The organism is Micromonospora sp. NPDC050187 (genome assembly GCF_044459745.1).
Classification (GTDB): Bacteria; Actinomycetota; Actinomycetes; order Mycobacteriales; family Micromonosporaceae; genus Micromonospora.
This window is the reverse complement of the sequence record NZ_JBITJH010000017.1, coordinates 1-56,506: the sequence shown is the minus strand read 5'-3', so window position 1 is coordinate 56,506 and position 56,506 is coordinate 1. Positions and strand designations below refer to the sequence as shown.

General features: G+C 71.8%; 55 protein-coding genes (1 of these 55 cut by a window edge). 34 read left to right on the top strand and 21 right to left on the bottom strand.

Annotated elements, in window-relative coordinates; translation table 11 throughout:
* Window positions 1-260, bottom strand: partial view of a hypothetical protein gene (locus tag ACIBJE_RS23550; RefSeq protein ID WP_396751845.1) — the 5' end (the start) only. 589 nt of this gene lie to the left of the window's left edge; the window shows 260 of its 849 coding nt (coding positions 1-260); its start codon is at window positions 258-260; the stop codon falls past the left edge of the window.
* Window positions 261-443: 183 nt separating this feature from the next.
* On the opposite strand from ACIBJE_RS23550, the gene ACIBJE_RS23545 reads away from it, so the two are divergent.
* The 3 genes from ACIBJE_RS23545 to ACIBJE_RS23535 all read left to right on the top strand — a co-directional run bounded on the left by ACIBJE_RS23545 (window position 444) and on the right by ACIBJE_RS23535 (window position 4,660).
* On the top strand, window positions 444-2,567 hold the full coding sequence (locus ACIBJE_RS23545; RefSeq protein WP_396751677.1) for a SpoIIE family protein phosphatase: 2,124 nt from the start codon (window positions 444-446) through the stop codon (window positions 2,565-2,567).
* Between the two features lie 40 nt (window positions 2,568-2,607).
* Window positions 2,608-3,318: an HAD family hydrolase gene (locus tag ACIBJE_RS23540; RefSeq protein ID WP_396751675.1), complete on the top strand. Its 711-nt coding sequence runs from the start codon at window positions 2,608-2,610 to the stop codon at window positions 3,316-3,318.
* Window positions 3,319-3,388: 70 nt separating this feature from the next.
* Window positions 3,389-4,660, top strand: coding sequence for a cation:proton antiporter (locus tag ACIBJE_RS23535; RefSeq protein WP_396751673.1), 1,272 nt, complete (start codon window positions 3,389-3,391; stop codon window positions 4,658-4,660).
* 134 nt (window positions 4,661-4,794) lie between these two features.
* On the opposite strand, the gene ACIBJE_RS23530 is transcribed toward ACIBJE_RS23535, so the two are convergent.
* Window positions 4,795-5,754 (bottom strand): NAD(P)/FAD-dependent oxidoreductase, encoded by a 960-nt coding sequence (locus tag ACIBJE_RS23530; protein ID WP_396751671.1) that lies wholly within the window; start codon window positions 5,752-5,754, stop codon window positions 4,795-4,797.
* A 108-nt stretch (window positions 5,755-5,862) separates the two neighbouring features.
* Between ACIBJE_RS23530 and ACIBJE_RS23525 the strand changes: the two genes are divergently transcribed.
* Window positions 5,863-6,078: a DUF3072 domain-containing protein gene (locus ACIBJE_RS23525; protein WP_396751669.1), complete on the top strand. Its 216-nt coding sequence runs from the start codon at window positions 5,863-5,865 to the stop codon at window positions 6,076-6,078.
* Here the strand turns inward: ACIBJE_RS23525 and ACIBJE_RS23520 are convergent.
* On the bottom strand, window positions 6,072-6,581 hold the full coding sequence (locus ACIBJE_RS23520) for a metallophosphoesterase family protein (protein WP_396751843.1): 510 nt from the start codon (window positions 6,579-6,581) through the stop codon (window positions 6,072-6,074). The two genes, ACIBJE_RS23525 and ACIBJE_RS23520, sit on opposite strands and share 7 nt — an antisense overlap.
* Before the next feature lie 227 nt (window positions 6,582-6,808).
* Between ACIBJE_RS23520 and ACIBJE_RS23515 the strand changes: the two genes are divergently transcribed.
* Window positions 6,809-8,203: a glycoside hydrolase family 6 protein gene (locus tag ACIBJE_RS23515; RefSeq protein WP_396751667.1), complete on the top strand. Its 1,395-nt coding sequence runs from the start codon at window positions 6,809-6,811 to the stop codon at window positions 8,201-8,203.
* A gap of 54 nt (window positions 8,204-8,257) precedes the next feature.
* On the opposite strand, the gene ACIBJE_RS23510 is transcribed toward ACIBJE_RS23515, so the two are convergent.
* Window positions 8,258-9,037 carry a glucose 1-dehydrogenase gene (locus ACIBJE_RS23510; RefSeq protein ID WP_396751665.1) on the bottom strand — a complete coding sequence of 260 codons (780 nt, stop codon included), beginning with the start codon at window positions 9,035-9,037 and terminating at the stop codon, window positions 8,258-8,260.
* Window positions 9,034-10,872 carry a glycoside hydrolase family 15 protein gene (locus tag ACIBJE_RS23505; RefSeq protein WP_396751663.1) on the bottom strand — a complete coding sequence of 613 codons (1,839 nt, stop codon included), beginning with the start codon at window positions 10,870-10,872 and terminating at the stop codon, window positions 9,034-9,036. Before ACIBJE_RS23505 ends, ACIBJE_RS23510 begins: the two co-directional genes overlap by 4 nt.
* Window positions 10,873-11,120: 248 nt before the next feature.
* On the opposite strand from ACIBJE_RS23505, the gene ACIBJE_RS23500 reads away from it, so the two are divergent.
* Window positions 11,121-11,645, top strand: coding sequence for a general stress protein (locus ACIBJE_RS23500; RefSeq protein ID WP_396751841.1), 525 nt, complete (start codon window positions 11,121-11,123; stop codon window positions 11,643-11,645).
* Window positions 11,646-11,721: 76 nt separating this feature from the next.
* Here the strand turns inward: ACIBJE_RS23500 and ACIBJE_RS23495 are convergent, their stop codons facing one another.
* The gene (locus ACIBJE_RS23495; protein WP_396751661.1) at window positions 11,722-12,252 is read right to left on the bottom strand and encodes a GNAT family N-acetyltransferase; all 531 of its coding nucleotides are present in this window, start codon (window positions 12,250-12,252) and stop codon (window positions 11,722-11,724) included.
* Between the two features lie 209 nt (window positions 12,253-12,461).
* Between ACIBJE_RS23495 and ACIBJE_RS23490 the strand changes: the two genes are divergently transcribed.
* Window positions 12,462-13,124 carry a permease prefix domain 1-containing protein gene (locus ACIBJE_RS23490; RefSeq protein ID WP_396751660.1) on the top strand — a complete coding sequence of 221 codons (663 nt, stop codon included), beginning with the start codon at window positions 12,462-12,464 and terminating at the stop codon, window positions 13,122-13,124.
* 92 nt (window positions 13,125-13,216) lie between these two features.
* Here the strand turns inward: ACIBJE_RS23490 and ACIBJE_RS23485 are convergent, their stop codons facing one another.
* Window positions 13,217-13,555, bottom strand: a complete 339-nt coding sequence (locus ACIBJE_RS23485) for a PadR family transcriptional regulator (RefSeq protein WP_396751658.1) — start codon at window positions 13,553-13,555, stop codon at window positions 13,217-13,219.
* A gap of 238 nt (window positions 13,556-13,793) precedes the next feature.
* Here ACIBJE_RS23485 and ACIBJE_RS23480 point away from each other — a divergent pair, with 238 nt between their 5' ends.
* Window positions 13,794-14,180 (top strand): DUF6059 family protein, encoded by a 387-nt coding sequence (locus ACIBJE_RS23480; RefSeq protein ID WP_396751656.1) that lies wholly within the window; start codon window positions 13,794-13,796, stop codon window positions 14,178-14,180.
* Window positions 14,181-14,278: 98 nt separating this feature from the next.
* Here ACIBJE_RS23480 and ACIBJE_RS23475 read toward each other — a convergent pair whose 3' ends face one another.
* Together ACIBJE_RS23475 and ACIBJE_RS23470 are read right to left on the bottom strand one after the other, a co-directional pair.
* Window positions 14,279-15,379: a pyridoxal-phosphate dependent enzyme gene (locus ACIBJE_RS23475; protein ID WP_396751654.1), complete on the bottom strand. Its 1,101-nt coding sequence runs from the start codon at window positions 15,377-15,379 to the stop codon at window positions 14,279-14,281.
* A gap of 125 nt (window positions 15,380-15,504) precedes the next feature.
* Window positions 15,505-16,239, bottom strand: coding sequence for an aspartate/glutamate racemase family protein (locus tag ACIBJE_RS23470; protein ID WP_396751652.1), 735 nt, complete (start codon window positions 16,237-16,239; stop codon window positions 15,505-15,507).
* A gap of 160 nt (window positions 16,240-16,399) precedes the next feature.
* Here ACIBJE_RS23470 and ACIBJE_RS23465 point away from each other — a divergent pair, with 160 nt between their 5' ends.
* From ACIBJE_RS23465 to ACIBJE_RS23440, 6 genes are all read left to right on the top strand, one after another.
* Window positions 16,400-17,980: a multicopper oxidase family protein gene (locus ACIBJE_RS23465; protein WP_396751650.1), complete on the top strand. Its 1,581-nt coding sequence runs from the start codon at window positions 16,400-16,402 to the stop codon at window positions 17,978-17,980.
* A 231-nt stretch (window positions 17,981-18,211) separates the two neighbouring features.
* Complete coding sequence (locus tag ACIBJE_RS23460) at window positions 18,212-18,613, top strand: SchA/CurD-like domain-containing protein (RefSeq protein WP_396751648.1); 402 nt, start codon at window positions 18,212-18,214, stop codon at window positions 18,611-18,613.
* A gap of 84 nt (window positions 18,614-18,697) precedes the next feature.
* The gene (locus ACIBJE_RS23455; protein ID WP_396751646.1) at window positions 18,698-20,533 is read left to right on the top strand and encodes an asparagine synthetase B family protein; all 1,836 of its coding nucleotides are present in this window, start codon (window positions 18,698-18,700) and stop codon (window positions 20,531-20,533) included.
* 93 nt (window positions 20,534-20,626) lie between these two features.
* Window positions 20,627-21,676, top strand: coding sequence for a PLP-dependent cysteine synthase family protein (locus tag ACIBJE_RS23450; protein WP_396751644.1), 1,050 nt, complete (start codon window positions 20,627-20,629; stop codon window positions 21,674-21,676).
* A 10-nt stretch (window positions 21,677-21,686) separates the two neighbouring features.
* Complete coding sequence (locus ACIBJE_RS23445; protein WP_396751642.1) at window positions 21,687-22,883, top strand: M24 family metallopeptidase; 1,197 nt, start codon at window positions 21,687-21,689, stop codon at window positions 22,881-22,883.
* Window positions 22,884-22,956: 73 nt separating this feature from the next.
* Complete coding sequence (locus tag ACIBJE_RS23440; RefSeq protein WP_396751640.1) at window positions 22,957-23,385, top strand: hypothetical protein; 429 nt, start codon at window positions 22,957-22,959, stop codon at window positions 23,383-23,385.
* A gap of 25 nt (window positions 23,386-23,410) precedes the next feature.
* Here ACIBJE_RS23440 and ACIBJE_RS23435 read toward each other — a convergent pair whose 3' ends face one another.
* The 3 genes from ACIBJE_RS23435 to ACIBJE_RS23425 all read right to left on the bottom strand — a co-directional run bounded on the left by ACIBJE_RS23435 (window position 23,411) and on the right by ACIBJE_RS23425 (window position 24,361).
* Entirely contained in the window at window positions 23,411-23,575 is a 165-nt protein-coding gene (locus tag ACIBJE_RS23435; RefSeq protein WP_396751638.1) for a hypothetical protein, read from the bottom strand.
* Between the two features lie 100 nt (window positions 23,576-23,675).
* Window positions 23,676-23,882, bottom strand: a complete 207-nt coding sequence (locus ACIBJE_RS23430) for a helix-turn-helix transcriptional regulator (RefSeq protein WP_107256509.1) — start codon at window positions 23,880-23,882, stop codon at window positions 23,676-23,678.
* Complete coding sequence (locus ACIBJE_RS23425) at window positions 23,882-24,361, bottom strand: DUF2975 domain-containing protein (RefSeq protein WP_396751636.1); 480 nt, start codon at window positions 24,359-24,361, stop codon at window positions 23,882-23,884. The genes ACIBJE_RS23430 and ACIBJE_RS23425 overlap by 1 nt, the downstream gene beginning before the upstream one ends.
* A gap of 180 nt (window positions 24,362-24,541) precedes the next feature.
* On the opposite strand from ACIBJE_RS23425, the gene ACIBJE_RS23420 reads away from it, so the two are divergent.
* On the top strand, window positions 24,542-25,219 hold the full coding sequence (locus ACIBJE_RS23420; protein WP_396751634.1) for a hypothetical protein: 678 nt from the start codon (window positions 24,542-24,544) through the stop codon (window positions 25,217-25,219).
* Between the two features lie 43 nt (window positions 25,220-25,262).
* On the opposite strand, the gene ACIBJE_RS23415 is transcribed toward ACIBJE_RS23420, so the two are convergent.
* From ACIBJE_RS23415 to ACIBJE_RS23405, 3 genes are all read right to left on the bottom strand, one after another.
* Window positions 25,263-25,430: a hypothetical protein gene (locus ACIBJE_RS23415; RefSeq protein ID WP_396751632.1), complete on the bottom strand. Its 168-nt coding sequence runs from the start codon at window positions 25,428-25,430 to the stop codon at window positions 25,263-25,265.
* Window positions 25,431-25,650: 220 nt separating this feature from the next.
* Window positions 25,651-26,880 carry a helix-turn-helix domain-containing protein gene (locus ACIBJE_RS23410; protein ID WP_396751630.1) on the bottom strand — a complete coding sequence of 410 codons (1,230 nt, stop codon included), beginning with the start codon at window positions 26,878-26,880 and terminating at the stop codon, window positions 25,651-25,653.
* Between the two features lie 232 nt (window positions 26,881-27,112).
* Entirely contained in the window at window positions 27,113-29,617 is a 2,505-nt protein-coding gene (locus tag ACIBJE_RS23405) for a S8 family serine peptidase (RefSeq protein ID WP_396751628.1), read from the bottom strand.
* Between the two features lie 104 nt (window positions 29,618-29,721).
* Between ACIBJE_RS23405 and ACIBJE_RS23400 the strand changes: the two genes are divergently transcribed.
* Window positions 29,722-31,599, top strand: coding sequence for a sigma-70 family RNA polymerase sigma factor (locus tag ACIBJE_RS23400; protein ID WP_396751626.1), 1,878 nt, complete (start codon window positions 29,722-29,724; stop codon window positions 31,597-31,599).
* Between the two features lie 11 nt (window positions 31,600-31,610).
* Here the strand turns inward: ACIBJE_RS23400 and ACIBJE_RS23395 are convergent, their stop codons facing one another.
* From ACIBJE_RS23395 to ACIBJE_RS23380, 4 genes are all read right to left on the bottom strand, one after another.
* The gene (locus ACIBJE_RS23395) at window positions 31,611-32,414 is read right to left on the bottom strand and encodes a MerR family transcriptional regulator (protein ID WP_396751624.1); all 804 of its coding nucleotides are present in this window, start codon (window positions 32,412-32,414) and stop codon (window positions 31,611-31,613) included.
* Window positions 32,407-32,943: a hypothetical protein gene (locus ACIBJE_RS23390; RefSeq protein WP_396751622.1), complete on the bottom strand. Its 537-nt coding sequence runs from the start codon at window positions 32,941-32,943 to the stop codon at window positions 32,407-32,409. The genes ACIBJE_RS23395 and ACIBJE_RS23390 overlap by 8 nt, the downstream gene beginning before the upstream one ends.
* Before the next feature lie 132 nt (window positions 32,944-33,075).
* Window positions 33,076-35,151 (bottom strand): multicopper oxidase domain-containing protein, encoded by a 2,076-nt coding sequence (locus ACIBJE_RS23385; RefSeq protein ID WP_396751620.1) that lies wholly within the window; start codon window positions 35,149-35,151, stop codon window positions 33,076-33,078.
* Window positions 35,152-35,191: 40 nt separating this feature from the next.
* A complete protein-coding gene (locus ACIBJE_RS23380) occupies window positions 35,192-36,904 on the bottom strand; it encodes an acyltransferase domain-containing protein (RefSeq protein ID WP_396751618.1) in 1,713 nt (570 codons plus the stop codon).
* Window positions 36,905-37,170: 266 nt separating this feature from the next.
* Here ACIBJE_RS23380 and ACIBJE_RS23375 point away from each other — a divergent pair, with 266 nt between their 5' ends.
* Together ACIBJE_RS23375 and ACIBJE_RS23370 are read left to right on the top strand one after the other, a co-directional pair.
* Window positions 37,171-37,638, top strand: coding sequence for an anthrone oxygenase family protein (locus tag ACIBJE_RS23375; RefSeq protein ID WP_396751616.1), 468 nt, complete (start codon window positions 37,171-37,173; stop codon window positions 37,636-37,638).
* 73 nt (window positions 37,639-37,711) lie between these two features.
* On the top strand, window positions 37,712-38,647 hold the full coding sequence (locus ACIBJE_RS23370) for a DUF6410 domain-containing protein (RefSeq protein WP_396751614.1): 936 nt from the start codon (window positions 37,712-37,714) through the stop codon (window positions 38,645-38,647).
* A 672-nt stretch (window positions 38,648-39,319) separates the two neighbouring features.
* Here ACIBJE_RS23370 and ACIBJE_RS23365 read toward each other — a convergent pair.
* Complete coding sequence (locus ACIBJE_RS23365) at window positions 39,320-40,807, bottom strand: MFS transporter (RefSeq protein WP_396751612.1); 1,488 nt, start codon at window positions 40,805-40,807, stop codon at window positions 39,320-39,322.
* A complete protein-coding gene (locus ACIBJE_RS23360) occupies window positions 40,804-41,271 on the bottom strand; it encodes an anthrone oxygenase family protein (RefSeq protein ID WP_396751610.1) in 468 nt (155 codons plus the stop codon). Before ACIBJE_RS23360 ends, ACIBJE_RS23365 begins: the two co-directional genes overlap by 4 nt.
* A gap of 278 nt (window positions 41,272-41,549) precedes the next feature.
* Between ACIBJE_RS23360 and asnB the strand changes: the two genes are divergently transcribed.
* From asnB to ACIBJE_RS23280, 16 genes are all read left to right on the top strand, one after another.
* Window positions 41,550-43,412 (top strand): asparagine synthase (glutamine-hydrolyzing), encoded by a 1,863-nt coding sequence (gene asnB / locus ACIBJE_RS23355; protein ID WP_396751608.1) that lies wholly within the window; start codon window positions 41,550-41,552, stop codon window positions 43,410-43,412.
* 112 nt (window positions 43,413-43,524) lie between these two features.
* Complete coding sequence (locus ACIBJE_RS23350) at window positions 43,525-44,529, top strand: methyltransferase (protein ID WP_396751606.1); 1,005 nt, start codon at window positions 43,525-43,527, stop codon at window positions 44,527-44,529.
* A gap of 48 nt (window positions 44,530-44,577) precedes the next feature.
* Window positions 44,578-45,498 carry a hypothetical protein gene (locus ACIBJE_RS23345; RefSeq protein ID WP_396751604.1) on the top strand — a complete coding sequence of 307 codons (921 nt, stop codon included), beginning with the start codon at window positions 44,578-44,580 and terminating at the stop codon, window positions 45,496-45,498.
* 74 nt (window positions 45,499-45,572) lie between these two features.
* Entirely contained in the window at window positions 45,573-46,310 is a 738-nt protein-coding gene (locus ACIBJE_RS23340) for an SDR family NAD(P)-dependent oxidoreductase (protein ID WP_396751602.1), read from the top strand.
* Window positions 46,310-47,185: an NAD(P)-dependent oxidoreductase gene (locus tag ACIBJE_RS23335; protein ID WP_396751600.1), complete on the top strand. Its 876-nt coding sequence runs from the start codon at window positions 46,310-46,312 to the stop codon at window positions 47,183-47,185. Before ACIBJE_RS23340 ends, ACIBJE_RS23335 begins: the two co-directional genes overlap by 1 nt.
* 159 nt (window positions 47,186-47,344) lie before the next feature.
* Window positions 47,345-47,668 carry a TcmI family type II polyketide cyclase gene (locus ACIBJE_RS23330; RefSeq protein WP_396751598.1) on the top strand — a complete coding sequence of 108 codons (324 nt, stop codon included), beginning with the start codon at window positions 47,345-47,347 and terminating at the stop codon, window positions 47,666-47,668.
* A gap of 53 nt (window positions 47,669-47,721) precedes the next feature.
* A complete protein-coding gene (locus tag ACIBJE_RS23325) occupies window positions 47,722-48,135 on the top strand; it encodes a cupin domain-containing protein (RefSeq protein ID WP_396751838.1) in 414 nt (137 codons plus the stop codon).
* On the top strand, window positions 48,132-49,403 hold the full coding sequence (locus tag ACIBJE_RS23320) for a beta-ketoacyl-[acyl-carrier-protein] synthase family protein (RefSeq protein WP_396751596.1): 1,272 nt from the start codon (window positions 48,132-48,134) through the stop codon (window positions 49,401-49,403). Before ACIBJE_RS23325 ends, ACIBJE_RS23320 begins: the two co-directional genes overlap by 4 nt.
* Window positions 49,400-50,617, top strand: a complete 1,218-nt coding sequence (locus ACIBJE_RS23315) for a ketosynthase chain-length factor (protein ID WP_396751594.1) — start codon at window positions 49,400-49,402, stop codon at window positions 50,615-50,617. Before ACIBJE_RS23320 ends, ACIBJE_RS23315 begins: the two co-directional genes overlap by 4 nt.
* Window positions 50,618-50,649: 32 nt before the next feature.
* Entirely contained in the window at window positions 50,650-50,907 is a 258-nt protein-coding gene (locus ACIBJE_RS23310) for an acyl carrier protein (protein ID WP_396751592.1), read from the top strand.
* Between the two features lie 2 nt (window positions 50,908-50,909).
* Entirely contained in the window at window positions 50,910-51,371 is a 462-nt protein-coding gene (locus ACIBJE_RS23305) for an SRPBCC family protein (protein ID WP_396751590.1), read from the top strand.
* Between the two features lie 29 nt (window positions 51,372-51,400).
* Window positions 51,401-52,150, top strand: coding sequence for an SDR family NAD(P)-dependent oxidoreductase (locus tag ACIBJE_RS23300; protein WP_396751588.1), 750 nt, complete (start codon window positions 51,401-51,403; stop codon window positions 52,148-52,150).
* Window position 52,151: 1 nt separating this feature from the next.
* Complete coding sequence (locus ACIBJE_RS23295; RefSeq protein WP_396751586.1) at window positions 52,152-52,484, top strand: antibiotic biosynthesis monooxygenase family protein; 333 nt, start codon at window positions 52,152-52,154, stop codon at window positions 52,482-52,484.
* Window positions 52,481-52,795 (top strand): antibiotic biosynthesis monooxygenase family protein, encoded by a 315-nt coding sequence (locus ACIBJE_RS23290; protein ID WP_396751584.1) that lies wholly within the window; start codon window positions 52,481-52,483, stop codon window positions 52,793-52,795. Before ACIBJE_RS23295 ends, ACIBJE_RS23290 begins: the two co-directional genes overlap by 4 nt.
* Window positions 52,796-52,999: 204 nt before the next feature.
* On the top strand, window positions 53,000-54,523 hold the full coding sequence (locus ACIBJE_RS23285; protein ID WP_396751582.1) for a peptide MFS transporter: 1,524 nt from the start codon (window positions 53,000-53,002) through the stop codon (window positions 54,521-54,523).
* A gap of 158 nt (window positions 54,524-54,681) precedes the next feature.
* Entirely contained in the window at window positions 54,682-56,310 is a 1,629-nt protein-coding gene (locus ACIBJE_RS23280; protein WP_396751580.1) for an FAD-dependent monooxygenase, read from the top strand.
* Window positions 56,311-56,506: the final 196 nt, after the last annotated feature.

Here is a 56,506-nt window from a genome sequence, read left to right as displayed (position 1 = left end):
AGTCTGGCCAGGATGTCACTGGCGTCGTACCGGGTGCGTTCCAGCGCCCGTTTGATCCCGCCCCGCTCGACCGCCCGGTCGAACCCCACCCGTTCGAGCACCGTGTCCACGATCTTGAGCACCGCGCGGGCGATGATCCAGCCCACCACGAGGATCGCGATGAAGGCGATGGCCCTCGGTACGAAGAGCAGCACCGACCTCCACATGTCGGTCAGGGCGTCGCCGATGTCGACCTGCCTGACCGCGAGGGTTTTCCGCATCATGTCCCTCCTGTCGCCTGGTCTGCGCCGCCCGCATACCCGGCCGAAGAAGCACCAACCGGAGCGGCACCAGCCAGTTTTCGGACATGTCGCCCCGGTCGGGACGGCGGGTACGAACGCCCCGGGCCCCGGCCGGGGGCACGACCGGAACACCACGGGACCACGCCGGATAGGCTGCGTCACATGCCAGGCACGGTCGGGCACGTCCCCGCTTCACCCGCCCCGATCCCGCGGGCCGCCAGCGTCGGTACGGCGGCGCTCGTCCTCGGCCATCCGTGGTCCGGCACGCCACTCGGGCCGATCGAGGGGTGGGACCCGGCGGTCCGGGCCGTCGTCGACCTGGTCCTCGCCTCGCCGGTGCCGATGGCGCTGACCCTCGGCGCGGAGTTCCGGCTGCTCTACAACGACGGGTACGCCGAACTGGTCGGTCCTGCCCACCCGGCGGTCGGCCGTCCGGCGGCCGAGGTCTTCGCCGGGATCTGGTCCCTCGCCGGAATCGGCGACCTGATCGAACGCACCTTCCACGAGGGCACCCCCACCCTGGAGAAGGAGTCGATCCTGCCGATCGTGCGGCACGGCACCGGCCGGGTGGAGCAGGCCGTCTTCACCCGGGGCTGCTCCCCGGTACGGGACAGCGGCGGGCGGGTGGTCGGCGTGCTCACCGTGGCGGCCGAGACCACCCAGGTGACCGAGCAGTTGCAAAGCCTGAGCGAGCTGGCCGCCGCCCTCTCCGGCACGCTCACCCTGGACGACGTGGCCCGGGTCGCGCTGCGGTACGCACTCGACTCGTTCGACGCCGACTGGGTGGCCTTCGGGGTGGACGACGGCAGCGGCTGGCGCGTCGTCCGTCGGGTCCGGGGCGAACTGCTCGACGAGGCCGACGAGCGGTTGCCCCCGCTCTGGCGGCGCTACCCGGACGACTCGCCGCTGCCGCTGGTGGTGACCGCGCGCACCGGGATGCCGCTGTTCACCGCCGACGGTCAGCCGATCGCGGCGGCCGCGAGCGACCGGCACGACCAGAAGATCCGGGCCCTGGCCGCACTGCCGCTCCGGACGCCGGTGCTGCGCGGCGGGCTCAGCGTCGGGTATCAACGCGCGCACGCCTGGTCGGCCGCCGAACGGGCGTTGCTGGCGGCCTCGGCCGAGCTGATCGCGCAGGCCGGCGAGCGGGCCCGCCGCTTCGAGACCCAGCACGGCACCGCCCAGTTGCTGCAACGCAGCATGCTCCCGGAGCACCTGCCGGACCTGCCCCGGCTGCGCATCGCGGCCCGCTACGACCCGGGCGTGGACGGCAACGCGGCCGGGGGCGACTTCTACGACGCCTTCGTCCTGCCCGACGGCGGGCTGGGCGTCGTCCTCGGTGACGTCGCCGGCCACGACGTGCAGGCCGCGGCCCGGATGGGGCAGGTACGCGCGGCGCTGCGCGCCCTGGCGCTGACCGATCCGCGCCCGGACGCCGTCCTGGCCGGGCTGGACCGGCTGGTCGCCAGCCTGGGGGCCGAGGCCGGCACGCACGAACTCTTCGTGACCGTCGTCTTCGGGGTGATCGACGCCGGGCGGGAACGGCTCACCCTGGCCAGCGCTGGGCATCCCGCCCCGCTGCTGCGCCGGTGCCCCACCCCCGACGCCGAGCCCACCGCCGAGTACCTGGACGTGCCGACCGGCGCCCCACTGGGTCTGGGCTGCCGGCCCGGCACCACCACCGTCCAATTCACCCCCGGCGACACCCTGCTGCTGTTCAGCGACGGCGTGGTCGAGCGACGCCGGCAGAGCCTCTCGGTGGGCCTCACCGGGTTGGCCGAGGCGGTGGCCGGGGCGGCCAGCGGCGACCCCCGGGCGCTCTGCGCGGTGGCGACCGCGGCGGTGCCCGGCGCGACCGAGGACGACGTGGCGGTCCTCGCCGTGGAGCACGCGCTGATGCCGAGCCGGTCGGCCGGCATGGAGATGCCCGCCGAACCGACCGCGCCGAGCCGGGTGCGGCACTGGATGACCGCGCAGCTCTCCGAGTGGCGGGTGCCCGAGTCGATCATCGGGGCCGCCGTCCTGTGCACCAGCGAGTTGACCACCAACGCCCTGCTGCACGCCGGCACCGCCGCCCGGGTCGAGATCGACCTCAGCCCCGAGCGGCTGCTGGTGTCGGTCGCCGACTCCGGCACCCGGGGCACCGTGACGAAGGCGCAGACCGACACGTTGAGCAGCCGAGGCCGTGGACTGGGGCTCATCGAACAGCTCAGCGACGCGTGGGGGACGGATCCGACGGTGCGCGGCTCCACGGTCTGGTTCGAGATCCTCATTCCGTCGGATTGAGGTCGCCGGGCGGTGCGTCCGCCCGACAGGAGGGAAGACGATGGCCACGCGCTCCGACGGTGTCCTGTTCGACGTCGACGGCACCCTGGTCGACACCACATACCTGCACACGGTGGCGTGGTGGGAGGCGTTACGCCAGTTCGACCACGCGGTGCCGATGGCGCTGATCCACCGGTCCATCGGCATGGGATCGGACCGCCTCCTCGACCACCTGCTCGGGCCGGAACGCGACCGGGCCGAGGACGGCCGGCTCCGCGACGCCCACGACGGTCTCTTCCTCGAGTACGCGGAGCGGCTGACGCCGCTACCACACGCCGCCGACCTGCTGCGGGCCTGCGCCGAACGGGGGCTGCGGGTGGTGCTCGCGACCTCGGCGGCCGAGCACGAGGTACGCGCGTTGCGGGCCGCGCTCGACGCCGACGACGTCATCGACACCGTCACCTCGTCGGCGGACGCGCAACGGAGCAAACCCGCACCGGACATCCTGGTCGCCGCGCTGGAGCAGTCCGGCCTGGCCGCCGAACGGGTGGTCTTCGTCGGCGACTCGGTCTGGGACGTCGCCGCCGCCGGCCGCCTGGGCATCCCCTGCATCGGCCTGACCTGCGGCGGGACCGGTCGGGCCGAGTTGGCCGGGGCCGGGGCGGTCGAGGTCTACGACGACCCCGGTGCGCTCCTGGCCAACCTGGCGGAGTCCCCGGTCCTGAGTCGACGGCGCGACGTCGCTGCCATCAACATGAATGTGAAGGCATAGACGACCGTTCAACGGGGCACAGTTGGTCTCCACCTGCCCGGGTGCCACGGGCGAGGCGAGGGGTGGAGTCGTGGAGCCGGTGGACGTCGCTTTCGCAGTACTCGGGGTCGGCGCGTTGCTGGCCGGGATCCTGCCCCGGATGCTGGAGCGGCGGCCCCTCTCCATGCCGATCGCCTTCCTCGGCCTCGGCATGCTGATCTTCCTGCTGCCCACCGGGCTACCGGTCCCGGACCCGCTGGCCCACCCGGCCGTCGCCACGCACCTCACCGAGATCGGCGTGATCGTCGCCCTGATGGGCGCCGGTCTCAAGATCGACCGCCCGTTCAGCTGGCGACGCTGGTCGTCCACCTGGCGGCTACTCGCCATCGCGATGCCGCTGTGCATCGCGGCCGTGGCACTGCTCGGCTGGTGGTGGGCCGGGCTCGTGCCGGCGACCGCGCTGCTGCTCGGGGCGGCGCTCGCCCCGACCGACCCGGTCCTCGCTGCCGACGTGCAGGTGGGCGAGCCGACCGACGTGGAGGACTCCGAGGACGAGGTCCGCTTCGCTCTCACCTCCGAGGCGGGCCTGAACGACGGCCTGGCTTTCCCCTTCGTCTACGCGGCCATAGCCATCGCCTCGACCAGCCTCGCCCCGGCGGACTGGCTGGCCGGGTGGCTCACCGTCGACCTGCTCTGGAAGGTCACCGCCGGGGTGGCCGGCGGGCTGCTGGTCGGCTGGCTGCTCGGCAAGCTGTTCTTCCACGCGCCGAGCGAGCTGCGCCTGGCCCGGCACGCCGAGGGCTTCCTCGCGCTGGCCGCGACCTTCCTGGCGTACGGGCTGGTCGAGGTGATCGGCGGATACGGCTTCCTCGCCGTCTTCATGGCCGCGCGGGCGATCCGCTCGGCGGAACGGACCCACGAGTTCCACGCCGTCCTGCACGACTTCGCCGAACAGGTCGAGCGGCTGCTGACCGTCCTGCTGCTCCTGCTCTTCGGTGGCGCCGTGGTGGGCGGTCTGCTGGCCCCGCTGACCTGGCAGGCCGCCCTGGTCGGGCTGGCGCTGGTCTTCGTGGTCCGACCGCTCGCCGGCTGGCTGTCACTGCGCGGCGCGCCCGGCCGCCCCGCCGAGCACTGGGTGATCGCCTCCTTCGGCATCCGGGGCGTGGGCTCGTTCTACTACCTGGCGTACGTCAGCACGAAGGCGGACTTCCCGCAGGCCGACCTGGTCTGGGCCACCGCCGGTCTGGTGGTGATCGTCTCCGTGGTGGTGCACGGGGTGGCGGCCACCCCGGTCATGCAGGTGCTCGACCGGACCGGCGAACGCACCCCCACCCCGGTACGACCCGAGCCGGCCCTCCCCTGAGGTGGTGGGCTGGTACCAGGGGTCCCCTGTTACCGCTTCTTGATGAGGAAGGGCCCCCTGCAACCACTCAAGCCCGCCACCCAAACCACCAACCACCACCCCGCCGGCCAGCGGACCGAGCAGCGGTCCTCCGGTCAGGAGGTCAGCCTGTGGACCAGCGCGCGGCCCAGATTCCGTCCGGAGAGCCAGGCGGTCTGCACGCGGGGCTCGCCGAAGGCGTCCCCGGCCAGCCCCACGCCGTCGTCGTCCAGGTGGTACGTCCCGGGCAGCCCGGCCGCCGGCTTCGCGTACGTCCAGCGGTGCACGTGCACGTGGTCGGCCGGTTCGGGGAGGGCGAGCAGGTCCCGCACGGCCTCCTCGACGGCGGGGGCGGCGGCGGTCGGCTGGAGCAGGTGTCGCCCGGCGAACTCGGCGGTGGTGTGGGCGACCAGCACGGGTGCGTCGTCCCCGCGCCGGTCGCCGTCGTCGCAGAGCACCGTCAGCACGGGGTGGTCGTTGACGAACGCCCCGGCGAAGTCGGACCACCGACGGTGCGGGAAGCGCAGCACCGCGGCGAGCGTGGACGTCCACTGTTGCGCCTGCACCGCCCGGGTGGCGTCGGCCAGGGTCGGGTCGAGCAGGAGCGCTGCCTGCGGACCCGGCATGGCGAGCACCACCGCCTCGCACGGGGTGCCGTCGACGCTCGGTCCCGGCTCCACACCGAGCACCAGCCGGTCGACCACCGCCGGCAGTCCGGCGGCCAGCTCGGTCACCAGGGAACGCAGGCCGCCCGGGGCCGCCCAGCGCATCGGTCCGGGCGCCGCCCGCCGACCGTCCGTCCCGTACGCGACGAAGGTGTCGGTCCATTGCCGGGCCAGTCCGGCGGCGCGCCAGCCCTCGACGAGGCGGGCGAAGTCCGGATCGCTGACGGTGAAGTAGGCGGCGCCGATGTCGGCGGGGCGGCCGTCGAAGCGCTTGCTGGCCATCCGGCCGCCGACCACCCGGGCCCGTTCCCGGATCTGCACCGGAACGCCGGCGGCCACCAGCTCCCGCGCGCACGCCACACCGGCGATGCCGGCCCCGACCACGATCACCCGCGCCCGTTCCCCAGTCATCGCGTGATCGTATGTGCCGGCGGCGGGCGGCCGGCCCGGCGCGCCGGGGGCGTATGAAGCACCCGACGGGCGGGTACTGGCACACCTGTTCGAGGAAAGGTGGAGACCATGACGGACCGCGACAGCATCCACGCCGACCCCCGTGGGGCGATCAAGGACCCGGACGAGTGGGTCACCGGCGACGAGCCACCGACGGCGGCCCAGGAGTCGTATCTGGCCACGCTCTCCCGGGAGGCCGGCGCGGAGGTCCCGGACGGACTGACCAAGGCGGGGGCGGCCCGGCGGATCGACGAGCTCCAGGAGGAGACCGGTCGGGGTCAGTGATCCGACCGCCGGGGCAGGCGGTGCAGTTCGACCCGGTCGAGCCGCCCCGCCGCCACCCGGGCGGTCAGGTACGTGGCGTGCGGCTGGGCCCGCCGGTCGGTCGGCGACCCGGGGTTGAGCAACCGCAGCCCCGTCGGCGCGACGGTGTCCCACGGGATGTGCGAGTGCCCGAAGACGAGGAGGTCGCAGTCGGGGAACCGGGCGGCGCACCGGGTCTCCCGACCGGCGCGCGGGCCGGTCTCGTGTACGACGGCCACCCGGAGCCCGGCCAGTTCGACCCGGGCCACCTCGGGCAGCCGCGCGCGCAGCGCCGGCCCGTCGTTGTTGCCGTACACGGCGACCAGCCGACGGGACCGGGACTCGACGGCGTCGAGCAGCGCCACGTCCACCCAGTCACCGGCGTGCAGCACCACGTCTGCGGCGGCGATGGCCGCCCAGAGCGGCTCGGGCAGGTCCCGGGCCCGTTTGGGCACGTGCGTGTCCGCCGTGATCACCACCCGCACCACGCTTCCCCCTTCCCGTCAACATGCTCCGTCCACCCCGGTCCGTCGCGGCAGTCAGGAAAGCCGCCGGGCCGGTCAGCGGTCCCCACGTCATCGTCGCCGGTGCGGGGAGCGCCGGCGCGATCGGGTGCGGAATGTGGGTGGGGGCTTCACTTCGGCAGGGGTGGGACGTACGGTGGAGGTGGCGTGGGAGCGCTTCCATAGGGCATGTCCGATAGGAGAGGTAATTGAGGACGAAACCCCGGCTCGTCGCGGTGACCGCCGCGACGGCCGCCTTCGCCGCCGCGACGACGATCGCGGTGGGCGCGCTCCGCCCACCGGCCGCCACGGCGGCCGAATCCGCCTTCTACGTCGACCCGCACACGTCCGCGGCCTCCTGGGTCGCCGCCAACCCGGGCGACTCGCGCGCCCCGGTGATCCGGGACCGGATCGCCAGCGTCCCGCAGGCCCGCTGGTTCACCACCACCAACACCGCCACCGTACGCGCCGAGGTGGACGCCCTGGTCGGGGCCGCCGCCGCAGCCGGGAAGATCCCGATCCTGGTGGTCTACAACATCCCCAACCGCGACTGCAGCGGGGCCAGCGGCGGCGGAGCACCCAACCACACCGCCTACCGGCAGTGGGTCGACCAGGTCGCCGCCGGGCTGGCCGGCCGACCGGCCACCATCGTCCTGGAACCGGACGTCCTGCCGCTGATGACGAACTGCCAGAACGCCGGCCAGCAGGCCGAGACGAAGGCGTCGATGGCGTACGCCGGCAAGCGGCTCAAGGCGGCCTCGGCGCAGGCCCGGGTCTACTTCGACGCCGGGCACTCGGCCTGGCTCCCGCCCGCCGACATCGCCGCCCGGCTGGTCGGCGCGGAGATCGCGACCAGCGCGGACGGCATCTCGGTCAACGTGTCGAACTACCGCACCACCGCCGAGGCCGTCCCGTACGCCAAGCAGGTGATCGCCGCCACCGGCGTCGCCGGGCTCCGGGCCGTCGTGGACACCAGCCGCAACGGCAACGGGCCCTCCGGTTCGCAGTGGTGCGATCCGCCCGGACGGGCCATCGGAACGCCGAGCACCACGGACACCGGTGACCCGGCGATCGCCGCGTTCCTCTGGGTGAAGCTGCCGGGCGAGGCGGACGGCTGCATCGCCGGAGCCGGTCAGTTCGTCCCGCAGCGGGCGTACGAGCTGGCCATGGCGGCCGGACCGACCACACCCCCGGCGACCACCGCGCCACCGACCACGCCCCCGGCCACCACGCCACCGCCGACCACTCCCCCGCCCACCACGCCGCCGCCCACGACCCCGCCGGGCGGGGATGGCTGCGCCGCCACGGTCGTCTCGAACAGCTGGGCGGGTGGTTTCACCGCCGAGATCCGCGTGACCAACAGCGGTGCCGCGTTGAGCGGGTGGACGCTCGCACTCACCGTCGCCGACGGCGTCCGGCTGACCAACGGCTGGAACGGTGAGTGGAGCCAGTCCGGCAACCGGCTCACCGTCCGCAACGTCTCCTGGAACGGCAGCGTGCCCACCGGCGGGACGCTCACCGTCGGTTTCCAGGGCACCTTCACCGGCACCGCCCTTCCCGCCTTCGGGGCCGTCACCCTGAACGGCACCGCCTGCACCACCTGATCCGCCCGGGCCCCCGGCCGATGTCGGCCGGGGGCCACCGGAGGCCCACGCCGGTCAGGCTCCCTGGCCCTGGTTCTGCATCAGCCCACCGTCCATCACGTAGGTGGAGCCGGTCACGTAGTCGGCCTCGTCGCTGGCCAGGAAGACCGCCAACCGGCCGATCTCGTGCGGCTGCGCGGCCCGCTTCCACGGGATGCTCTGCACCTGCTCCTCGAGGTACCCCGGATCGTCGATCGCCCGCTGGTTGAACGGGGTGAGCACCATGCCCGGCGCGATGTTGTTGACGTTCATCTTCATCGGCGCGCCCTCCAGGGCCAGGGTCTTGGCGAACTCCAGCAACGCCCCCTTGCTGGTGTCGTAGTCCGCGCCGCCGGCCCGGGCCACCTCCTGGTGGATCGACGTGGTGTTGATGATCCGCCCGCCGCCGCCGGACTCCCGGCGGTGCCGGACGAACCGGCGGGAGCAGAAGAACGCCCCGTACACGTTGGTGCGGATCGCCCGGTCCCAGGTCCCGGTGTCCAGGTCGGCCACCGGGGTGCCGGAGGCATCCACCCCGGCGTTGTTCATCAGCACGTCCAGTGTGCCGAACTCGGCCAGCGCCTCGTCGAACATCGACTCGACGCGCTGCTCGTCGCTGATGTCGCCCTGCACCACGATCGCCCGCCGGCCGGACGCCTCGACCTCGCCCCGGGTGTGCTCCGCCCCGTCCCGGTCGTGCAGGTAGTGCACCACCACGTCGGCGCCCTCCCGGCCGAACTCGATCGCCGTCGCCTGCCCGATCCCCGAGTCCGATCCGGTAATCAGGGCCGTCTTCCCCGCCAGTCGTCCGGTCACGATCCTGCTCCCTCCCTCGTGCCCGTGCCGGTGGGCACGGGCTGGCGCGCCCGTGGTCGGGCCCGCTCGGCGGCCTCGGTCAGCCGACCGGCCGCGTTGATCAGTCCGATGTGGGAGAACGCCTGCGGGAAGTTGCCGAGTTGTTCCCCGGTGACCGGGTCGATCTGTTCGGCGAACAACCCCAGGTCGTTGACCCGCCCGACGAGCCGGTCGAACAGCCGCTCGGCCCGGTCCCGCTCGCCGGCCAGGGCCAGCGCGCCCACCAACCAGAACGAGCAGATGAGGAACCCCGCCGGGTCGCCGTCCCAGCGCCGCAGCAGTCCGTCGTGGCCCAGCCGTCGCTCGACGAGCGCCATCGTGGCGCGCATCCCGGGGTCGTCGGCCGGCAGGAACCCGACCAACGGCATGATGAGCACCGAGGCGTCCAGTTCGTCGGAGCCGAAGGCCCCGGTGTACGCGCCGACCCGCTCGTTCCATCCCCGGGTGAGCACCGCCCGTCGGACCTCGTCCCGGGCCGCCGCCCAGCGGGCCAGGTCCGCATCGTCGCCCAACCGGGGACCGAAGCGCACCGCCCGGTCCAGCGCGGTCCAGCACTGCACCTTGGACGAGACGTAGTGCCGCTCGACGTCCCGGGCCTCCCACATGCCGGAGTCCGGTCGCCGCCAGTCGGTGGCCGCCTGGTCGGCCAGGGCCCGCAGCAGGGTACGCACCTCGGGCGTCATCGGGTCCAGGTAGTGCCGCATCAGCCAGGCCGCGTCGAGCACCTCGCCGAGCACGTCGGACTGCCGCTGCCGCCATGCGTCGTTGCCGACGAGGACCGGCTGGCTGTCGGCGTATCCGCGCAGGTGGTCGAGGCGGTGCTCGGTGAGGTCCCGCTCGCCCTCGACGCCGTACATGATCGGGGCCGGCTGGCCGTCGATCCGTCCCATCGCCCGGGCGACCCAGGCGAACTGCCGGTTCGCCTCGTCCGGGCAGGCCGCCCGCCACAGGGCGTGCAGGGTGAGGCTGAAGTCGCGGACCCAGACGAAGCGGTAGTCGTAGTTGCGGTCCCCGCCCGGTTCCTCGGGCAGGGAGGTGGTCGCCGCGGCCACCACCGCCCCGCTGGGCTGGTAGGTCATCCCCTGCACGACCATCGCGCTGCGGCGTACCTCCGGGCGATGGCTGCCCTGGTAGTCGTGCAGCGCGGCCCAGGAACGCCAGCCGGCCGTCGCCTCCGCCACCACCTCGTCGGCCGCCGGCACCGGCGCGCCGGCTCCCTCGTCGGCGGGCGTCCAGGCGAGCGTGAACCGGTACGTCTCACCGGCCCGGACGTCGAACCGGGCCGCCGCCTCCCCCATCCCGAAGGTCAGCGGAACGTCGCTGCGCAGCCGCAGGGTGGCCGTACCTGCGGTGGCCTCGACCAGGCCGTCGTGGTCGGTCAGGTACGCGGTCACCCGGCCGTACTCGAAGCGGGGCCGGTAGTGCAGTCGCATCCCGACGGTGCCGGAGAGGCCGTGCACGACGCGGGCCAACATGCGGGGCGGACGGCGGCCGATCTCGTGGCCCCGCGCGCCGGGCTCGATCGCGAGGGCGTCGGTGACGGCCACCGCCCCGTGCGGGGTGGTGAAGACCGTCCGCAGCACGAGCGTGTCGTCCAGGTACGCGCGCTCGCACTCGTACCGGCCGTCCGGGCGGACCGACCAGTGCCCGGCGTCGTCGTCGAGGATCCGCCCGAACACCGAGGGCGCGTCGAAGCGGGCCGGGCACCACCAGTCCACGCTGCCCCACCGGTCCACCAGCGCGGCGGTGCACCCGTCGGCGAGGAACCCGTGCTCGCTGATCCGTGCGTTCTCCACGCGACGGCCTACCCGGCGGGCCCATCGGGCATTCACGTTCCGCCGGGTGGTTCCGCCATCCCCGGCGCGACCCGTTCCCCGGGGCCGGCCACGACCCGGCCCGGCCACCACCCCTGGCGGGCGTGACGCGGCCGGGTTACCGCGCGCGGCGGGCGGGAACCCGGAAGGTCGACCGAAGGAGGCAGCTCATGACCAGATCCTCGACTCCGGCCGCCGCCGGGCAGCCCTGGACGGCAGGCGCTGGCACGATGCCGTCCGGTCCCGCCGGCCAGCCGATTCCGTCCGACGACGGCCGGGGCCCGCAGGGCGGCCGCCCCACCGTGACCATCGGGTCGTATCCGGACTACCCGTCCGCCCAGCGGATGGTGGACCAACTGGCGGACAACCGGTTCCCGGTGGAACACACCGCCATCGTGGGCACCAACCTGACCCTGGTGGAGACCGTGCTCGGCCGGATGACCACCGGCCGCTCGGCGTTGGTCGGCGCCGGCACGGGGGCGTGGTTCGGGCTCTTCATCGGCTTGCTGTTCGGCATCTTCACCGTCGGCAACTGGGTTGCGGTCATCCTGGTCGGCCTGGTGGTCGGCGCGATCTGGGGTGCCGTCTTCGGGGCGATCGCCCACGCCATGACCGGTGGCCGCCGCGACTTCACCTCGGCCAGTTCGCTGCGGGCCGGTCAGTACGCGGTCACCGTCGACGCCCAGTTCGCCGACCAGGCGCAGGAACTGCTCGGCCGGATGCACCTGACGCCGACCCGGCGTACGGGTGGGTGACCGGACCAGGAATCGGCTGCCGGGCTGGCCACCCGACGGAGCCGGTGGGGGCGCAGTCCCCGCCGGCTCCCTCCGTTCACTCGTCGGTGGCGAGCCGGGCGTGCAGGTGCTCGTCGTGGCGGCGGCCGTCGCCGTAGCGGTAGGACTCGCGCAACGTCCCTTCCAACGGATAGCCGGCACGGGCGGCGACCCGGCACGAGGCGGGGTTCGCCACGGCGTGGCAGAGCTCGATCCGGTGCAGGCCGAGCGACCCGAATGCCCAACCGGTGACCAGCCGGACGGCGGCGGTGGCGACGCCCCGCCCCCGGGCCGCGGGCACCGTCCAGTATCCGATCGAGGCCTCGTCCCCGTGGATGCGGTGCAGCGAGACCGAACCGGTCAGGGCCCCGCTCGCCACGTCGGTGACGGCGAACGAGGCCTGGGTGCCGGCCGACCAGTCGGCGCGGGCCCGGGTCCAGGCTTGCGCCCCGGCCAGGTCCAGCCCGGGGGCGGAGGGGTTCCACTGTGCCGTCTCCGGGTCGCGCAGCGCGGCGAGGACGCCTGCGGCGTCCTCCTCGCGCCAGGGGCGTAACAGCAGCTCAGCAGCACGCAGTTCAACATGTTCCACGGGCCGGGAGTCTGGCACGCCACGCCGGTCCCACGCGCGGAATTTCTGTCGCCACCGTTCCGATCAAAGCTGGCCCATTGATGGCGCTGAACGGGGCGAACGTGGCACCCGGAATCGCCGGAGGCGTCCCCGAGGGGGAAGCTAAGGGTCATCTCGGGGCGTTCCCTGAGGAGAACGCGAGGCGCAATTTGCCTATACTCGTCCATGCGATGGTCCCGGCGAGGGAGCTGCTCCGGATGGACATGATCGAGGCATACGTCGCCGAGTTGGACAAGACCCTCCGCGGCCCCCGGACGACCAAGGCCGATCTCCTCGCGGAGGCGCGGGACGGTCTCCTGGACGCGGCCGACGCCTACGAGGACGCCGGCCTCGACCGACGCGACGCCGAGCGGCGGGCGCTCGCCGAGTTCGGGGCGGTGCCCGAGATCGCTCCCGACTACCAGACCGAACTGGGGCTGGCCCAGGGCCGCCGTACCGCCCTGTTGATCTTTTTCGTGCTGGCCGCCCAGCCGGTGCTGTGGCGGTTGACCCGGCACCTGGCCGGCAGCGTGGGGGACGGCAGCCCCGGCTACCAGCTGGTCGACGAGACGGTCAGCTGGATGGGCACGGCGACCCTGCTCACCGCGATCCTGGTCGCCACCGCCGCCGGGTACGGCGTCCGCTACCTCGGCGCTCGTCGCCGGCTCGTCCGGGCCACCGGGGTCTTCGCCTTCGCGGTCTGCGTGGTCTTCTCCGTGCTCGGGGTGCTGCTGACCGTGCTCACCCCGAACGCGCTGATGAGCGTCGCCGGGTTGCCGAGCGCGCTGGTTCTCCTCGGTATTCCGCTGGCGGGGATCGGCGTCGCGGGTCGGAACTGCCTGAGCGCCGCCTGACCCTCGGACGGACGGCCCGGCCGGGCGGACCCGCAAGAACCCTGCGCACCTGCGGCGGCGGTCACCCGGGGACCGGGCGGCACCGGGTGGACTCAGGCGAAGCCCACCGCCGTGCCGGGACGCAGCACGCCCTCGACCACCGCGGCGAAGTCCCGCCACTCGGAGCGCTCGTCGGCCAGGGCCCCCCGCCCGGAGGCGGTGAGCTGGTACGTCCGACGCTTACGGCCGCTGACCGTGCTCCACTCGCTCTGCACGTAGCCCGCCCGCTCCAACCGGCGCAGGGCCGGGTACAGGGTGCCGGTCGGCAGGTCGAGCGCGCCGCCGCTGCGGGCCTGGAGAGCTTCCATGATCGCGTAACCGTGCAGCGACTCGCGCTCCAGCACGGAGAGAATCAGGGCGTCGAGGTGCCCCCGCAACGCGTTTGGCCTCATGTAGCCAATCTACACGAAGCCATTACAGTAGCCTAGCTACAGGTAGATCCCCTATTTGGGACGATCTGGGCGCTCGCGCTCGCCGGTCCCGTCCGGGCGCCGCCACCGCCACCGGCCCTCGACCACGCGTCGAGTCGTGCCGGCCATCCTGGTGCCACGCCGGGAGACGGCGGGACCGCGCCGACATCCGAGGCCCGCCCCCGTCACCGCGACACGACGTGCGGACGAGGACGGCGGGATGGACGCGTACCGGTTTCTGAGCAGGTGCCGCCGACTGGCCACCGAGGCCGCCCGGGAGCTGTTCACCCAGCTGGCGACGTTCGGCGCGGCGCTCATCGGCACGCCGCTGCCGCCCGAGGCCTTTCCCCCCGCCACGCCACCGGTGGGCGGGGCCGGGTCGCCCGGCGGAACGGTCGCCGATCCCACCGCCACCGGGCGACCGACGACCGGCGGGACCGACCTACCGACGACCGACGGGCCTGCGCGACCGCCCTCGCGGGTCGGGCCGGGCGCCCTGCGGGCCGGGGCGGGACCGGGCGGGATGCCGGCCGGACACCCCGAGCGGTTGATCCCCCACGTTCCCCCGACCCCGACGGAACGTCGGCTCTGGTCGCAGCTGCGCTGATCCGGGGCACCGGTCGGCACCTTCGTTCCGTGGTCCGGGTCGGCCGGCATCGACCATCCCGGACCACGGGCACCACATCGAGGATCGGCGCGGTCGGCTCACATGCCCTTGAGACCGTGCGCGGTGGCCACGACGACGACGTCGGACTCCGGGGTCATCGTCCCGTCGGCCAGGGCCCGGGAGACGGCGAGCAGACCGGCCGCGCTGCTCGGTTCCAGGGGGAACCCGGCCCGCCAGAGGCGGCGGGTCTCGGCGAGGACGCTCTCGTCGTCCACCGCCACGGCGTGCCCCCGGGACCGCCGGACCGCCTCGACGGCCTGGACGGCGAGCTGGTTGCCGCCGAGCGACGGCATCGCGTGGGTATTGCCGGGGAACGTCGCGTACTCGTCGGCACCGGCGAGCACCGCCGCGACCCGGGGGAAAGGCTCCACCAGGCAGATCCGGGGCACCGCGTCGGAGCCGAGCAGTTCCCGGAAGCCGAGGTAAACGCCCCACGCGAGGTCGCCCCGGGACGCCGGCACCACCACCCACCCCGGTGCCCTGCCGGCCCGGTCGGCGAGGATCTCCTCCGCGACCAGCTTGTACCCCTCGATGCCGAACGGGCTGCTGCCCACCGGAGGGACGACGAAATTGGTGACCGGCAGCATGGTCCGGGAGTCGCGGTAGGCGGCGACGTGCTTCCAGCGCTGTTCGCTGTGGGGGAAGGAGACCACCTCCGCGCCGAGGTCGCGCATCAGCTCCACCACCCGGGCGGGAGTGTCGTCGGTGACCGCGATCTCGCAGCGCAGCCCGGCCCGACCGCAGTAGGTCGCCAGCGACACCCCGGCGTTGCCGGAGGAGGCGGCGACGATCCCCTCGTAACCGGCGTACACCGCCCGGCTGACCACCACCGCGCTGAACCGGTCCTTGTGCGAGCCGGTGGGGTTGGCACCCTCCCACTTGAGGGCGACGTCCAGTCCCTTCACGGCTCCGGCGGCGTCGGTCAGCAGCGGGGTGCGCCCCTCGCCGAGGGTGATCGGCCGCAGGTAGGGCTGGTCGACCCCGGTGGAGTCCCCCGGGGTGTACACGCACTCCAGGTTCATCGGTCTGCCCTCGGCCAGGCAGGCCGGGCAACCGGTGGAGTGGTCGGCCACCTCGTACCGGCGTTCGCAGCGGATACAGGCGAGCCCCGCCAGGCGCGGGTTCTGAATCGTGGGCATGCTTCTCCCGGACCAGAGTGGACGGACGGCGGTGGGACGGACCCGATCCGGACGCCCGCGGAAGCGTCCAGTTTAGGTGGAGCGGAACAGCCCGGTCGCGGGACTCGACCCGCATGGTGGGAGGTTCAGCGACACAGGGCGGCGTACCCGTCGAGGGGGAACGTGTCCGGGGCGCGGCCGGCCAGCCGCAGCCCCTCCCAGCAGGTCGCCTCGTTGCTGGAGACCACCGGCAGGCCGAAGCGCTCGCGCAGGATCCGGGCGGCCTCCAGCCCCCGGAACGCGGTGCAGCTGATGACGATGCCGTCGGCGGCACCGGGGTCGACGACCGCGGCGGCGATCTCCTCCGGCGGAACGGAGGCGGTGTCCAACGGATCCGGCAGGGCCGGACCGGCGGTGGCGGTCACCTCGATGCCGTGCGCGCCCAGGAAGGCCCCGACCAACTCGTCGAGCCAGGGCTCGTACGGCGTGACCAGCACCACCCGGCTCAGGCCGAGCGAGCGCAGCGCCGCCACCACGGCGGTGGACGTGGTGGAGGCGGGCACGCCGGCCGCGGCGGTGATCCGCTCGGTGATCTCGCCGTCGTAGCCGAGCCCGTGGTAGAGGCTGCCGCTGGTGCAGGCGAAGACGATCGAGTCGACGGCAGCGTGGGAGAGCAGCGTGGCCGCCCCGGGCACGCTGTCGGCAAGCGCGGCGAGCTGTTCGGGGGTGTCCCGGATGATGGACATCCGGGCGACGTGCGCGCTGACCGTCGCGGGCAGGCTCAGTCGCAGGTCCCGCTCGATGACCGTGTTCACACTGGGCACCAGGAAACCGAGCCGGTGGGTCCACTGGGGATCGCGATGGGTCGTGGTCTCCGCCATGATCGGACGGTAGCGAGATCCGCTCGAGCGCCGGACGAGTCCGGTCGCCCCGGGTGGGCGAGCCCGCGAGCCACCGTTCGGTTTAGGTAGGGTGGCTACGTGTAGCGTACTGGCATATGGCCGGTTGTCCCTCCGCCGGTCTCCCTCGTAAGGAGCTGTCATGAACCTGAGCCGTCGACGTCTGATCCAACTGGCGGGCGGCGCAGCCGCTGCCGTCCCACTCGCCGGGTGCTCGGAAATCGGCGACCGGCTCGGCGACAACCTCGGCAACAGTCACGGCTCCACCGGTTCCCGGATGAAGAGCGAACTCAAGATCCCGGAGCAGTTCCAGGTCCCACTCCCCCGACCGCAGGTGCTCAAACCGAGCAACTCCGACGGCGGCACCGACTTCTACGAGCTCACCCAGCGATCAGCCAAAGTGGAGATAGTCCCCGGGCACAAGACCGAGATCTGGGGTTACAACGGCACGTTCCCCGGGCCGACCATCGAGTCGCGCGCCGGCCGCCGGACCGTGGTCCGGCACCGCAACGAGCTTCCCGTGCCGGTGGTGGTGCACCTGCACGGCGGGAAGACCCCGCCCGAGCACGACGGCTACCCGATCGACTACATCCTGCCCAACGGGGGCTGGGAGCCGGGCAAGAGCATGGGCGGCCACGACATGGCCCCCGGCAACACCAGCCAGGGCACGAAGGACTACATCTACCCGCTCGACCAGTCCGCCGCCACGCTCTGGTACCACGACCACCGGATGGACTTCACCGGTCCCCAGGTCTACCGGGGGCTCGCCGGGTTCCACATCGTCCGCGACGACGAGGAGGACGCCCTGCCGCTGCCCAAGGGTGAGCGGGAGGTGCCCCTGTTCATCTGCGACCGGGCGTTCTCCGAGGACGGCTCGTTCCGCTACCCCTCGGTCGACCACAACCTGAAGGACCCGGGGGTGACCGGGTCGTTCATGAGTGGGGTGCTCGGTGACATCATCCTGGTCAACGGCGCTCCCTGGCCGATCATGGACGTCACGAACACCCGGTACCGGTTCCGGGTCCTCAACGGCTCCAACGCCCGGCGGTACGGCCTGAGCCTCGACCCGAAGCCGAGCGACGGCAGCTCGTTCGTCCAGGTCGGCAGTGACGCCGGCCTGCTCGGCGCGCCGATCGGGCACGACAAGATCGAGATCGCCCCGGCCGAGCGGTACGACCTGGTCATCGACTTCTCGAAGTTCAAGGTCGGCACCAAGGTCACCCTTCGCAACGAGCTGGACAGCGGCAAGCTGGGCGCGATCATGCAGTTCCACGTCGCCCGCAGCGCCTCGGACGACAGCACCGTGCCGGGCCGGCTGGCCGACTTCGAGCAGCTCGACCGCTCGATGTCCGTGCAGACCCGCCAGTTCATGTTCGGTCAGGGGAACTCCGGCGGCCGGCAGGTCTGGACGATCAACGGCAAGCCGTTCGACCCGAACCGGATGGACGCCCAGCCCAGGCTCGGCTCCGTGGAGCTCTGGAAGCTGGTCACCGACGTCCACCACCCGGTCCACCTGCACCTGGCCCACTTCCAGGTGGTCAGCCGCCAGGGGCGGGCTCCGCTGGCCCGCGACGCCGGCTGGAAGGACACCGTCGACGTCCTGCCCGGTCAGGTGGTCGAGGTGCTGGCCAAGTTCACCGGATACAAGGGCAAGTTCGTCTTCCACTGCCACAACCTCGAACACGAGGACATGGTGATGATGGGCAACCTCGAAGTGGTCTGATCCCGCACGACCGCGACAGCGACCGGCGCGTACCCGACAGGGTGCGCGCCGGTCGCCGTCTGCGCGCCGGTCGCCCGCCCCGGGCGGCGGCCACGCCCACCTGCCTTGAGCCCTTTCCAATCCGCCTTCGAGCCGCCGGTGGAAACGTGCGCCTCGGCGGAGTTGGCGATCACCAGGCCGCGCCGTCAGGCCACCCGCCGCATCCGACGACCACGCGAAAGGACCGCGAGCATGCCGTACGCCGCGATCAGGTACGACGTCATTCCCGGGCACGAGGACGAGATCGCCGAGATCTTCGCGAACTTCCGCCGGGTCAGCAGCCCGGTCCTCACCGACGAGAAGGGCGAGAAGGTCGGCGAGCTGCTGGGCAGCGCGGTCTTCATCAAGGACGAGATCGTCATCCGGGTCATCCACTACGAGGGCGACTTCAGCGCGATCGGCCGGCACATGGGCCAGCAGGCCGGCGTCCACGACCTCGAGGGCCGGCTGGCCAAGTACCTGAAGACCCAGCGGGACACCAGCACCCCGGAGAAGTTCGCCGAGTACTTCCGCAACGCCACCATGCGCTGCATCGCGCAGCTGAACAAGGAGAACTACCCCGGCCCGGTGCCGGCCGGCGTGCAGCAGGGCTGACCGCGCCTCGGCGAACTGGTTGCCGGTGGCGTGTGCCGCCGGCAACCGCACTCCCCCACCTCGATCAGCGCGAAAGGTAGCTTCATGTCTGGCGTTTTTGGCTGGATCGACTTCACCCGAGACCTGGTCCTGGACCGCCCCGTCGTCACGATGCTGACGGCGACGCTGGCCCAGCGCGGCCCGGACGGCGAGGCGGTGTGGGTCTCGCCGCGCGCCGCGCTGGGCTACCGCACCCTCGACACGGACGGATCCGTCGGGCGACAGCCGTTCGTCGCCGAGGTCGACGGCTTCCCGGTCGTCACCGCCGTGACCGGTGTCCCGATGCACCTCGACGACCTGCGGCAGCGGTTGCGTTCGGCGGGGCGCGGGTTCGGCCCGGACACCCCGGCCGTCGAGCTGATCTCCGCCGCCTACCAGCAGTGGGGAGTGGAGTTCATCCCCTGGCTGGCCGGTCCGTTCGCGATCGTCGTCTGGGACGCGCGCACCGAGGAACTGGTGCTGGCCCGCGACCAGCTCTCCCAGCAGCCGCTGTACTACACCCACACCTCCACCGGCATGATCTTCGCCACCGAGCGCAAGACCCTGCTGGCCCACCCGGAGGTCGACGCGGTCCTGGACGCGGCCGGACTGCGCGAGGCGATCTCCCACGCGCTGCCCTCAGGCCCGATCTTCAAGGGCCTCGAGTCCGTCAAGGGTGCCGAGATCGCGCGGTTCAGCCGGGCGGGATGGCAGAAGCGGACGTACTGGCGGCTGACCAGCCGCCCGCACGAGGAGGACCTGGCGTCGACCACCGCCACCGTGCGCCGGATGCTCGAGGACAGCATGCGGGAGATGCTGCCCACCGACACGTCCCGGCTGGTGGCCACCCTCTCCGGCGGCATCGACTCGTCCTCGGTGGCGGCGCTGGCCGCGGCCGAGCTGCGCCGCCGGGACGGCGACAAGCTGCACACGTACACGGTGGACTTCAAGTCCAGCGAGTTCGAGGCGGACGTCATGCGCGACACCCGTGACTCGCCGTACGCGCAGGCGGTCGCGGACATGATCGGCTCGGTGCACAACCTGGTCGAACTGGAGTCGACGGACATCCTGCACCCGATCATCCGGCAGGGCATGCTGCGGTCCAAGGACTCCCCCACCCGCATCTACGACATGGAGACGTCGCAGTACCTGTTCATCCAGCACGCGGGGGCGCAGGGCGGCAAGATCGTCCTCACCGGCGGCGCGGGTGACCAGCTCTTCCAGGGGGCCCGCTGGTCCACCGACGAGGGGCTGGTCAGGTCCGACACGTTCCCGTGGATCGCGCTGGCCCAGCGCTACGGGGCGACGAACGGCTTCGGCACCGGGCTGCTCAACTCCGACACCCTCGCCGCGCTGGACCTGCGCAACTACTACGCGGACGAATACCACAAGGCGATCAGCGAGGTGGAGTACCTGCCGAGCGACACCGAGTGGCAGCGGATCATGCGCCGCGTCGCGTACCTGGTGCTGACCCGGGCGCCGCTGGACGGCTCGGTGTTCGCCGCGGCCGGGCTCCAGACCCGCGCCCCGATCAACTACTACAAGCTCGTCGAGTACGCCTACAACGTGCCGACCGAGTTCCACCAGCAGGGTGGCCAGGAGAAGAGCCTGCTCCGCGCGGCGGTCGCCGACCTGCTGCCCGAGCAGGTGCTCAAGCGCCGGCAGAGCGCGACGCCGGTCAGCAACCACCCGAGCTACGCGCAACGACTCCAGGAGGAGTTCCGGGCGATCCTCGCCGACCCGGACGCCCCCGTCCGTCCGCTGATCGACCTGGCGGCGTCGAAGGCGCTCGCCGACGACGCGCCGCGACTGGCCAAGGACCGGATCGCCCGCGCGGCGGCCGAGCTGACGCTCCAGCTCAACCTCTGGCTACACCACTACCGGGTCCGGCTGGCGCTGTAACGCCGCCTCCTGAGCGGCACACGCGTCGACCGCTCCCCGCACGACCGTCACCAATCCGCTCGCATCGGCGACTTCACGGCGTAGGGGTACGACATGATCAATGACAGCGTTCTGGACACAATCGGCCGTACCCCGGTGGTCCGGCTCAACCGGCTCCGGGTCGACAACGGCTCGGAGATCCTGCTCAAACTCGAGTCCCGCAACCCGGCGGGCAGCGTCAAGGACCGTACGGCGCTCTCCATGGTGTTGGAGGCGGAGCGCGACGGGCGGCTCAAGCCCGGCGGCACCATCATCGAGTCCTCCTCCGGCAACACCGGCAAGGGACTCGCGCTGATCGGCGCGGCCCGCGGGTACCGGGTCATCCTGGTCACCGACCCGAAGGCACCGTCGTCCATGGTGGAGTACGTCTCCGCGTTCGGCGCCGAGCTGGAGATCGTCAAGGAACCGGACGAGACCGGATACCAGCGGCCCCGGCTGAACCGGGTGCAGGAGCTGCTGGCCTCCACGCCCGGCGCGTTCTGGCCCAACCAGTACGACAACCCGGCCAACCCGAAGATCCACGCCGAGCAGACCGCCTACGAGATCCTCGACGACGTCGGCCAGTTCGACGCGCTGGTCGCGGCGGTCGGCACCGGCGGCCACATCAGCGGGCTCGCCGAGACCCTGAAGAAGAAGCTTCCCGACGTGGTCACGGTGGGGGTCGACGCGAAGGGGTCGCGGGCGTTCGGTTTCCCGTACGAGACCTGGTTGATGCGCGGCCTGGGCATCGCCTGGAAGCCGGAGAACCTCACCACCGAGCTGGTCGACCGGGTGCACCTGGTCGCCGACCACGAGGGGATCGCCACCAGCCGGCTGCTGGCCCGTTGCGAGGGGCTGCTGGTCGGCGAGTCGGCCGGCGCGGCGGTCTTCGGGGCGCTGCACTTCGCGCACCACAACCCGGGGTCCCGGATCGTCGCGGTGGCCCCCGACGACGGCGGCAACTACCTCGGCGAGTCGTACGACGACGAGTGGCTGCGGGCCCACGGCCTCGGCGACCAGGTGGCCGCGCTCGCCACGGCGGAGCTGCTGGTCGCCGCCGCCGAGGAGCCGGCCTGGCCGTCGATGACGCTGGAGCAGGTGTCCCGCCTGGTCACGAGTGCCTGAGGAGGGACGGGTGTTCGCCAACCTCGAACGGCTGGCCCGGTTCATGGACGAACAGGGCCTGGACGGGCTGGTCGCCACGACGATCGAGAACGTCTACTACCTGACCGGGGTCGCCGCCGTCGGCCTGGAGATCTTCCCGCACACCGGCCAGGCGTACGCGGTCGTCACCCGGGACGCGCTGGACCGGCCGCACTTCGTCGCCTCCCGGTGCGACATCGACCAGGCCCTGGACGCGTCCGTCGAGATCGCCGGCGCGATCGGCTACGGCGTCTTCTTCCGGGAGCTGCCCGACGGCGTCGCGCTGACCGACCGGGAGCGGAAGCTCGTCGCGACCTCGGTGGATGCCCCGGTGGTGCCGACCCCGATGGACGCCCTGGTGGAGACGCTGCGCCGGGCCGGGCTCGCCGAGGCCCGCATCGGCCTCGACGAGGACGGGGTGGCACACGGCTACGTCGACGCGCTGCGGCAGAAGCTGCCCCGGCTCGACGTGCGGCTGGCGTCGACCTCGCTGCGCTGGGCTCGCAAGGTCAAGACCGAGCGGGAGGTGCGCAGCGTCACCGCCGCCGCGCACGTGGCCGAGATCGGCATCCAGGCGGTCAACGCGCTCGCCGCTCCCGGGGTGACCGAACGGGAACTGGTCCGCGAGTTCGAACGGGCGGTGGCCGGCGCGGGCGGCCGGGCCAAGTTCAGCCACATCAAGATCGGCCGGGCCGGGGTGTGGGGCCAGACCCGCCCCAGCGACGTCGCGTTGGACCGGGGCGACGCCATCTGGTTCGACGTCGGCTGCGTCGTGGACGGCTACTGGGCCGACATCGCCCGGGTGGTCAACCTCGGCGAGCCGCCGGAGAGGCTGCGCCGCTACTACGCCGCCATGAAGGCCGGCTGCGACCGGGCCTTCGAGGAGGCGAAGCCGGGGATGACCGGCGGCGAGCTGTTCCGGCTCGTGGTCGACGCGGTGCACGAGGCGGGAGTGCCGCACTACCGCCGCAACCACGTCGGCCACGGCATCGGCGTCGAACTGTACGACCGGGTGAACATCACGCCGGAGAACGAGGACACCCTCGAGGAGGGGGTCATCGTCAACATCGAGACGCCCTACTACGAGTTCGGCCTCGGGGCCGTCCAGGTCGAGGACCCGTTCCTGATGACCGCCGACGGCAACACCATGCTCACCACCCTGGACCGGGACCTGATCGTCCTGGACTGATCCCCACCCGTACCACCGGTGCGCCGGAGCCCGTCGGGCTCCGGCGCACGTTGCTCCTGCGATCATGTCGGGCATGCGGGACGAGAACCTGGTCGGGCTGTGGGACACCGGGCCGTACGACTACGGGGTGATGGAGTCGAGCTGGCTCTGCCTCCGCCCGGACGGCACCGGCTGGAGCGCCTGCGCCAACGTCGGCGGCGGGTCGGTCGGCCACCTGACCTGGTCCTGCCCGGCTGGCGACGAGATCGAGATTCGATACACCTGGACCGCTTCCGGGCACTGGTCGCCCGGCGAGCCGCCCGCTCTGGCCGAGATCGAGGAGGAGGGGCCGGACGACACGGTGGTGCGTACGCGCTACTCGGTCACCCTCGACACACCGCCGCTGGCCGAGGCACCGATGACCGCCCTGCACCTGGACGACGCCGTCGAGTTCGCACACGACTTCGCGCTCTCGACCCGGGACGTCGACCAGACCGACCCGGCCGCCCCCGGCTCCCGGTGAGGGCCGAACGCCGACGGTTGTACCGCTACCTGCTGTGTCGGGCGAGCCGCACGGCGTACCCGACCGCGCCGACGACGAGCAGTGCGCCCAGGAGCTGGAGGCCGGGCGAGTCGTCGGCCTCCCCGTAGACGATGCCGGCGACACCGAGCGCTACGGCGAGGAGGGCGACGACGGCGAGAACGTACTTCATGAGGTCTCCTTCGAGGGGCCGACGCGCCACGGGACGTGCCGGTGCGCGGGTCGACCTGATCCAGGTGCTCAGTGCGTGGCAGGTGGTGTACCGGGACGGCTCATTCCTCGACCCACTCGAGCAGGTCGCCGGGCTGGCAGCCGAGCACCCGGCACATGGCCTCCAGGGTGCTGAACCGGACCGCCTTGGCCCGTCCGTTCTTCAGCACGGCCACGTTCGCGGGCGTGAGCCCGACCCGTTCGGCGAATTCGCCGACGCTCATCTTGCGTTTGGCCAACTCGACGTCGATCCGGACGACGATGGGCATCAGATCACCGCCTCCATGTCGGTCCGCAGGGTGGTGGCCTGCCGCAGCAGCGCCCGCATGACCACCATCAGCAGACCCAGCGCAGCGACACCCACCACCATCAGGAACAGCAGGAGCGGCAGTCCGGGATCGGACGCGTTGAAGCCGACATAGAGGAAGACACCCACCAGCACCGCCCAGGCGGCGGTGATCGCCCACACGATCGCGTCCACCCAGCGCAGCGCGCCGTCACTGAAGATGCGGTCGTGCTTGACCAGGGTGAGCAGCTTCCAGGTCGCCACGATCACCACCTGGACACACAGCACCCAGAAGACCGCGACGGCGGTCATCGGCCACCGGAGGTAGGCCATGTCCGGGGACTCCTCGGCCATGTGCGCGAACTGTCCGGGCAGCGAGAAGGTCTGCAACATGACCAGGATCCCGAACAGCACCACGAGGAAGGCTCTGAGCGGGGCAACCGCTCGATGCTCAGCTAGCATGCATCGACTATCACCCGGAACCTATCGAAAGTCAATCGGTTCGGCGGTTCGCGCCGAGGACAGCGCGAACCGGCAGGACGTCAGAACGATCTTCCTGGATATAGGATCACGCCGATACTCGGGCTCTCCCGACTCGGGACGTCGGCACTGGCCCCGCAGCCGCCAGGACACCTTGGAGGAATGGTGAGATTCCGCCTTGCTCGCACGGTCACCGCCCTGGTGCTCGCCGTCGGCGCCGCCGTCGCGCCGGTCACCCCCGCGGGTGCGCACGCCACGGCCGACCCCGTCAACGTCTACCCGCCGGTCCAGGGCTCGTCCACCTGGGACCGCTTCGGCCTGTCCGGACCGAGCGGGCACCACGTCGTCTTCTCGAACTGGGGGTACATGAACGACTGGTCGGTCGACATCTACCGCAACCCGGGTGCCACCGTCGTCTCCCCCTTCGGCACCACGTCCGCCGCCGGGCACCCCGTGGCGGTCACGGTGGTGACCGTGCGGCCGGGATGCGCGACCGGCAACCTCGCCGACGGCGGTTACCGGATCGGCCTGGAGGCCCGCGACACGACAACCGGAGCGATCCTCGCCCGGGCCGACGTCATGCACGTCGCCAACAAGCCCGGCAACATCGTGGTGGGCGCCTCGGTCGGCCCGTGGACCAAGCTCGGCGAGACCGGTCGGTTCCGGTATTCCAGCTGCTACCAGGTCAACGGCGACAGCGGCGCGCACATCCACCTTGAGGTGATCAACCAGCACCGGTACTCGTGCTACGTCGCCCGCGCCGCCAACACCGCGCTCACCGACCTGACCGTGATCGGCAAGGTCGGCGTCCACTACACGGGTCAGCGGCAGCGCTGCTGATCCGGCAGTGTCGTCCCGGGTCCGGTGGCCGGCCGGGAGGAGGTCACTGTTCACGGCGCCACCGCCGCTCCGGCACCGCCCGGGTCGTCTCCTCCGCCGGTATCCGATCCGCCTCGGCCTGGGCGAGGAGCCGTTGCCTGGCCGCCCCCCGTTCCGCCGCCTCGATCTGCTCGCCTCGGTTGTGCTCCGGACCTGCCTGCGTACCGTCCACCTGCGCCCTCCTGCCTTGGGTGCGCGGCGTTGGCACTCGGGGGGAAGGGCCGACCGCCGCCGCGCCAACTGAGGGGCGCGACGGCGACGGACCGCCCGCTGACGGAATCCACGTCGATCACGCCCTGTGATCACATGTTCACGGAATCGGCCGGGGTCGGACAGATGCGATCCGGTGCACGATCAACGGTCGATGACGGGAGTGGTGCAGGAGGTACCAGCTACGCGCCGACGAGCGCGGCCAGGTCGGCCAGCTCCTGTGACATCGCCCGCCGCCGCTGGGTCGAGATGCCCTGGACGATGTCCCGGGCGTACCGCTGCTGCCGCAGCCACGCTGGCGCGGTGGCCCGTAGGTCGAGCAGCACCTCGGTCGCGTCGGCGTACCGTCGCTGCTCGGCGTGGGCCCATGACACGTCCAGTCGGTGCCGCTGCCAACTGGACGCCACCGTCGTCGGTCCCGGCGGGACGTGCTTCGCCAACTCCAGCACCCGGCCCGGGTCGCCGGCCACCGCCGCGTTCTCGGCTCGCTGCATATGCACCCGCGCGGTGTCGAACCCGCCGACCATCATCAGGTGCCCCGGCTCCGGGGCCCACCGCCCGATCCGGACTGCCGCAGCCGCCGCAGCGGTCGTCAGCTCGGCTGCCACGTCGGGCTCGTTGTTTCGGGCCCGTGCGGCAGCAGCGACCGTGAGCAGCCACCCCCACGCGGCCAACTCGTCGGGTGCGGCGCGGCTGAACCTGGGCTCGACCTGGTCGGCGGTGGCGACTGCCAGCTCGGCCGCCTCGACGAACCGGCCCTGCCGGATGAGCACCCAGCACATGCCCTTGATGACGGTCGTCGCCACCACCTGGTTGCCGGCTCGTCGGGCGGCGTCCAGCGCACCGGACAACGCGGTGAACGCAAGGTCGCTGGCGCGTAGCTGGATCAGGAGGTTCCCGGTGAGGTGTTGGGTCCGGGCGAGCAGGGTGTACGCGCTCGCCTGGTCGCGCTCGTCAGCCAGACCGGCAGCAGCGCGGACGTCGAGCAGCAGTGCTGGCATGTCGGCCAGCACACGGGCGTAGTCGTTGGCGTGGTAGGCACGGTCGACGGCGTGCAGCCGCGCCCGCAGCACCTCCGGCTGCGGCGGGTCGCCGGCCGGCGTCGTGAGCACCGTCCCGGCGAGGCCCCGGACAGGCACGACCGCACGGCGGATCTCCGCGAGGGACAGCGGCCGGTGGTCCGGTTCGGCTCGGGCGGCAGCGTGGGAGGTGTCGCCGATCAGCGCGCTGGTGGGTACGCCCAGGGCGCGGGCGAGCGCATGGAGGGTGGGCAGGCGGGCACTCTTACGCGCGCCCTGCTCCAGTTTGCGGATGACTCCGACGTCCACGCCGGCACGTTCGGCGAGCTGCTCCTGCGTCAGCGTCGACTGCTGGCGGATCGCGGCGAGATTGTCTCCGATGGTCGGTTCCACAATCGCTCCCCAGGTATCGGGCTGAGCGGCGGCCCGCCGGCCTCCCCTGGCCGCCACTTTGGACGCTACACCGGCCGGGAGCTCTCACCGTGCCGCTACGCGCTCGCGTGGCGCGAACCGACGACGCCACGGAGCCCGGGAAGCCTCGTCCGGTCCGGTCGGCACCGGGGGCGGAACGCCCCGTGGTCCCACACCGACGAAACGGTGTGGGACCACGGGTACGGATGACCGGTCAGGGCGCGACGGTCTGGATCTCGACCAGCACGGAGTCCACGCCGACCAGGCCGGTCGAGTCGAACACCTCCAGCCACACCGACCACGTGGTGGTGACGGTCCCGCTGTCCAGCGGGGCCAGTTCTCCGGTGAAGCTCGCGCAGCTCTTCGGCACGACCTTGTCGTCGATCGGGCCACCGGTGGGCACCGCGCTGCCCTGGCAGAGCACCTTCTTGACCCCGCCGTCACCGTACGCGGTCCACCGGTAGCGGGTACCCGGCACCGCCCCGTCCTCGGCGTCGGTGCCGGTTCCGGCGAAGGCGACCGACTCCGGTCCGGCGTCGATCGTCGACAGCTCCAGGGCCGACGCGGGCTTGGTGATCGTGGCGGTCGGCCGGGCCTGCCCGGCGGGCACCACGGTGACCGTGAAGACGCGCTGCACGACAGCCTGCCCCGCCGTGAACGTCACGGTGTACGTCCCCGGGGTGACCGTGCCCGCCGGAAGGGTGGCCTGGTGACCGCCCTTCTGGAAGACCACCTCGTTGCCCCGCCGTACCGTCCAGGACGCCTCCGTGTCCGGCACCGGCCCGAACGTGTCCGGGTCGCTGGAGGTGCCGACCAGACTGACGGCCTGCCCTGCGGGAAGCGTGAGCCCCGCCGGCGGCGAGATGATGGCCGCCGTCGCCGGGCTGTCCACCACCGTGACGGTGACCGTCGCCGAGGCGGTCTGCCCGAGGCTGTCGGTGGCCTTGGCCGTGACGACGTGCGTGCCGACCGACAGTGACGGCACGAACGTCATCGACTCGTTCCCCAGGTGTCCGTCGACGTCGCTGGTCCAGGTGAGCGGAAGCTCCTTGCCGGCGAAGTCGGTCGCCGTGCCCCACAGGTCCACCGACTGACCCACCGTGAACTGCTGCTTGGTCTTCGGCGTGGTGATGCTCACCGAGGGCTTCACGCCCAGCGTCCTGGCGACCGCGGCCAGGGCGTCGATCCGACGCTGGCTGCCGGTCACCTTCCAGCCGAGCCCGCCGACGTGGGCGGTGTCGTTGAGGATGTCGCGGACCTGGGCGGCGGTCAGCTCCGGGTTGGCGGCCATCACCAGCGCGGCGACCCCGCCCACGAACGGCGCGGCCAGACTGGTGCCGCACCGGGCCTCCGTGGCGTTGCCACCCGGATTGGCCGGGTCGAGGAGGACCTGGACGCACATCGGGCCGTAGATCTCCACCGAGGTCGCGACGTCACTGGTGCCGTAGTTCGACCCGTCCGACACCGTCGCGTCGCTCTTCATTCCGCCCACGCACATGACGTGGACGCTCTCGCAGGGCACGAAGAGCGTGTTGCCGTCGATGTTCTTGCCGTTGTTGCCGGACGACGAGACGATCAGCGCGCCGGTGTCCCGGACGTGCTTCATCCGCCGGTCGGTCCAGGTGCGGGCATGCGCCTTGCCGAGGGTCACGTCCCGGCCGAAGCTGAGGTTCACCACGTCTGGACGGGTCGCCTCGGCGGCCTTCTCCAGCCGACGCAGCACCGTCCAGTAGTCGATGCCGTTGCGGACGGCGACCAGCTCGTCGACAACCGGCCCGGCCGGCCCGGCGGTGCCGTAGCCGTTGTCGACCTGGCCCATCCCGGCGAGCACCACGTCGGTGCCGTGCCACGGGCAGGGCGCGCCGTTCGTGCAGTCGTTGGTGTTGGGCTTGCCCCACTCCACCGTGTGCAGCGTCACCTTGGCCGGGAAGTCCGGGTTGGTCTGGAACCCGCCGTCCAGCACCAGGTATTTCACCTGCTTGGTCAGCTTGCCCTTGGACTGGAGGAGTTGCCAGGCCTTGGCGACGCCGGTGTCCATCGCGTTACCCGACCCCATGTACGACCAGTCGAAGACGTTCTTCTTGATGTTAGGGGCCTCGAAGACCTTGCCGTCGGCGATGCCGGCCGGTTCCACCAGCCAGTCGAGGACCAGTTCGGTTCCCGCCCGCCACTCGGCGGCGGCCAGCGCGAGCAGTCGCAGCGCCCGCTCGTCGCCGACCCGGTACACACCGGACTGGCGCGGCTCGGCGGCGAGCAGGTCGGCGACCAGTTTCGTCGGGTCGGCGCGGTCGGCGTCCACCCGTACCAGATGGTCCTGCCCCTGCTCGTCCGGCGGGAACGAGTCCAGCACCTGGCCGTCCCAGCGGGTCAGGAAGGCGTCCAACTCGGCCTGGTCGGATGTCCGTACCATCACCTCGTCGAGCACCAGGCCGGCCGGCGAGCCGTCCGGCCCGGCCACCACGCCGAGTTCCCGGTCGGTGCCGAGCCGACCGACCGGATCGATCGACAGCCGAGGCACGGGCAACCTCGGGTCGACCTGGAAGTCCAGCGGAGCCTCGCCGGTGCTGCCGGACGCGTCGGTCCGGCCGGTGGGTGCCGACACGGCGGCTCCCGCCGCGCCGGGCGCGACGAGTCCGCCGACGAGCGCCGCCACGACGGCGGTGACCAGGAAGCGGCGGGAACCGGTGATCAGTCGGCGGGCGGAAGGTGTGGGTGTCACAGCGTCTCCTCGGTGTCCGTAGTGCGATGACACCGGTGTGAGTCCGCACGGGTCGGGATGCCAACAGAAAACCCCGGAGAATTTTTCCGGCCGCTTCACTGAGAATGGTCGACGAGCAGTGGGGGTCACGGATGGACACGGCGGCGCAGGACGACCGGACGCTCGTCGAGGCGGTACGCCGGGGCGAGCGGGCCGGTCTGGAAGGCTTGTACCGGCGGTACGCCGACCGGCTCTACACGTACGCCCGGGTGTTGGTGCGCGAGCCGGAGGCCGCTGCGGACGCCGTCCACGACGCGTTCCTCACCGCCAGCCAGCGCATCGACCAGCTCCGCGACCCCGACCGGCTACGCCCCTGGCTGTACGCGATCGTGCGCAACGAATGCCTCCGGCTGATCCGGGACCGGTCCCGTTCCTCGCCTCTGGAGGAAGCAGCCGAGCCGGTGGCCGACACCGCCGACCCGGGCACCGACGTCAACACCGCGCAGGTACGGGATCTCGTCCACACCGCAGCCGCCGCCCTGAATCCGGGCGATCGCGAGGTGGTCCACCTGGCGATCCGCCATGACCTGTCCTCCGCCGACATCGGCGCGGCCCTCGGAGTGCCCGCCAACCACGCACACGCCCGCCTGTCCCGGGCCCGGACCCAGCTCGAACGGGCGCTCGGCGCGCTGCTCGTCGCCCGCAGCGGCGCCCGGGACTGCCCCGCCCTGGCCGACCTGATCGACGGCTGGCAGGGCAGGCTCACCCCGACGCTGCGCAAGCGGGTCGCCCGGCACATCGACAACTGCGCCATGTGTGGGCTGCTGCGACGCGAGCAGCTCAACCCGGCGGCGCTGCTGTCCGCCTACACGGCTCCGGGGTTCCTCGTCGTCGCCGACACGGTGTTGCCGAGACTGGCCGGGGCCGGCCCGGCCGACGGCCAAGTGGCCGACACGACCGACGGCCAAGTGGCCGACACGACCGACGGCCAGGTGGTCGACACGACCGGCGAGGTGGCCGACGCGGTCGGCGGCAGCGCCGAGGTCGAGCCGGCTCCCGATGCGACGACCGCGTCGTCGGCGACGACCGAGCCGAGCGGATCCGCCGACGACACGGCAGCTTCCGGACCGACTGCGGAGCGGGGTGACGCGCCCGCCTCCGAGCCGCGAGAGGGGCCCGCCGGAGAAGGGGTTGGTCAGGCCGCCGCAGGGTCGTCAGCCGGATCGGCCCCCCGGTCCACGACCACCGTGGCCGCGGGAGGCGCGACCACCGTGGCCGTGGGGGACAGGGCGCCGCGTGCTGCGGCCCACCCCACCCGAGTGACATCGGCGGCGACCCGCGACCGGCGACGCCGACGGCGGTTGGCGGCGACCGCTGGACTGGTGGCGCTCCTCGTCCTGGCCGGCACCTGGGCGCTCGCGCCCGGACGCCGGGCCGAACCGGTGGCGGCGACGGTCGGGGCGACGGTCGGTGGGTCGGCGACGCCGGCTGCGGCGGTCCCGGCGGTGACCGCTTCCGTGGTCACCGCCACGGCCACCGGCTCCGTCGCCCCGACGGCACCGAGACCCGCCGCGACCGGCACCGCTGCCGCGCCCCCCGCGACCGGTACCCGGCCGGGCGTCGCCGCACCGACCGCCGGGCCGGGCACGACAGCCGCGCCCACCACCGCGCCGGCTGCGGCCCGACCGACCACCGCGCCACCGCCGCCCCGGGCGTTCACGGTGTCGGCGAACGCACACGTACGCTGCGGTCAGGACACCTACAGCCTGGTCGTGCGGGCCACCGGCAGCGCCGCGGTCGACGAGGCGGAGGTGCGCTGGACGCCCGTCGGGGGTGCCACGTCGACCCAGGCCATGACCGTGGACGGGTCGTCTGCGCAGGCGACGGTGGGACGGCTACGCACGACGGCCCTGACCTGGACGGTGCGGATGACCGCCGAGGACGGACGCACGGCGCAGAGTCCGACGTACCAGGTCACCGACCCGTGTGTCCGGCCCGGCTAGGTGTACCGGCGCTACTGCCAGGTCGCGGTGTCGGGGTCGATGCCGTGGGCGCGCGCACTGGCGTCGATGATCCGACGGAACCACGTGGCAAGGCCGGCCCGGATGCCGTCGAGGTGGGCAGCGAATGCCGGATCGGCCTCATACATCCGGCCGAGACAGACCTGCATCTGCCGGGTGAGGGGAAAGTACGAAGCAAAAACCTCACGGTGCCGCTCGACGAGTTGATTCGCCTGCGGGCTGCCCGGGGTGACGCCGGCGTCCATCGCGTCCCCGAGAGCACGGTCGAGGTCGGCAATGGTGTCGGCGATGGCCTGCCACTCCTCCGGACTGCGCGAGGCGGAGCGTTCGGCGTACTGCTGCCATTGCGTCGTGTCTCCGTAGCGCTGACGGGCCTGGGCGGGCCAGTCCGGGTTCCACTGCGGGCCGAAGATCGCGGCCTGCTGCTCGACGGTCAGCAGCAGGCCGCGCTCGTGGGCGTCGATCATCCGATCCAGTCCGGCGCTGAGCTGCTGAAGGCGGTCGATCCGTTGGGCAACCTGGGTGCGCTGCTCGCGTAACGCGCCGGGCACGTCCGCGGTCGAGTCGTCCAGGATGGCCCGGATCCTGTCCAGGCCGAGGCCGATCTCACGGTAGACGACGATGCGGTGCAGGCGTTCCAGATCACCGGCGGTGTAGAGCCGGTAGCCGGCAGCCGTGCGCAGCGACGGTCGCGCCAGACCGGTCTCATCCCAGTGGTGCAGCGCACGGACTGTCACGCCCAGACGCGTCGAGACCTGACCGACGGTCAGGCCGTCGGCGTCGGTGGCATCAGGCATGCTCCCCATTGTCGCCGCGAACGACGCCCGGTGGGGTGATCCCGATGGCTTCAAGGTTCCGCGCCTCCTGGCTGGCCGGATCGAAGGGCTTCGCCGCAGTGAAGACGATCCGTGCGTTCTCGGGGGTGGTCACCTCCACGTCGCGGGTGTTCCAGAAGGTGTCCCGTGGACCGTCGACCGAGTTCGGGCGCAATGCACGACAGGCCTCGACAAGGGGATCGATCTGACTGAGCACGCACGAAAAACTCAAGCTCATCGTTGGTGCCTGCTCCGGAACGCTCGCCGCCGGGACGAGGAGTACGTCCTGGAACGCCCACCGGCGCAGATGCACAAGCGTGCCGGGGATGGTGAACAGCTCGAAGAACCCGAGCCCACGAATCCAGAAGTCCACCGACGCCGCCAGATCGCTCGTGGGGATCGTCGCGAACGCGGGCATTCCATAGATGCCATGGAACGGCTCCGGCGGAACCGCGTCCGGGCCGGGAGTGGGCACGGGGCTGATCTCGAACGCGTCGTAGTAGTCGCTCATGCGCTCACCCTCCAGCCTCACGCAGCGTGAGAGTCAAGTTGGATCCGGGAATCTCGTCCCACCCCCACGAGGCGACCGACGCGGTGGCCCCCGGCCATAGGGCCGGGGGCCACCGTCCACGCCAGCGGTTCGCTACTCCAACTCGTTCGGGGTGTCGTGGCCGACCTCGTACGGCGTTGTCACACCCTCGTAGATGACGTGGGACATCATGCCGGCGGCGGCGTGGTCGAGGTTGTGGCAGTGGTCCATCCACAGACCCGGGTTGTCGGCCTTGAAGGCCACCTCCCAAATCTCCCCCACCTCGACGTTGACCGTGTCCAGCCAGAGCGGGCTGCCGGTGGCCGGCTTGCCGTTGCGGCTGAGCACCAGCACGTGGTGGCCGTGCAGGTGCATCGGGTGGTCGAAGTGGCTGCGGTTGGCGAAGCGCACCTTCACCAGGTCGCCCTCGCGGACGGTGAGCGACGGGGCCTTCGGGAAGGCCATGCCGTTGCTGGCCCAGACGACACCGAACTTGCCGTCGTAGAACCACAGCTCGTTGTCGAAGACCAGCGAGTGCGTCTTGGTGAACTTGCTGTCCCGGCCGAACGGGGTGGGCAGCGGGGAGCCGTACGTGGTCGGGTCGAAGGCCTCCTGCGGCTTGTCCGGCTGCACGTCACCGGTGCCGTCGGCGCTGAGCAGCAGACCGCCGTCGACGACCCGCAGTTCCTTGCCGAAGCGCCGCAGCTCGGTGAGGCGGACCGGCTGCACGGGCATGGTGAACTCGAGGTCGTACCGGCCACCGCCGCCGATGACGATCTGCTCGCCGGCGACCTCGGTCGGTTGGTTGATCGGGTTGCCGTCGATCGCGACCACCTTGAACGGCGTGCCGGTCAGCGAGTACCGGTGGGTGGAGCCGTCGGTGTTGATCAGACGGAGCCGGACCGGGACGCCCGGGGCCATCCGCCGCCGGTCGAGCTGGTCGACGGTGCCGATGGCGGGCGGCTCCAGGGGCAGGTCGTCCTCGTACCAGGTGTGCGCCGAGATGATCAGGTCCTGCGTGCCAGGGGCGAGGTCCGACTGCTCCGGCTCGATGATCAGCGGCCCGAACAGGCCCTTCTTGACCTGGACCGAGGACTGCTGGTGGGAGTGGTACCAGTGGGTGCCGACCTCGTCCGGCCGGAACCGGTAGACGTACGTGCCGCCGGGCTGGATCGCGTCCTGGGTCACCCCGGCGACGCCGTCCTCCGCGTTGGGCACGTCCACGCCGTGCCAGTGCACCGACACGTTGGTGTCCGGCACCTTGTTGTGCACCGTCACCTCGATCAGCTCACCGCGCTTGACCCGCAGCTCCGGCCCGGGGCTCTGTCCGTTGAACAGCCACGCGTCGACCTCCTTGCCGGAGGCCAGCCGCAGCTTCTTCGCCTCGGCGACCAGGGTGAACTTCCGGTCCGGCGTCTCGTCACGCGGCCCGGTCAGGTCGGCCACGCTGACCGTACGGCCGGCGGAGTGGCCGTGCGCGCCGGCCGCGGAGACGCCGCCGTGCGCGTGGTCGGTCATGTTCATCCGTCCCGGCAGGACGGTCTGGTTGGCCGCCAGGCTCAGCCCGCCGACCAGCACCAGGACGAACCCCGTGGTGACGGCGACCGCACGCAACGCCCGGACCGGCCGGGAGCGCTGGACCGGACCGCCCTTCTCGGCCACCAGGTACCGGTGCTGCTGCCATAGCCAGAGTCCGACCAGGACGGTCAAGAAGCTGACGTAGGTGGTGAGGATCGGGATGAGCTGCGGCGGACCCATGGTCACCATGATCGCGGTGACGAGTCCGGCCAGTGCGCCGAGCGCGGTGGCCTGGAACGGCACCACCGCCTGCGGGGCGAAGGTCGCCAACCGGGTTTCCGCCGACGGGTTCCGCCGGTACGCGCGCCACCGGGGGACGGCCCGCAGCAGCACCGCCACCGCCGGCAGGACCACCAGGGGCAGCGCGACGGCGACCCGGTCGGCCACGAAGAGGTAGTCGAAGCTGCCCATCAGCGCGGTGGTGACCAGACGGCCGACCACGAGGAGTCCGCCGAGAGCGGCGAGCACCAGCATGAACGTGGCTCGACGTCGGCCCCGTCGATCGGATCGGTGACGTGGTCTACGCGCCACCAGGATCGCGGTCGTGCCCCACAGGAGGGTGAGGAAGAGGGCAACCTCGATGTCGAGGTTGAGATAGGTTTCAAACAGCACAGACGTCCTCCGTGATCAGGCGATGGCAGGGTGTGATCGGTCAGCGACTGGCAACCGTACCGTCCACTGTGTTTTGTCGGGGTGCGTGACCCTCGGTCCGGATCCGCGCGGCGGCGGCGAGAACGCTCCTGCGGTCGGCCTCCGGCGTGCCGGGCGAGGCCGGTAGCAGCGCCACCACGTCACTGGCCCGCGACTGCACCGTCTGGTGCTGACGGGCCAGGTTGGTCAGCCCCTGGCCGGCACCGGCCTCCACCAACAACAGGTCACCGGTGGCGAGCAGCGCGTCGAGCGCCGGCCAGAACAGCACCGGATCGGCCATCTGGGTGGTCCAGAAGGCGGGGTCCTCGGCGGTGGTGGCGTCGAGCTTCCGACCGACGTACGCGGAGTAGACCGTGTCGACCGGTGGACCGGGCCGGGCCGCCTCGACCGCGAGACGGGTGGCCAACGCCGCCCCGCGCATCGCCGGGCTGTGGAACGCCTGTCGTGCCCTGGCCAGTCGGCAGACGTAGCCCTGCTCGCCCAGCTTGTCCTGGACCACGGCCAGCGCCTCGGCCGGACCGGCGAGCAAGGTCTGCCGGGGCGCGTTGACGGAGGCGATGGCGACCTGCCCGCTCGGATCCAGGGTCAGGTACGGCTGGAGTTCGTCGGCCGACGCGGCGACGGCGAGCATGCCACCGGGTGGGGTGCGGAGGACCTCGGTGACCCGGGCCCGGATCAGCCGCACGGCGGCGGGCAGGCTGAACACCCCGCCCAGGGTGGCGGCGACCATCTCCCCCGCGCTGTGGCCGAGCAGGGCGACCGGACGCACCCCCCAGGAGCGGACCATCGTGCCGAGGGCGTAGCCGACGCCGAACAGCAGCGCCTGCGTCCGGGAACCGTCGTCGAGGGGGATGCTCGGGTCGTCGGAGAGCCATTCCTCGCGCAGCCGGTCCCCACCGTCGCCCCACAGGGCGAAGAAGGTGTCCATCGTGGTGGTGAAGACGGGGTCGTGGCCGTACAGCCCGGCACCCATCCGCGGGTACTGCGCCCCCTGGCCCGGAAAGAGCAGCGCGACGCCCCGGCCCTTGGGCTCGCCGGCCCGCCGCCCTTCGGTCACCTCGTCGGCGGCCGACCTGCCGGTCGCCAGCGGGGCGCCGGACGGGAGTGCCGGTACGGGAGGCGGCAGGAGGACGACCGCCTGACCGCGCCGGGAGATGTCCGGCAGCGCGACCGGGGTGGGTGGCCGGTGGTCGGCGGCGGACCTCGGGTGGTGGCAGCCGTCGGTGAGCAGGCGGCGCAGGTCGCCGGGGCGGAGCACGTCGAACTCGCAGCGGTCCGCCTCGGTGTGGTCGTCGCCGATCCGGACGACGGCCACGGGCGGCTCCTCCTGCGACCAGGACTCGGCGAGGCGGCGCAGCGCCACCACCAGCCAGCGGCCCGGCTCGTCCTCCAGTTCGGCGGCGACCAGGGCGAGGTCGGTCTCGGCCCGGGCCAGCAGGGTCGCCGCGTGGTGCAACGCCGCGCAGAGCCGGGGTACGTGCACCGTCGTCCCGGCGGCACCCGGTGGCACGCAGGCCGAGGTCAGCCCGCCCTGGTGCTCGGCCGGGCGGGTCGTGCCGGTCAGCACGAGCGAGGTGCGGCGCCCTCGCCGTACCGTCGGGCCGAGTTCGTCGAGCACCGCCGCGACGGTCGCCGCCCGGCCGGTGGTTCCCGATCCGTCCCGCTCCGCCGGTCCGACCGCCCACCTCACGATCGCGGCGTCAGTCGCTGCCATCGCGGTCACCCCTCTCCCGCTCCGAGCCCGACCGCCGCCGGCGACCCATCCAGGACTGCCCGAGCGGGTCGCGCCGATGTCGTCCAAGTCCGTACCGAGGCTGGCGGACGGGGCTCGAAAACGGTTCGAAGGCATCTGGAAGGGCCGAGCGCCGGCCGGCTCTCCAGCGATTTCGGAGTTGGTGTCGAGACGGCGGGCCGAGGATGTCCCGAAGCCAGATCGACCTTCGACGGTCGAGTCACCCCGAGGTGGGAAGCGAGAACGAGATGACCTGGACCCAGCTCCTGGTGCCGATCACCCTGACGGGTACCGGGATGGCGGCCGGCGGGCTGATGATCACCGTGCTCGGCGGTGTGCCGCTGCTGCTGCGGCTGCCGACCGACCAGTACGTGCCGATCCACCAGTTCCTGGTGACCCGCTTCGATCCGTTCATGCCGATCTGCATGATCGCATCGCTGATCGTCGACCTGCTGCTGACCATCGTGCTGGACGAGCCGGTGCCCCGGATCGGCTTCGGGGTGGCGGCCGTCCTGCTCTTCGGCGGAATCGTCATCTCGCTGACGAAGAACGTCCCGATCAACCGATGGCTCAAGACCCTCGACCCGGACCGGCTACCGGAGAACTTCGAGGAGATCAACCCCCGCGTTCGCTGGGGCAGGTGGAACTCGCTGCGGACCGCCCTCGTCGTCGCCGCTCTCGCGGTCAGCGCGATCGCCGTCGGCCCGCTGCTCTAGCCGACCCGGCTGGCCGGGACACCCCATGACCGCCGGGCTTTCGACGGAACCACTCCATGGAGGTACGTACGCAATGAGCCATGACACCGGCACCGCCGACCGGGCGGTGCGCCACTACGACCCACCCGACGAGCGCACACCTGTGATCGGTCGCGACGCCGGCACCTGGTCCTCCTGGTTCCGGGTCCTCCTCGGGCTGACCTCGTTCGCCAACCTGCGGTACCGGATCGACGCGGCCCTCGACGGGCGTGAGCTGGTCATGGTGGTGGTCTGGCTGACCGTGGTGGCGTCCGCCTACACCGCGGTCGTCTGGTTCTTCGGGCGCATCGACCGGTTCCGTGGTGTCAGCCCGTGGATCCCGGCGGCACTGTTGCAGCTGCCGATGCTGCTCTACCCGATGGGAATCGGCTCGGACCCGCTGCACCAGGCGCTGGCCGTCTACACCTCGCTCGGCATGCTGCTCTGCGGGGCGATGCGGTACGGCGGACTCGAGGTCGCCGCTGTCCCGATGCTGGTGCTGCGTCGCCGAAGCAGGATCTACAGTCCGTTCAACACGGTGGACATCATCGAGCAGGCGTTCCGGCGGGAGCGCACGCGCGGCGTCATGTGGGCCACCGCGCTCGCACTGACCGTGTTCGTGGTGCTCGCGTACTGGTGGGTGCCCCTGCTGCTCAGCGTGGCGCCGGTGAAGGACCAGCTCGGCGACTCGCTCCTGCTGCCCGGCTTCTGGGCGCTGCTGCTGGTCGTCCCGCTCGTCTGGTTCGCCGCCCACACGGTCCGTGGCCGGGACCGGTACCGCGCGGTGCCGGTCGGCCAGCGCTGGCCGGGGCTCGCCGCGGCGGCACTGCTGTTGCTCATGCCGACGCTCGCCGTCCGGCAGGTGCCCGACGCGATCTGGGGCCTGATCATGATCACCGGCGTGCTCGTCGGCCTGGCCACCCTGCTCCGCCTGCCGTTCCGCCGGCGCTCCGGCACCAGCCGCCACGAGGACGTCGCCTCGTCGCGCTGATCCGTCCTGTCGCCGAGTCGGCCGGGCACCCCCTGCGGGTGCCCGGCCGTTTCCTTTCCCCGCCTCCTGCCTCGGCTGGCCCACGCCTCCCCCACCCGGGCCCGACCTCCCCTGCCGGACCGAACGGCCCCGGCCCCGATCCCGGACCTGACGCACGGACAACCTGGCCTCCCCACCACCGTCCGCCCCCGCACGGGTCACCCAGAGCCGGCCCCTCCCACACCGGCCCTCCCCACCCAGGTTGCGGAGAACCGGGCATTCCCTCGCTCTCCAGACGCCGGGATGCCGCAAAGGGGGGCTGGAGGCAGGGCCGGGGCCGGGGGCGGGGCCGGGGTGGGCGGGGCGACGGCAGGGCGGGGCGCCGGAGGCCGCGGAGGGACACGGTGGGAAAAGCCCCCCGCAGCGGGGAAGACCGGGGCGGGCGGGCGGCGGGGCGTCACGCGCCTGGTCGGGGTGCCCGGTGTCGCGGGCACCCCGACCAGGCGAAGGCGGTGACGATCCGGACCCGCCTCGCTGGACAGGAGCAGGCGCAGGCGCCGAGGTCGACACGGTCGGCAGGCGCCGAGGTCGGCGCGATCAGGAGGTGGCGGGCCGACGCGGTCAGGAGGTGGCGGGCCGACGCGGTCAGGAGGTGGCGGGCCGACGCGGTCAGGAGGTGGCGGGCCGACGCGGTCAGGAGGTGGCGGGGTCGACCTTGCGGGGCAGGACGAAGACCAGCGCCAGGACCAGGAGGCAGAGCACCACCTGCACACCGAGGGTCCAGCCCATCGCGTCGACGAAGCGGTCCCGGCTGGCTTCGTCCTGGTCGACCACGAATCCGAAGAAGACCGCGCCGGTCACCGCCACCCCGAGCGCCCCGCCGACCTGCTTGCCGGTGGAGAAGATGCCGGACGCGGATCCGGCGTCGACGTTCGGGATGCTGGCCAGCGTGACGTTGAGGATCGGGACGGTGACCAGGCCCATCCCGATGCCGACGACGGCGAGGGTGACCACGATCGGCAGCGGGGTGAGCCGGTCGCCGGAGACGACCACGACCACGTTCAACGCGGCCATGCCGAGCGTCATCAGGATCGCGCCGACGACCAGGGCGGTCCGCCCGGCGACCCGGGCCAGGGGGATCGCCACCATCGAGGAGATCGCGCTGCCGATCGCCATGGACGAGATCGCCCAGCCGGTGCGTTCGGAGCTGTAACCCAGGCCGTTCTGGAGGAACACCACGAAGGTCAGGAAGAAGCCGTACATCAGCGCCGTGGCGATGCCGTTCGCGAGCACGCCGGCGGTGAAGACCCGCTGCCCGAACAGGTGCAGGGCCACCAGCGGTGACGCACCGGCCCGTTCCTTGCGCCGCTCGAACCGGACGAGCAGCACGAACGCCGGGCCGGCCGCGGCCAGGCACACCCAGGACCACCAGGGCCAGCCGAGTTCCCGGCCGTACATCAGCGGGTGCAGGAGGAGCAGCAGGGCGGCGGCGGCCAGGAAGACCCCGCCGAAGTCGAAGCCGCGCCGGCGTTCGTCGCGGGACTCGGGCAGCCAGAGGAGCCCACCGACGAAGGCGACCACACCGACCGGCAGGTTGATCAGGAAGATGGTGCGCCAGCCCCAGCCGAACAGGTCCACGCCCAGCAGGATGCCGCCGAGCATCGGACCGGAGACCGTGCCCAGACCGATGACCAGGCCGTAGATGGCGAGCAGCGTGCCCCGCCGGGCCGGCGGCACCAGGACCTGGAAGATCGCGAGGACCTGCGGACCCATGATCGCGGCGGCGACGCCCTGCATCACCCGCGCGGCGACGAGCCAGCCGACGTCACCGGCCGTCCCGGCGAGCAGCGAGGCGACGGTGAAGCCGGCGAGCCCGACCAGGAACAACCGCCTGCGACCGTAGGCGTCCCCGAGCCGACCTCCGGTGACCAGCAGGAGGGCGAACGGCAGGGTGTAGCCGGCGATCACCCACTGCATCGCGCCGTAGCTCCCGCCCAGACTCTCCTGGATGGCCGGCACCGCGATGTTGACGCCGGTGGTGTCGAAGCTGGTCATGAAGGCAGCCAGCATGATCACGGTGAACCCGAGCCGCCGCACGGGCGGCGGGTCGGTGGCCCGCGCGGCGGCGACCGGGGACGGGGACACCAGGTCGGGCGTGGGGCTGGGGGTGGTCGCGGTCACGGCAGCACCACCACGCCCACGGCGGTCACCGTCAGGGCCGCCAGGGACAGCGCGGTACGCAACCGGTGCAGCCGCCGCCACTGCGGGCGGGGGTCGTTCCAGTCGTCGGGTACGGCGTCCGGGTCCACCCGCAGCATGCTCCTGTTGATCGGGACGTTGCCGAAGTGGGACACCCCCTGCACGGCCAGCGCCAGCACCGAGGCCAGGACGAACAGCAACCGGTTCGTCGTCCCCTCGACCAGGAAGATCAGCGCGATGTCGGCGATCATCGTCGAGTTGACGATCAGCGGCATCGACGGGTGGTACCCCTGTCCGAGCTTGCGGTGCAGGGCGACGTAGCTCCCCGCCGGCAGGGTGTTGAGGGTCGGCAGCACGCTCACCGCCACGGCGAAGAACACCCCTGCCACGATCCCCATGCCGCCGACGGCGATTACCGCCAGCGCCTGCGCAATTGTCTCTCTCATCGGCTCGCCATCTTCCGTCGCGTCCGGCAACGAACTCCGCCAGCGAGGATCACGGCGCCGCCTCAAGACGACGTGGAGGAAAGCTCGACGCCGCGAGAAGCCACCGGCGTCGATGGCCGCGTGACGACAGGGCATGCGTGACCTTCGACCGAGCCCTGAGGCAGACCCGAGACGGACCACTGAGCATCGACCGCGAGCAAGCGACCGGTCGGCGGGACGCATCGCCCCGGTCCGGGGCCGCGCTGCGCGCCTGACGACGCGAATGAAGGAGACGAGCCATGTCCGGTATCGCTGGCTGGGTTGACTACGAACGGGACCTGTCCCGCGCGCAGGCCACCGTCCGAGCCATGAGCGCCACGATGGCCAACCGGGGGCCGGACGCGGAGGGGATCTGGACGTCCCCCCGCGCGGCGATCGGCCACCGGCGGCTCGCGCTGGTCGACCTGGACGGCGGTCGCCAGCCGTACGTCGTGGAGGCGGACGGCCAGGTGCTCGCGGTCGTCGCCGTCGACGGTGACGTCTACAACGCGCCCGCGCTCCGCGCCGAACTGGAGTCGCACGGGCACCGGTTCCGCAGCCGGGGCGACGCCGAGGTGGTGGCGTACGCGTACCTCCAGTGGGGCGCCGGGCTGGCCGAGAAGCTGGAGGGCGGCTACGCCTTCGCGGTGTGGGACGTCCGCCGCGAGGAGCTGCTGCTGGTCCGGGACCGGCTGGGTGCCAGGCCGCTCTTCTACTACCCCACCCCGCACGGCACGCTCTTCGCCTCGGAGCGCAAGGCGATCCTGGACCACCCGCAGGCCGAGGCCGTGCTGGACGCCGACGGCCTGCGGGAGATCCTCTCCTACGCCGGCACCCCGGGCCACGGCGTGTTCAAGGGCATGCACCAGGTGCGCGCCGGGCACGTCGTGCGGGTCACCCGCTCCGGGCACCGGGAGGAGCGGTACTGGGCGCTGGAGGCACAGCCGCACACCGACGACCTGGACACCACCGTGTCCACCGTCCGGGAACTGCTGGAGCAGTCGGTCAGCGGGCAGCTCACCGCCGACGTACCGCTGGGCATGATGCTCTCCGGTGGTCTGGACTCCTCCGCGGTGACCGCACTGGCCGCCCGGGCGCTGGCCAAGCGCGGTGACGGACCGCTGCACACCTTCACCGTCTCGTTCGGCGAGGTGGAGGAGTTCAACCCGGACGAGGTCTGGGGCAGCTCCGACGCCCCGTACGTGAAGGAGTTGGTCGACGCGATCGGCGCCGAGCACACCGACATCGTGCTGGACACGGCCGACCTGCTCGACCCGATCGTCGCGGCGAACGCGCTGCGGGCCAAGGACGTGCCGAGCCCGCTGGGCAACATGAACACCTCGCTCTACGTGCTCTGCCGGGCGGTGCAGGAGCGCACCCCGCTGGCCCTGCTCGGCGACGCCGCCGACGGCATCTTCGGCGGCGCCATGTGGTTGTCGATGCCGCCGCTGATGGAGGCGCAGACCTTCCCGTGGATCGCGATGGCCCACTGGGGCGGCGGCAAGCACGGCATGGGCACCGACCTGATCGACGCGGGCCTGCTGGACCGGCTCGACATGCGCGGCTACACCGGCGGTCGGTACCGGGAGGCGATGGACCGGGTGCCGCTGATGCCGGGTGAGACCGGTCAGGAGAAGCGGATGCGCGAGATGTGGTACCTCGGCGTCACCAACTGGCTGGAGACCCTGCTGCCGCACTCGGAGGCGATCGCCGGTTCGGTCGGGCTGTCCCTGCGCCTGCCGTACCTGGACCACCGTCTGGTGCAGTACGTCTACTCCGCGCCCTGGTCGCAGAAGAGCTTCGACGGCCGGGAGAAGAGCCTGCTGCGCGCCGCGGTGCAGGACGTGCTGCCGCCGGCCATCGTCGACCGGAAGAAGTCGCCGTACCCGGTGACCCAGGACGCGGCGTACGGCAAGGCGCTCTGCGACCAGCTCCTGGCGCTGACCGCGGACCGCGACGCCCCGATCGCCGGGCTGGTGGACGTGACCGCCGCGAAGGCGTTCGCCGCCGACCCGGAGAGCCTGGTCTCCGGCCCGCGCGCCTGGGTGGCGCGTACCCACGTGGAGATGCTCTTCCAGCTCAACATGTGGCTCGACCAGTACCGGGTGCGGGTCGATCTCTGACCGGCACCGTCCCAGTCGTCTTCGATCCCTCGTCGAGGAACGGCTGCCAGCGTTTCCCGAGCACTCGTGGTGACCACCACGGCCCGCACCACATCCCGAAGGAGCCTTCGTAATGGGAACCAAGAACTCTGACGTGTCGATCCTCGACCTCGCGGCGGGCTACTGGTCGGCCAAGACCTTCCTCACCGCGGTCGAGCTGGGCCTGTTCGGCGTCCTCGCCGACGGCGGCCGGACCGAGCCGGAGATCCGGGAGACGCTGGGCCTGCACCCGCGCGCCACCCGGGACTTCCTGGACTCGCTGGTCGGCCTCGAGGTGCTCGACCGGGACGCCGAGGGGCGCTACTCGATCAGCCCGGCCGCCGCCAACCAGCTCGACCCGAAGCACCCGTCGTACCAGGGCGGCTTCCTCCGGATGCACGCCTGGCAGTACGGCGTCTGGGGCAAGCTGACCGACCTGCTCAAGACCGGCGAGCTGCAGGCGCACACCGACCGCGACTTCGACAAGTTCTACTCGCGGCCGGAGTCGGTGCGCAACTTCATGTCCGCCATGGACGGTGCCAACTCGGCGGTCGGTCCGGCCCTGGCCGAGAAGTTCGACTGGACCGAGGTCGGCTCCTTCGTGGACGTCGGCGGGGCGCGGGGCAACATCGCCGCGGTGATCGCCAAGGCTCACCCGCACCTGGACGCCGGCACCTTCGACCTGCCGCCCGTGCAGCCGTTCTTCGACGAGCACATGGACCGACTGGGCATGACCGGCCGGGTCAGCTTCCACACCGGTGACTTCTTCAACGACCGTCTCCCCTCCGCCGACGTCCTGATCTTCGGCCACGTGCTGCACGACTGGGACGACGAGCAGCGGATCGCCCTGCTGCGCAAGGCGTACGAGGCGCTGCCGGTCGGCGGTCGGGTCATGGTGTACGACAACCTGATCGACGACGACCGCCGCGAGCCGACGAACCTGCTGCTCAGCCTCAACATGCAGCTGATCACCCCGGGTGGTGGCGAGTACACCGGGGCGGATTGCCAGGGTTGGATGCGCGAGGCCGGCTTCACCGAGACCTCGGTCCTGCCGTTGACCGACGCAGACTCGGCCGTCATCGGGCGCAAGACCGCCTGACCCTCGGCCGGGATCCATCCGCACCCTCCACAAAGGAGAACAGTTCCTGTGACAGCCAAACCCGACACCGGGCGCGCCGCCGTCTCCCGTCGTCGTCTGCTGCTGGGCGGCGCCGCCGGGGCCGCGTTGGCGGGCCTGTCCGTGGCCGCGCCGGCGAAGGCCGCTCCGGCCCCCGCCACCCGTCCGGCCCCGGTGGACATCGTCATCCACCCCGACAGCTTCACCGCGCCGAGCCAGCTGCGCGGCGGCACGATCACCTTCCGGGTCAGCACCCCGGAGCCCGGTGGCCGGTCGCTGCTGCTGGTCAAGTTGCGGCCCGGGGTGTCGTTGGACCGGTTCCTCGCCGCGTTGGCCGCCACCTCGGCCCAGACCCCGGCCGAGCGGGCCGCCGCCGAGCGCGAGGTCATGGCCTGCGCCGAGAACCTCGGCGGCGCGGTCGTCACGCCGGACTCCCGGGTGTCGTTCACCCAGTTCGTGCTGCCGGGGACGTACCACCTGGTCAACTACGACTACACCAGCGCCACCGCGGTGCCGCAGGTGCAGCAGCTGACGGTGACCGGGCTGAGCGCCCCCCGGTTCCCGGACATCGACGACTACGTCCTGCACCGGGAGCGCAACGACTCCGTGTCGTTCCTGGTGCCGAGCCGGAAGCTGAAGGCGACCGGTGAGCACCTGGTCGTCAACACCACCCGGCACACCAACGAGGCCGTCCTGTCCCGGCTCGTGCCGGGCGCGACGGCGGAGGACGTGGCGGAGTACTTCGAGACGATCAGAAACGGCCAGTGGCCGAGCGAGTCCCCGTTGGCCACCCCGCCGGTCGGCCTCGCCCCGCTCTCGGCGGGCCAGAAGGCCATCGTCCGCACCGAACTGCCTCCCGGCTCGTACCTCCTCTACTCGTGGGCGGCCAACGCCGAGACCGGCCACCCGCGTGCGTCCGAGGGTCTGTACCGCCTGATCACGCTCGTCTGACCGATTTTCTGAGAACCATCGAGTGCGCGGCGCCGCCGGTCCTTCCGGCGGCGCCGCCCGGAACCGGAGGAATCGTGGATCTTCAACTGGCCGGCAAGCGCGCCCTGGTCACGGGTGGCACCCGCGGCATCGGACGGGCGATCGTCACCGCCCTGGCCGGGGCCGGTGCCTCGGTCGTCACCTGCTACCGCACCGACCGCGAGGCGGCGGAGAGCCTCACCCGGGACCTGAAGGCGACCGACGGCAACCACCACGTGGTCCAGGCCGACCTGCGCGACCCGGCGGACGTCACCCGGTTCGTCGAGGTCGCACGCACCGAGCTGGGCGGGCTGGACATCGTGGTCAACAGCGCCGGGGTGGACGGCCACGCGCCGACCGCCGAGGTGACCATCGAGGAGTGGCGGCGGGTGATGGACACCAACCTGACCGCCTTCCACCTGGTCACCCACGCCACCCTGCCGCTGCTCGCCGAGGGCGCGTCGATCGTCGCCGTCAGCGCCTCGGTGAGCACCCGGGGTATGGCCGGCAAGGCGCACTACACCGCCAGCAAGGCCGCCATCAACGGCTGGGTGCGCTCGGTGTGCAAGGAGGTCGGGCCGCGCGGCATCCGGATCAACGAGGTCTCCCCCGGCATCATCGAGACCGAGCCCGGGGCCGGGCTGCCGCCGGAGGTGTACGAGCGGATGAAGGGTTTCGCCTCGCTGCGCCGCCTCGGCACCTCCGAGGACGTGGCGAACGCGGTTCTCCTGCTGGCCAGCCCGCTGGCGGCGTACGTGACCGGGGCGACCCTGCACGTGGACGGCGGCATCTGATGGCCGCCCGGAAGGTCGCCGTCCTCGGCCTGGGCGGCATGGGCGGCGGGATGGCCCACCGGCTGTTGTCCAGCGGCGTCGAGCTGACGGTGTGGAACCGGACCGCGGCGAAGGCCGCCGGGCTGGTGGCGGCCGGGGCACGGCAGGCGGATTCGCCGGCCGAGGCGGTCGCCGAGGCGGACGTGGTCCTGGTCAGCCTCGCCGACGAGGATGCCGTCGAACAGGTCCTCTTCGGCGCGGTGTGCCGGGCGGCCCGGCCGGGCACACCGATCGTCGACACCTCCACGGTCTCCCCCACCTACGCCCGCGAGGCGGGCGAGCGGGCGGCGAGGGCGGGGGTGAAGCGGATCGAGGCGTGCGTGATCGGCAACCCCCACCAGGCACGCAACGGCGAGCTACGGGTGCTCACCGCTGGCGCGCAGGAGGACCTGGCCGAGGTGGGCGACCTGCTGGCCCTGCTCGGCCCACAGGTGGTCCACCTGGGGCCGCCCGGGATGGCCGCCACCATGAAGCTGGTCTTCAACGCCATGCTCGGCGCGCAGGTCGCCTCGATGGCCGAGGCGATCGCCTACGGCGAGCGTTCCGGCCTGAACCGGGACATGCTGCTGAGGGCGGTGGAGCACAGCGGCTTCAGCTCGAAGGTGATGTCGTTCCGGGCCGCGCTGATGCGCGAGCGGAAGTACGAGCCGGCGGCCTTCCGGACCCGGCTGATGAACAAGGACCTCCGTCTCGCCCTGGCGGAGGCGGCCAAGGTGGGCGTGGACATGCCGGTGATCGAGCGTTCGGCGGTCACCTTCACCGAGGCGATCGACGCGGGCTACGGCGACCAGGACGCCGCCGCGGTGCACGAGATGCTCAGCCGGCCCGACGCCTGAGCCGGTCGCCACCCCGGTGGATCCGCGAATGCTCCATCCGGGCTTCAGGCGCCTTCGAGGCGCCGAAGAAATCATTCTTCCAGTAAGAACCGGGATGCCTGGCCAACCCTGATCGGCATTCCTGGCGATCACTACCGCATCAGCCGAAAGGAGATAGCTGTGCACCGGACGCTCATTGTGGCCCGCATGAACCCGGCGGATGCCGCGTCGGTCGCCAACATTTTCGCCGAATCGGACGCCACCGAACTGCCCCACATGATCGGGGTGGACCGGCGGACGCTGTTCCGTTTCCACGACCTCTACTTCCACCTCGTGGAGGCGGACCAGTCGATCAACCGGGACCTCTACAAGGCCCGCAGCCACCCGCTCTACCAGGACATCAACGAGAAGCTGGCGCAGTTCATCAGCCCGTACGACCCGGGCTGGAAGGAACCGAAGGACGCCATGGCCGAGCCGTTCTACACCTGGACGCCGGACAAGTGACCGTCACCGGAACCGCAGGCCGAGAGGAGAAATCCGTGACCACCACGACCGCCATGAAGGTTTCGTGGAGCGACGTACAGCCGAACCGTCGCCGCGGCGGTGACGTCCGTGTGCTGCTGAGCCCGAAGACGGTGAAGTCCACCTCGGGATTCGGGGGAATGCTCACTCTGCAGCCCGGCGAATTCGTGTGCGAGCACATCCACCCGTATTCGGAGGAGTTCTTCTACGTGGTGAGCGGTCGGGTCACCATGCGGATCGACAACGATTACGTGGAACTCGGCCCGGGTGAGGCCTGCCTGGTGCCGATCAACGTCAAGCACCGGGCGGAGAACCGTAGCGAGGAGCCGGCCCAGGCGATCTTCCACCTCGGTCCGCTCGCGCCCCGTCCCGAACTGGGCCACATCGACACCGAGTTCCTGCCCGGTCGGGAGAACGAGCCGGCGCCCCAGGTCGGAGGGGAGAAGTGAGCGAACCGCGCGTCGCGGTCACCGGCATCGGCGTGATGGCGCCGGGCGGGGTGGGCCGTCAGGCGTTCTGGGACACGATAACCGCCGGCCGGACAGCCACCCGGCGCATCACCCTGTTCGACGCGTCGAAGTTCCGGTGCCACGTCGCCGCCGAGATCGACTTCGACCCGGCGAAGATGGGTCTGACCCCGCAGGAGGTCCGCCGGATGGACCGGGCGGCCCAGCTGGCCGTCCTGGCCACCCGCGAGGCCGTGCAGGACAGCGGGTTGGACCTGGGCGAGCTGAACCCGGCCCGGACGGCGGTCACCGTCGGCAACGCGGTGGGCTGCACCATGGGCCTGGAGGTCGAGTACACGGTCATCAGCGACGGCGGACGCAAGTGGGTCGTCGACCACGAGTACGCGGCCCGCGAGCTGTACGACTACTTCGCGCCCAGCTCGCTGGCCCGCGAGGTGGCCTGGGCGACCGGTGCCGAGGGACACACCACCGTGGTCTCCTCGGGGTGCACCTCCGGCATCGACGCCCTGGGCTACGCGGCCAACCTGATCCGCGAGGGCTCGGCGGACATCGTGATCGCCGGGTCGACCGACGCGCCGATCTCGCCGATCACGCTGGCCTGCTTCGACGCGATCCGGGCGACGTCGACCTTCAACGACACCCCGGAGTCGGCCTGCCGGCCATTCGACGGCAGCCGGCGCGGGTTGATCCTCGGTGAGGGCTCGGCGATGTTCGTGCTGGAGAGCACCGAGTCGGCCCGCCGCCGGGGGGCTCCGATCTACTGCGAGATCTCGGGCTACGCCACCCGGGCCAACGGCTTCCACATGACCGGCCTGAAGCCGGACGGGCGGGAGATGGCCGAGGCCATCCGGCAGAGCCTGCACCAGGCCAGGCTGAACCCCGAGGACATCGACTACGTCAACGCGCACGGGTCGGGCACCAAGCAGAACGACCGGCACGAGACGGCAGCGGTCAAGGCCAGCCTCGGCCAGCACGCCTACGCCACTCCGATGAGCTCCATCAAGTCGATGGTGGGTCACTCGCTGGGCGCGATCGGCTCGATCGAGGTGGCCGCCTGCGCCCTGGCCGTCAAGCACAACGTGGTGCCCCCGACGGCCAACCTGACCACCCGGGACCCCGAGTGCGACCTGGACTACGTACCGATGGTCGCGCGGGAACGCCGCATCGACGTCGCGCTCTCCGTGGGCAGCGGTTTCGGCGGCTTCCAGAGCGCGATCGTGGTCGCCGACCCCGAGGCGGTGCCGGCATGAAGACCGCGGTGGTGACCGGCCTGGGCGTCATGGCCCCCAACGGCATGACCGTCGAGACCTTCTGGTCGTCCATCCTGGACGGAAAGAGCGGCATCAACCGCATCCAACGGTTCGACGCCCCGCACTACCCGGTGAAGCTCGCCGGCGAGCTGGCCACCTTCGATCCGAGCGAGCACGTGCCGAGTCGGCTGCTGGTGGAGACCTCCGCCATGAGCCACCTGGCGTTCGTGGCCGCCGAGATGGCGATCAAGGATGCCGAGGTCGACCTCAAGGAGCTCCCCGAGTACGAGATCGGGGTGGTCACGGCGAACGCCACCGGGGGCGTCGACGTCGGCCAGCGGGAGCTGGAGAAGCTCTGGACGCAGGGCCCGGAGCACGTCAGCGCCTACATGTCCATCGCCTGGTTCTACGCGGCCACCACCGGACAGCTCTCCATCCGGCACAAGCTGCGTGGGCACTGCGGCGTGGTGGTCTCGGAGCAGGCCGGTGGCCTGGACGCGATCGGCCACGGCCGCCGGGTGCTGCGGCAGAACCACCGGTTGGTGCTGGTCGGCGGGACCGAGTCGGCCATGGCGCCGGCCGGTGTGGTGGCCCAGATGCCCACCGGCAAGCTGAGCCTCAGCGACAACCCGGACGCGGCCTTCCTCCCGTTCGACGTACGGGCGGACGGCTACGTCTCGGGCGAGGGCGGCGCGATCCTGGTGGTCGAGGACGCCGAGACCGCCCGTCGGCGCGGCGCGCCCCGCGTCTACGGGGAGATCGCCGGGTACGCGGCGACCTTCGACCCCCGCCCCGGTGGGGACCGCGGGCCCACTCTGGAACAGGCGGCCCGCCTGGCGCTCGCCGACGCGGGCGTCGAGCCCGGGGACGTGGACGTGGTCTTCGCCGACGCGTACGGCGTGCCGGAGCTGGACCGGATCGAGGCCGCGGCGATCAGCGCGGTCTTCAGTCCGCACGGCGTACCGGTGACGGCGCCGAAGACCATGACCGGCCGGATCTACGCCGGCGCCGGTGCCCTCGACACGGTCACCGCCCTGCTCTCCATCCGGGACGGTGTCATCCCGCCCACGATCAACGTCGAGAACCTGGCCCCCGGCTGCGACATCGACCTGGTCCGGGACCGCCCCCGGAGCGCGTCGGTGCGCACCGCGCTGGTGCTCGCCCGTGGCCACGGCGGCTTCAACTCCGCCGTCGTCGTCCGTGCCATCCCGTAACGACCCGTCACAACCGACTGGAGGCTGTTGCCATGCGTGAGATGTCCCTGAACGACCTGACGCGCGTGATCCGCGCGACGGTGGGTGTGGACGACTCGGTCGACCTGACCGCCGACATCCACGACACCCTCTTCACCGACCTCGGCTACGACTCGCTGGCCCTGCTCGAGGTGGTCAACCAGCTGGAGAAGGAGTTCTCGGCCTCGGTCCCCGAGGAGAAGATCAGCGACCTGCGCACCCCGCGCGAGCTGATCGGGTTCGTCAACAGCCAGCTGTCGGCGGCGGTGTGACCATGGCCAAGAAGACCGAGTGTGCCGTTGTCATCGACGCCCCCATGGACCTGGTCTGGAACATGACCAACGACGTGGCGAACTGGCCGAGCCTCTTCACCGAGTACGCCTCGGCGGAGATCCTCGAGCGCGAGGGGAACACCATCCGGTTCCGCCTCACCATGCACCCGGACGAGGAGGACGGCCAGGTCTACACCTGGGTCTCCGAGCGGACCTCCGACCCGGTCACCCGGACCGTCCGGGCGCACCGGATCGAGACCGGCCCGTTCGAGTTCATGAACATCTTCTGGGCGTACCGCGAGGTCGACGGCGGCGTGGAGATGCGCTGGGAGCAGGAGTTCCACGTCAAGGACGTGATGCCGTTCAACGACGACGCCATGGCCGAGCACCTGCTCAAGAACTCGGCCATCCAGATGGCGGCCATCAAGGAGCGGGTCGAGAAGGCCGCCGTCGCCCGGTCCTGAGCCGGCGCCACCCCTTACCTGGAGGATTGATGGAACAGCTACTTGCCGGCAAGAACGCCCTGGTCACCGGCGGCACGCGCGGGATCGGCCGGGCGCTCGTGCTGAACCTGGCGAAGGCCGGCGCCAACGTGGTGACCTGCTACCGCTCGGAGAGCGAGGCGGTGGAGAGCCTGGCCCGGGAGCTGAAGGACATCCCGGGGCAGCACCACCTGGTTCGCGCCGACGTCAGTGACGCCGAGCAGATCGACCACCTGATCGCCGAGTGCAAGGTCCGGCTGGGCAGCCTGGACGTGGTGGTCAACAACGCCGGCGTGATCAGCCACATCGACTACGACAAGCTGTCGCTGGCCGACTGGCACGAGGTCGTCGACACCAACCTGACCGGCACCTTCCTGGTGATCCAGAAGGCCCTGCCGCTGATGGGCGCGGGCGCGTCGGTGATCAACATCGGCTCCCGGGTGGCCAAGGTGGGCATCACCATGCGGGCGCACTACACCGCGGCCAAGGCCGGCCTGGTGGGTCTGACCCGCTCGCTCTGCAAGGAGCTGGGCCGCCAGGGCATCCGGGTGAACCTGGTCGAGCCGGGTGTCATCGCGACCGAGGCGATGGAGCAGATGACCCCGGAGCAGCGGGCCGCCATGGAGGCCCGGTACGCCCAGCTCACCTCGCTCGGCCGGCTCGGTGAGCCGGACGAGGTCGCCGAGGTCGTGCTCTTCCTCGCCAGTGACAGGTCCCGCTACGTCAGTGGCGCGCAAATTCCCGTCGACGGAGGTATCTGACATGAGCGACCCCGCCTTCCGGGTCATGCTGCGCTTCGACATCAACCCCGGGATGGAGGCCGACTTCGAGCAGGCCTGGCTCTCCATCGGCAGCGTCATCACCGACCACCCGGCCAACCTCGGGCAGTGGCTGATGAAGGACTCCGAGCAGGCCTCCACCTACTACGTCATCAGCGACTGGGTGAACGAGCCCCGGTTCCGCGAGTTCGAGCTCAGCGACGAGCACGTGGAGCACCGCAAGAAGCTGCACCCGTACCGGCACGGCGGGGCGATGTTCACCATGAACGTCGTCTTCGCGCTGCCGGCCGGCGAGGCCGCGAAGGCCCTGCGGTGACCGCCGTCGGTCGCGCCCGGGTGATGGTGTGGCACCGCGCGCCGGCCGACGACGCCGACGCGGTGGCCAAGGCGTACGACCAGATCAGCCGGCACCTGGAGGGCACTCCCGGCCTCATCGGCAACGAGCTGCTCCGGTCGACCAAGGACCCGCACCGGGTGGTGGTGCTCAGCGAGTGGGAGAGCCTGGAGGCCTTCCGGGTCTGGGAGGAGGGCGTCTCGCACCGCCCCTCCACCTCTCCGCTGCGTCAGTACCAGGACCGCGAGCAGGAGAACTTCTTCGAGGTCTTCGAGGTGTCGGCGGCGTTCTGAACGTCGTCGGGTCTCGGGGCGGCCGTCGGGCCGTCCGGACCGAGGACCGCACGACGAACGGGCCGAACGCCCGGTTGCCGGAGGACCCCCGATCGGGGTGTCCTCCGGCCGCCGTTGGGCGCCCGGACACCGTCGACCACCCACCTCCCGGCATCGGCCACGCCGGCCGGTCTCACCCGCACCGTCAGAAGGGGATGAGAGGTCATGACCTCGACCGCCACACCGATTCCGCCCGCCGAGAAGACCTTCCTCGGCCAGCCCCGCTGGTTCGGCACACTGTTCATCGTCGACATGTGGGAGCGGTTCAGCTTCTACGGGATGCTCGCCATCCTGGCGCTGTTCCTGGTCGCCTCCCCCGCCGACGGCGGCCTGGGCATGTCCGAGGTGGACGCCGCGGCCCTGTTCGGCATGTACATGTCACTGGTGTTCATGGCGGCCCTGCCCGGCGGTTGGCTCGCCGACCGGATTCTCGGCGCCCGCCGCGCCACCCTCTGGGGCGGCGTCTTCATCACCGTCGGGCACATCTTCCTCTCCGTGCCCGCGGAGCCCACGCTCTACCTGGGGCTGGGCTGCATCATCATCGGCACCGGACTGGTCAAGCCCAGCATGGCGGCGATGATCGGGGACATGTACCAGGGGCAGCCCGAGCGGCGGGAGGCCGCCTTCTCGCTCTTCTACATGGGTATCCAGGTCAGCGCGCTGCTCGCTCCGCTGATCACCGGCTTCGCCGCCGAGCGGATCAACTGGCACCTGGGCTTCGGCATCGCCGCGATCGGTATGGTCGTCGGCCTGATCCACTACGTGATCGGGATGCGCCGACTCGGCGACGTCGGTTCCCGGCCGGCGAACCCCGCGCCCGCCGAGGTACGGGCCCGCGTCTGGCGGCGCACCGCCGTCTTCGGTGGCGTCCCCGCCCTCCTGCTCACCGTGGGCGTGGCCACCGGGCTGATCGCCCTCCAGCAGGTGCTGATGGTCCTCGGCCTGATGGTCCTCGGCGTTCCGGTGGTCTACTGGATCCGGCTGAACCGCAAACCGGAGATCGCGCCCTACCGGGTACGCCTGCGGGCGTTCCTCCGGATGCTGATCGCCTCGGCGTTCTTCTGGATGCTCTACGCCCAGGGCCCCGCCCTGATGAACATCTTCGCCAAGGACTCGGTCGACCGGAACGTGCTCGGCTTCGAGGTGCCGGCGAGCTGGTTCCAGTCGGTGCAGCCGCTGTTCCTGCTGGTCCTCGCCCCGGGCTTCGCCATCCTCTGGGTACGGATGGGCTCCCGGGTGGCGGTGCCGCCGAAGTTCGTCGCCGGCATGTTCCTCGGCGGCGTCTCGTTCGTGGTCATGGCCTTCGCCGCCTCACTCGCCGAGAACGGCCCGGTGTCGCCGCTCTGGCTGCTCACCGTCTACCTGATCATCGTCTGCGGTGAACTGGTGGTGGCACCGGTCGGGCTCAGCCTCGCCGCCCAGGTGGCGCCGCCCGGCTTCTCCAGCCAGATGATCGGCCTGTTCTGGCTCTTCGCGGCGGTGGGCGCGGCCAGCGGTGGGCAGATCGCCGGCCTCACCGCGGTGGTCTCCGACGCCACCTTCTACCTGTTGCTCAGCGGCGTCGGGCTGGCCGTGGCGGTGGCGCTGGCGGTCTCCGCCCGCTCGCTGACGCGACGCCTCGCCGACGAGCCCGTACCGGACCCGGCGACGGCACCGCCGACCGCCGGAAGCGTGCCGGCCGCGCGCTGACCACAGGGCCGCCCACCACCGCCCCGGGCGCCTCCCGTCGTCGACGGGAGGCGCCCGTCGTCGTCCCGACCCACCCCGTCGATCTCCAAGCGCGCTTCGAGTTGTCCTCCAAGCGGGGCTGCCAGGCTGGGCCAGCCACGATCCGGGAGGAGTCACTCGTGTACGACGAGACAACACCAGTACTGATCGTCGGGGGTGGGGTGGTGGGTCTCTCCACCTCCCTGTTCCTGTCCGCGCACGGCGTCCGGTCGGTCCTCGTCGAACGCCACCCAGGGACAGCCATCCATCCCCGCGCCTGGGGCTGGTACCCGCGCACGCTGGAGCTGTACCGCACCGTGGGGCTCACGGACGCGATCGACACCGAGAGCGCCGGCTTCGCCGACCACGTCCTCAACGGCAAGGTCGAGTCGCTCACCGGACGCGAGATCCACATGTCGCGGCTCCCCGCCGAGGAGGACGTCAGCGACATCAGCCCGATCGACCGGCTGGTCTCGCTGCCGCAGGACCGCATCGAGCCGCTGGTCCTCGACCGGGCGCGCGAGCTGGGCGGTGACATCCGCTTCGGCGTGGAGCTGGTCGACTTCGACCAGGACGACGAGGGCGTCACCGCCACCGTCCAGGACCGCAAGACCGGGGCCCGGCGGACCATCCGGGCGCAGTACCTGGTCGCCGCGGACGGCACGCACAGCCCGATCCGGGAGCAGCTCGGTATCCGGCGGCACGGGCGCGGTGTGGTCCGTAACCAGATGAGCATCCTGTTCCGCGCCGACCTGACCGGCCCGCTCGCCGGCCGCCGCTTCGGCATCTGCCAGGTGGAGAACGACCGGATCGAGGCGATCCTCGGACACGACGACTCGTTGGGCCAGGGCACCCTGATCGTCACCTACCACCCGGAGCAGGGCGAGCGCCCGGAGGACTTCACCGACGAACGCTGCGTCGAGCTGGTCCGGGCCGCGATCGGCGTACCGGATCTGGAAGTCGGACTGCGCAGCGTGATGCCGTGGCAGATGGGCGCGCTGGTCGCGGAACGGTTCACCGACGGGCGGATCTTCCTCGTCGGCGATGCCGCGCACGTGGTGCCGCCGGTCGGCGGGTACGGCGCGAACACCGGCATCCACGACGCGCACAACCTGGCCTGGAAGCTGCACGCGGTGCTCGCCGGAACGGCCTCCCCCGCCCTGCTGGCCACCTACGACGCCGAGCGTCATCCGGTCGGGGTGACCGTGATGATCCAGGCCGGACTCCGGCTGGCCAGCCGGGGCGGGTTCGCCACCCCGGAGCAGAAGGCCGCCCTCCGGGACACGCTGATGGTGACGTTCGGCTACGTCTACGACTCGACCGCGGTGATCGCCGAGCCGGGTGACGCCCTCCCGGCCGCCCCGCCCGGGCCGGGCGGCGTGCGTACCGCCGCCCTGCTCGATCCGCGCCAGCTCGGCGGACGGCCGGGCACCCGCGCACCGCACGTGTGGCTGCGCCGCGACGGGGAGCGGATCTCCAGCCTCGACCTGTTCGGCCGACGGCCGACGCTGCTGCTCGGCTCGGCCGGCGAACCGTGGCGTGCCGCCGCGACGGCCGCCGCCAAGCGGCTCGGCGTCGAGATCGACATTCACCGGATCGGCGCGGACCTCGTCGAGGACGGCACGACCTGGCACACCGGGTATGGCGTCACTGCCCAGGGAGCGGTGCTCGTCCGACCGGACGGCTTCGTCTGCTGGCGATCGCCGGCCGACGCCGAGCCCACCGAGTTCACCGTCGAGCGGGTGCTGCGGGCACTGCTGCACCGCTGACCCGCTCCGCCCGCACCGCCGACTGGGCTGCCGGCTGGGCTGCCGGCAGCCCCCGGCTTGGGGGGGGGGGGGGCCCCCCGCCCCCCGGGGGTGGGGGGGGGGGGGGCCCCCCCCCCCCCCCCCCCCCCCGGGGGGGGGGGGGCCCCCCCCCCGGGGGGGGGGGGCGGCCCCCGCCCCCCCCCCCGCCCCCCCCCGG

Coding starts and splice junctions, on each gene's coding strand:
- ACIBJE_RS23335 (WP_396751600.1), top strand. CDS start 46,310: ATGGCCGCCCGGAAGGTCGCCGTCCTCGGCCTGGGCGGCATGGGCGGC.
- ACIBJE_RS23400 (WP_396751626.1), top strand. CDS start 29,722: ATGGTCGACGAGCAGTGGGGGTCACGGATGGACACGGCGGCGCAGGAC.
- ACIBJE_RS23500 (WP_396751841.1), top strand. CDS start 11,121: ATGCCGTCCGGTCCCGCCGGCCAGCCGATTCCGTCCGACGACGGCCGG.
- ACIBJE_RS23450 (WP_396751644.1), top strand. CDS start 20,627: ATGATCAATGACAGCGTTCTGGACACAATCGGCCGTACCCCGGTGGTC.
- ACIBJE_RS23470 (WP_396751652.1), bottom strand. CDS start 16,239: ATGGCGGAGACCACGACCCATCGCGATCCCCAGTGGACCCACCGGCTC.
- ACIBJE_RS23315 (WP_396751594.1), top strand. CDS start 49,400: ATGAAGACCGCGGTGGTGACCGGCCTGGGCGTCATGGCCCCCAACGGC.
- ACIBJE_RS23295 (WP_396751586.1), top strand. CDS start 52,152: ATGAGCGACCCCGCCTTCCGGGTCATGCTGCGCTTCGACATCAACCCC.
- ACIBJE_RS23485 (WP_396751658.1), bottom strand. CDS start 13,555: ATGAGGCCAAACGCGTTGCGGGGGCACCTCGACGCCCTGATTCTCTCC.
- ACIBJE_RS23305 (WP_396751590.1), top strand. CDS start 50,910: ATGGCCAAGAAGACCGAGTGTGCCGTTGTCATCGACGCCCCCATGGAC.
- ACIBJE_RS23475 (WP_396751654.1), bottom strand. CDS start 15,379: ATGCCCACGATTCAGAACCCGCGCCTGGCGGGGCTCGCCTGTATCCGC.
- ACIBJE_RS23480 (WP_396751656.1), top strand. CDS start 13,794: ATGGACGCGTACCGGTTTCTGAGCAGGTGCCGCCGACTGGCCACCGAG.
- ACIBJE_RS23425 (WP_396751636.1), bottom strand. CDS start 24,361: ATGCTAGCTGAGCATCGAGCGGTTGCCCCGCTCAGAGCCTTCCTCGTG.
- ACIBJE_RS23420 (WP_396751634.1), top strand. CDS start 24,542: ATGGTGAGATTCCGCCTTGCTCGCACGGTCACCGCCCTGGTGCTCGCC.
- ACIBJE_RS23370 (WP_396751614.1), top strand. CDS start 37,712: ATGAGCCATGACACCGGCACCGCCGACCGGGCGGTGCGCCACTACGAC.
- ACIBJE_RS23285 (WP_396751582.1), top strand. CDS start 53,000: ATGACCTCGACCGCCACACCGATTCCGCCCGCCGAGAAGACCTTCCTC.
- ACIBJE_RS23540 (WP_396751675.1), top strand. CDS start 2,608: ATGGCCACGCGCTCCGACGGTGTCCTGTTCGACGTCGACGGCACCCTG.
- ACIBJE_RS23440 (WP_396751640.1), top strand. CDS start 22,957: ATGCGGGACGAGAACCTGGTCGGGCTGTGGGACACCGGGCCGTACGAC.
- ACIBJE_RS23325 (WP_396751838.1), top strand. CDS start 47,722: ATGAAGGTTTCGTGGAGCGACGTACAGCCGAACCGTCGCCGCGGCGGT.
- ACIBJE_RS23310 (WP_396751592.1), top strand. CDS start 50,650: ATGCGTGAGATGTCCCTGAACGACCTGACGCGCGTGATCCGCGCGACG.
- ACIBJE_RS23545 (WP_396751677.1), top strand. CDS start 444: ATGCCAGGCACGGTCGGGCACGTCCCCGCTTCACCCGCCCCGATCCCG.
- ACIBJE_RS23435 (WP_396751638.1), bottom strand. CDS start 23,575: ATGAAGTACGTTCTCGCCGTCGTCGCCCTCCTCGCCGTAGCGCTCGGT.
- ACIBJE_RS23490 (WP_396751660.1), top strand. CDS start 12,462: ATGGTCCCGGCGAGGGAGCTGCTCCGGATGGACATGATCGAGGCATAC.
- ACIBJE_RS23465 (WP_396751650.1), top strand. CDS start 16,400: ATGAACCTGAGCCGTCGACGTCTGATCCAACTGGCGGGCGGCGCAGCC.
- ACIBJE_RS23300 (WP_396751588.1), top strand. CDS start 51,401: ATGGAACAGCTACTTGCCGGCAAGAACGCCCTGGTCACCGGCGGCACG.
- ACIBJE_RS23360 (WP_396751610.1), bottom strand. CDS start 41,271: ATGAGAGAGACAATTGCGCAGGCGCTGGCGGTAATCGCCGTCGGCGGC.
- ACIBJE_RS23460 (WP_396751648.1), top strand. CDS start 18,212: ATGCCGTACGCCGCGATCAGGTACGACGTCATTCCCGGGCACGAGGAC.
- ACIBJE_RS23375 (WP_396751616.1), top strand. CDS start 37,171: ATGACCTGGACCCAGCTCCTGGTGCCGATCACCCTGACGGGTACCGGG.
- ACIBJE_RS23530 (WP_396751671.1), bottom strand. CDS start 5,754: ATGACTGGGGAACGGGCGCGGGTGATCGTGGTCGGGGCCGGCATCGCC.
- ACIBJE_RS23525 (WP_396751669.1), top strand. CDS start 5,863: ATGACGGACCGCGACAGCATCCACGCCGACCCCCGTGGGGCGATCAAG.
- ACIBJE_RS23430 (WP_107256509.1), bottom strand. CDS start 23,882: ATGCCCATCGTCGTCCGGATCGACGTCGAGTTGGCCAAACGCAAGATG.
- ACIBJE_RS23380 (WP_396751618.1), bottom strand. CDS start 36,904: ATGGCAGCGACTGACGCCGCGATCGTGAGGTGGGCGGTCGGACCGGCG.
- ACIBJE_RS23390 (WP_396751622.1), bottom strand. CDS start 32,943: ATGAGCGACTACTACGACGCGTTCGAGATCAGCCCCGTGCCCACTCCC.
- ACIBJE_RS23455 (WP_396751646.1), top strand. CDS start 18,698: ATGTCTGGCGTTTTTGGCTGGATCGACTTCACCCGAGACCTGGTCCTG.
- asnB (WP_396751608.1), top strand. CDS start 41,550: ATGTCCGGTATCGCTGGCTGGGTTGACTACGAACGGGACCTGTCCCGC.
- ACIBJE_RS23350 (WP_396751606.1), top strand. CDS start 43,525: ATGGGAACCAAGAACTCTGACGTGTCGATCCTCGACCTCGCGGCGGGC.
- ACIBJE_RS23395 (WP_396751624.1), bottom strand. CDS start 32,414: ATGCCTGATGCCACCGACGCCGACGGCCTGACCGTCGGTCAGGTCTCG.